This is a genomic window from Pseudomonas sp. NPDC089918, assembly GCF_050280605.1.
GTDB lineage: Bacteria > Pseudomonadota > Gammaproteobacteria > Pseudomonadales > Pseudomonadaceae > Aquipseudomonas.
Map to the genome: position 1 here is coordinate 1 of NZ_JBNNVP010000034.1, position 56,606 is coordinate 56,606.

Consider the following 56,606-nt stretch of genomic DNA (forward strand, 5'->3'; position numbering starts at 1 on the left):
CAACGCATTTGTTCAAGGTTCTCGCTGAACAAAGCAGTTCGCCGAAGTGGAATTTCTACAAGTACGTGGTCGATCGCCAGGGCAAGGTGATCGCCCTGGCCAAGGCTGGCCGCGAAATGATGAAAGGCCGCAATGGCAGCCTGCTGACCCTGTCCTACCTGGGCGCCGAGCGCACCATGCCGAACTACAACGTAATGGGCATGGCCAAGGCTTCTTTGGAAGCTGGCGTGCGTTACCTGGCCGGCTCCCTGGGCCCGGATGGCACCCGCGTGAACTGCGTATCGGCTGGCCCGATCCGCACCCTCGCCGCTTCCGGCATCAAGAACTTCCGTAAGATGCTGGCCGCCAACGAAGCGCAAACCCCGCTGCGTCGTAACGTCACCATCGACGAAGTCGGCAACGCCGGCGCCTTCCTGTGCTCGGACCTGGCGTCCGGCATCAGCGGCGAAATCATGTACGTAGACGGCGGCTTCAACACCACCGCCATGGGCAACATCGAAGAGTGATCTTCGGTTAGCCATTAAAAAACCCGCCGATTGGCGGGTTTTTTATGCCTGCCATTCAAGAATCGATGCAATCCCCTGTGGGAGCGAGCCTGCTCGCGATGACGATGTCAGACGCACTGCATCTATCGACTGACGAACCGCTATCGCGAGCAGGCTCGCTCCCACAGGGGAAGGTGTTCAGTCGTCAATTGGAGACAGACATCGGGCAAACAGTCGTTGAATCGGCAGGCTGCGCTGGCTATAACGCTGCAACAGCACGATCTCCCGGTAGAACGTCAGCTCACCCAACGGGATGATCCGCACCTTCGCCCCATGCTCAAGCCACAGCCCAGCCTCGGGCAATAGCGAAACACCCAGCCCGCATTCGACCATTTTGACGATAGCTTCCAGCTCATCCAGCTCCAGAGCTACCTGCACATCAATCTGCTGCTCACGTAAAAAGCGAGTCACCAAGCGCCCACCGAAAGAATTGCGGTCGTAGCGTACGTGGGGATGGTTGGCGAGTAACTGCAGCGGGTCGTCGCCCTCAAGGTCTGCCGGCACGATCAGCACAAACGGCTCCCGGCGAATGACTTGCACCGACAATTCCTTGGGTAATTCAAACGGCGGCTTGATCAGAATCGCCAGATCCACTTCGCCGGTGTCCACCTGACTCAACAGGCTCAGGGATACCCCCGGCACCAGCTTCGCCTCCAGCAATGGCGCCTGCTGCCGGAGTCGCAACAGCGCGCGCGGCAACAACCCGGTCTGGGCGGTGGCCACCGCGCCGATCTTCAATTCGCCACGAAACTCGCCGACGCTATCACTGACGGCCATGCGGCTGAAGGTCTCAAGAATTTCCCGAGCCATCGGTAACGCCCGCTGCCCTGCGGCGTTGAGAATCGCCTGACGTCCGGTGCGATCGAACAGGCGTATGCCCAACGCCTGTTCGAGGTTACGGATCTGCGCGCTGACCGCCGACTGGGTCAGGCCGATGTGCATGCCTGCCGCAGCGAACGTGCCATGACGCGTCACGGCAATGAAGGTTTTCAGTTCCCGCAGCATGCGGCTCCCCGATTGATCGAAATAATTTTAGCTCGTCGCAAAAACTATCGTCTTTCAATCAAAAAGCACAGGGCTAAACTCGGTCTTAACGCTCAACCCGTCGAGGCACGTCCGATGCAACTGTCCCCTTTTCACTTGGCCATCCCGGTTTACGACTTGGCCGCTGCCCGGCGCTTCTATGGTGAAGTGTTCGGCCTGGAAGAAGGTCGCTCCAGCGATCACTGGGTCGATTTCAACTTTTTCGGCCATCAACTGGTCATTCATCTGGCACCGAAAAACGCTTCTCAGGAAGCCGCCCACACCAACGCCGTGGATGGCCACGACGTACCGGTGCCGCATTTCGGTGTGGTGTTGGGGATGGCGGAATGGGAGGCCCTGGCCGAGCGTTTGAAAGCCCTTGGCACGCGCTTCGTGATCGAGCCGGGTATCCGCTTTCAGGGATTGGTGGGCGAACAAGCGACGATGTTTCTCTTCGACCCCTGCGGCAACGCCCTGGAGTTCAAGGCGTTCAAGAATATCGATCAGTTGTTCGCCAAATGATCCGGGCACGTTGCAGCGCTATTGCAAGACGCCATTCAACAATGACGGACGTCGCGCAGCGCCTTATCGACCAAGGCCAGCAAGTCTTCCGCCGTCTGGTGTAGCCGAGGATCAAACTCGATCTGCCCGATACTGAAGCGAATGTCATAGCCACGATGCGCCGTGGCATTGCGTTCATCGAGTATTTCTTCGAGGCGCGCTCTGATCGCGGCGATTTCCACGGCGTCGGTGCCGGTCAACAAGGCAGCAAACTCATCGCTGCCGAGCCGGCCGATCACATCGCTTTCACGAAAGGCGATGCGTAGCACATCGGCGAAGGTTTTCAGGGCATCGTCGCCCTCGGCGCGACCGTACAACTGGTTGATGCGCTTGAAGTCATCAAGGTCGAAAAACAGCAGCGTCGCGGGTATGCCCAACTGCTGACAGGCCTCCAGCGCCAACCGGGCCAAAGCCTCGAAGCCATGACGATTGGAGAGCAGCGTCAATTCATCCATGCTCGCCATCTGCACGCCCGTCAGTTCTTGCTCGGCCTTGCGCGCCAGGTCGCGCAGTACATCGCGATCCTGCACTGCGCTGTCGAGGACGTTCGGCGCACGCAGGTCTGCGCCAGCGCCGGGTTTGAGCGGTTTGCCTGGGGTTAACATCATTCACTCCTTGATGGATATGAACGTTAGAGTCGCTCATACCCAGTATGACTCCCTATAAACGCGCCGCTGGTCAGCTTCCCGCCACCGGACACGGCCCTCCAGCATCGGCCCAGAGTTTGAACTGGGTGACGAAGATATCGTGGGGCACCGGCACCGGCGCCCGTCCCTCGCCCGGACGCCAACCCCAGAGCACCAGCTTGTCCTCGCTGACGTGCTTGATCAGTGCCGCAAAATCACGGTCGCCATTGCTGGAACGGTCCTTGATCATCGCGCACAACTTGTCGGGTGGCAGGCCGATCCAGGCCATTTTGTGTGCGGCTGGTGGCAGGCTCCAATGCGGTGCTCCGGGTGGAGCGTTGGGGCCATAACTGGCCGGCGGATTGCGTTCGGCATGACAACTGGCACACGGCAAACCGGCAGCGCCCTTGCCGTCCAGGCCGCGAACCACATTCATTGCGTGAGGAACACCGGCGTCGAACTGCAACGGTGAATCGCCGGGGATATGACAGTTCTGACAACGCGGGCTCTGGAACACTTTCTGCACCGTGTCGAACGCCTTCACCGCCTCTTTATCATCAGCGAACAGGTCCGAGGTATAACCACCCAGGCCGATCAGCATCACAGCCCCCCAAAATATATGTCGTCTCATCTCACACCCCCGACAGTTGCAGCGGCAGTTCCCGCAGGCGCTGCCCGGTCAGGGCAAACACCGCGTTCGCCACGGCCGGCGCCACCGGAGGCACACCCACTTCGCCAATACCGCCCGGTTTGTCGCTGCTAGGGACGATATGCACCTCGACCACCGGCATCTCGTTCAGGCGCAGGACCTGATAGTCGTGATAATTGGATTGCTCCACCTGACCGTCCTTGAACGTCAGTTTGCTGTGCAAGGTAAATCCGAGACCAAAGGTGATGCCTGACTCCATTTGCGCGGCGATGCTCTGCGGATTGACCGCAATGCCGCAGTCCACCGCGCACACCACCCGGTGTACGCGAATCGCCAGGTTGTCCTGCGACACCTCGGCCACTTGGGCGACATAACTGCCGAAGGACTCATGCACCGCCACGCCCAATGCGTGGCCGTCCGGCAAGGGAGCTTTCCAGTTGGCTTTCTCCACCGCCAGATTCAGCACGCCCAGATGCCGTGGATGCGCCTTGAGCAAGGTTCGTCGGTATTCCACCGGGTCCTTGCCGGCGGCGTCTGCCAGTTCGTCGATCAACGACTCCATGACGAATGCCGTGTGGGTGTGCCCCACCGAACGCAACCACAGCACGCTGATGCCGGTTTGCGGTGAATGCAGTTCGACCTGATGGTTGGCCAGCCCCTCAAGGTAAGGACTGTCGGCCACGCCTTCGACGGAGGTTTTGTCGATGCCATCCTTGACCATGGTCGCCGCGAACGACGTGCCCGTCAGGATCGACTGCCCGACCAGCACATGCTTCCAGGCCATTGGCATGCCGTCGGCATCCAGGCCGATGCGCGCTTGATGCAGGAACGCCGAGCGGTAGTAACCGCCGCGAATGTCATCCTCTCGGGCCCAGACGGTTTTCACCGGCGCGCCCGCCGCTTTGGCGACGTACACGGCTTCGCTGACAAAATCCGAGGTTGGATTGGCCCGACGCCCGAAGCCACCGCCAAGGAATTGGGTGTGGATCTCGACCTGTTCGGGTTTGAGCCCGGTGATCTTCCCCGCGATCATCTGATCCAGCGTCTGAAACTGCGTGCCGGTCCAGATTTCGCATTTGTCCTTGGAGATTTTCACCGTGCAATTGAGCGGCTCCATCGGCGCGTGGGCCAGGTACGGCACACTGTATTCGGCCTCAATCGTCTTCGCCGCTTTGCCTAGCGTCGCTGTCGCATCCCCGGCCTGACTGGCGGAAGTGCCGGGGGTGGCGGCGAGTTTACGGAAGCTTTCCAGCAGTTTCTGACTGTCGAGCCCGGCGTTCGGCCCCAGGTCCCATTCGACCTTCAGCGCATCGCGCCCCAGCTTCGCTGCCCAATAATGATCGGCAATCACCGCGACCCCCGTGGGCACCTGCACCACTTTGTGCACGCCCGGCACCGCCAGCGCCTCGGCGCCTTCGAAGGATTTGACGCTGCCACCGAACACCGGTGGACGTGCAACCATCGCCGTCATCAGCCCATCAAATTGCACGTCCATGCCGAACTTCGCCTGCCCGGTGATTTTCTCCGGGGTGTCGAGGCGCTTGGTGGGTTTGCCGATGATCTTCCAGTCTTTGGCCTCCTTGAACTTGATCGTGGCTGGATCCGGCACCGGTAACTTGCCGGCGTCATCTGCCAATTCGCCGTAAGTGGCCCGTTTGTCGCCAGCCATGACCACGCCCGATTCGGTGCGAATCTGCGAAGGCGCCACGTCAAATCGTTTGGCCGCTGCCTCAATCAGCATCAGGCGCGCCGCCGCTCCAGCCTGGCGATAGCGGTCGAACTCCATCCAGGTCGACGTCGAACCGCCGGTGATCTGCATTCCGCCAAACGCCGGTAAGCCGTAATCGGCCGCCGAAGCCGGCGCATGTTCGACGCGGATTTTCGACCAGTCGGCGTCCAGCTCTTCGGCGATCAACATGGTCAGGCCGGTCCAGATGCCTTGGCCCATTTCCGAATGGCCGAGCAGCACGGTGATGCTGTTGTCGTTGCCAATGCGTAAAAAGGCATTGGGGGCGAAGACGTTTCCTTGATTCTCGGCGCCGAGGGCAAAGCGATTGGCACCTGGGATGACAAACGCCACCACCAGACCGCCGCCCAACACTGCGCTGCCCTTGAGAAAACCGCGACGCGAGACAGGGTTGATTCTGTTCATGGGTCAGCTCCCTTCGACGTGGTATCAACCGATCTCGGCGGCACGCTTGACCGCGGCGCGGATTCTTGGGTAGGTGCCGCAGCGGCAAATGTTGCCGGACAGCGCCTGGTCAATGTCGCTGTCGGTGGGCTTGGGGATCTTCGCCAGCAACGCGGCCGCCGACATGATCTGCCCCGACTGGCAATAACCGCACTGGACCACGTCGAGTTCGGCCCAGGCTTGCTGGACCGGGTGCGAGCCATCGGCGGACAAGCCTTCGATGGTGAGAATTTTCTGCCCGTGGGCCACCGCTGTGGCAGGCGTGATGCAAGAGCGCAGCGGCGCGCCATCGACGTGTACGGTGCAGGCGCCGCACTGGGCCATGCCGCAACCGAATTTGGTGCCCGTCAGGTGCGCGACATCGCGCAGCACCCAGAGCAACGGCATGTCCGCCGGGACATCCAGTTCCTGGTCCTTGCCATTGATATTAAGGGTCAGCATTGCGGGTTTCCTCAGACTCACGGTGTTCTGAAGGGGCGCCTCGTGGCGAGGGGGCTTGCCCCCGTTCGGCTGCGAAGCAGTCGCAAATCCAGTGCGTACTAGTGTGCTTGGCAGTACGAGATTGCAGGTTTTAGGACAGCTTCGCAGTCCAACGGGGGCAAGCCCCCTCGCCACAAGCTTCGCTCCTACAAGGTCGGCGGGTTACGCGCGCCTTGGGTTATCCCTACAGCTAAGCGCAATTTGACCCACAAGCCATGTTCATCGACCACCGGTCGCTGCTACGCGGATTGATCGGAAGTTGGCCTGGAACCACCTAAAAGCAAACCAATATCATTTGCGAGACTTCCGGTCATTTGCTTTAATCGCGACCAATTCTTATTTGCACCCGCGACGCCGGTCGCCATGGACGTGTGCTCTCAATGACAATCGCCGACTTTTCTTCGGTTCAACACCTCTATACCTGCCACCACCAATGGCTGTACGAGTTGTTGCGTCGACGCCTCAGCAACGCGATGGATGCCGCGGATCTCGCTCATGACACCTTCATGCGAGTACTCAAGCGGCCACAGGCGTTTGACTGTGACGTTCGAGAGCGCTCCTACCTGGCGACCATTGCTCGCGGTTTGTGCATTGATCACTGGCGTCGTCGGCAGTTGGAGCAAGCGTGGCTGCAGACCCTCGCCGCGCGACCTCCCGCCTTGCAGCCTTCACCGGAACAGCGGGCGATCATCGTCGAAACCCTGCACGAAGTGGACGCCCTGCTACAGCGCTTGCCCAAACGAGTCAGCGATGCATTTATCCTGGCTCAGTTGCACGGCATGCCCTATCGACTCATCGCCAGCGAGATCGGCGTGAGCGAGCGCATGGTCAAGAAATACCTGGCCCAGGCCATGATGCATTGCGCGATTCTCGAGGCCGAGCTCGATGGGTTGCTGATTGAATAACCCCATGCCCGCCGTCCCCTTGAAAAAACTCAGCCATGCCAGCCTCGAGCAAGCGGCTCAGTGGTATGTGCAACTCCACGACCCACAAGTGGCCGATCACGAACGCCTGCGCTGGCAGGATTGGCTGGCTCAAAGTGCCGACCATCAGGACGCCTGGCGCTACATCGAACGGGTCGGGCAACGCTTCACCCCGCTGCAACACGACAGCGAACAACAGGCGGTAAGCCAGGTCCTGCGCAGCACCGGGCGCTCGCCGATCAGTCGTCGCCAGACCCTCAAGAGCCTATTGATCATCACCGCTGGCAGCCTGACGGGATGGGCTGCCTGGCGCGGCATGCCGCTACCGGAAACGCTCGGGCGGTTCACTGCCGACCTCGCTACCGGCACCGGGGAAACCCGCGAAACCGTGCTCAACGATGGCAGCCGGATCTGGCTGAATGCACTCAGTGCACTGAATGTCCGCTTCGATGCCACGCAACGTTTGCTGCAGTTGCAGTGCGGCGAAGTGTTGATCGACACCGCCAAGGACCCCGGTCGACCGTTTTTGGTGGAAACCGCCCAAGGGCGATTGCGAGCGCTGGGTACCCGCTTCAGTGTTCGCCAAGAGGATCGACAGACGTTGCTGAACGTCTATGCAGGCGCGGTTGAAGTCCGCACCCGCCAAGGCGCGGTACAGGTTATCGAGGCCGGTCGGCAACTGGCGTTCAGCGACAGCGCAATGGCGCTGAGCACCGCCGCCAGCCCCTCACGGGAAGCCTGGCGTCATGGCCTGCTGCTGGCAGACAACCTGCCACTGGGCCAGTTGATCGACGAATTGAATCGCTACCGTCCGGGGCATTTGCACTGCGATCCGGAAGTCGCCGAGCTACCGGTCATGGGCTCGTTCCCACTCAAGGACACCGATCAGGCATTGCGCCTGCTGGAAGCGGCATTGCCGATCCGGGTGCAAAAAACCTTCGCCTGGTGGGTCAGCGTCGGCCCGAAAGCCTGAGAGGAAAAAACTCTTTTTCGGTAATGGGTTCCCTTTTGCCTTTCTCGTTCGGTTAACCCCTCAGAAGCACCTCACATTGCCGATCGAACTGATTCCAGGGAACGCCATGTCACGCAACGCCTTCACCCGCACTCGTTTTGCCCTGCGCCCCTTGGCGCTGGCTCTCCCGGCCGCATTTTTGAGCTTTTCGGCACCGTTCGCTCAAGCAGACACCACGGGCGCCAGTGAACAGTCCAGCCCCCGGACACGCCATTACGCGATAGCGGCGGGACCGTTGGCCAGCGTACTCAATCGCTTCGCCGAGCAGAGCGGAGTCTTCCTCGCCGGTCACAACGACCTCGCGGCCGGCAAGCGCAGCCCCGGCCTCGATGGCAACTACACCGACTCGCAAGCGTTGCAGCGACTGTTGCAAGGCAGTGGCCTGCAGGCCAACCCCCAAGGCAACGGCGGCTATGTGTTGCAAGCAGTGCCTGCCTCGCAAGGTGCGCTGGAACTGGACGCCACGAACATTTCCGGTCAGGGGCTGGGCGCCACCACTGAAGACACTCATTCCTACACCACCGGCTCGACGTCTTCGGCCACAGGCCTGCCGCTGTCCCTGCGCGAAACACCGCAGTCGGTGACCGTCATCACCCGTCAGCAAATGGACGACCAGGGTTCCACCAGCATCGCCGATACCCTGCGCCGTGCCCCCGGCATCAGCGTGCAGAACTACGACAGCGAACGCTGGGAGTTTTCCAGCCGTGGCCTGCCAATCACCAATTTCCAGTACGACGGCGTCAACACCGACTACGACGGTGTCTACGATTACGGCACCACCAGCACCGACATGGCGACCTTCGACCGCGTGGAAATCATCAAAGGTGCAACGGGCCTGATGACCGGTTCGGGCGATCCCTCGGCTACCGTCAACCTGATCCGCAAGCGCCCGACCAAAGAATTCAAGGCGTCGATCGCCGGCACGGTCGGCTCCTGGGACAACTACCGTAGCGAAGGCGACATTTCCGGCCCGCTGACCGAAAGCGGCAACGTGCGCGGGCGGTTCGTCGGGGTCTATCAGGATCGCAGCGCCTACATGGATCACTACCAGAACACCAAGGACATCGCCTACGGCATCCTCGAAGCGGACCTGACCCCGGACACCCTGCTGACCTTCGGCATGGACCAGCAAAATACCCGTTCGCGCGGCGCCAGCTGGACCGGTTTCCCGATGTACTCCAGCGACGGCTCGCGCACCAACTTCTCCCGCTCCTTCAACCCGGCCACCGACTGGAGCCGTCGCGACTTCACCAACCAGACAATTTTCGCCTCGGTAGAACAACGGCTGGCCAACGACTGGACGCTGAAAGTCAGCTACGACCGCAAACACCGCCAGCACGACACCCTGCTCGGCTCGGCCAGCGGCGGCAATCCGGACCCGGTCACCGGTAACGGCATGTTCATGTACATGGGCAAGTTCAAGGGCGATCAGGTTCAGGACAACATCGACATCAACCTCACCGGCCCTTTCAGCCTGTTCGGTCGCGAGCATGATTTGATCGCCGGTTTCATGTCGATGAACGCCCGCCAGGACATTCCAGTGCACGGTTCGGTCTATCCGGCCCTGGACGGCAGTATCTTCGACTGGCGTGGCGAGTTCCCCAAACCGGACATCCCGCGCGTCGGCGATAACGACATCGTCCAGCGCCAGACCGGCGCCTACCTGGCCACCCGGCTCAAGCCCACCGATGATCTGTCGGTGATCCTCGGCGGCCGGGTCAGCGACTTCAAGGGCAGCGACCACCTCGACTACAGCGATCCGAACACGCCCGACGTGCGCGACGGCTACCGCCAGACTGGCGTGGTCACCCCTTACGCCGGGCTGATCTACGACCTCAACGATACTTATTCGCTGTACACCAGTTACACCAGCATCTATCAGCCGCAAATGAGCAAGGACGCCGCGCGCCAACTGCTCGACCCGGTGGAAGGCGACAGCTACGAAGCCGGCATCAAGGCCGAATACTTCGGTGGACGCCTCAATGCCAGTTTCGCGGTGTTCCGCATTGAACAGGACAACATCGCCCAGTACGTCAGCGGCTTCGAGACCGAGTCGGTGTACAGCGCCGTCCAGGGCGCGACCACTAAAGGCTTCGAGTTCGAGTTGGCCGGTGAAGTGATGGAAGGCTGGAACCTGTCGGCCGGTTACACCTACAACCACACCCGCGATGCCAAAGGCGATTACGTCTACGGCTCGGTGCTGCAAACCACCGCCCCGGAACAAGTGGTGCGCGTGTTCAGCACCTATCGACTGCCCGGCGCATGGGAAAACCTGACCGTCGGCGGCGGTGTGAACTGGCAAAGCGAGTTTTTCGGCAACGTGTTCCAGCCCAACCCCGCCGACACCGTCAACTTTGGCCAGTACTCACGCATCACCCAGGACAGCTACTACCTGGTGGACCTGATGGCACGCTATCGCTTCAACGATCACCTGAGCGCGACCGTCAACGTCAAGAACCTGTTCGACAAGACTTACTACACCGGGCTGGGCAATTTTGGCACCGGGTTCTACGGCGAACCGCGCAGCCTGCAACTGACGACCAAGTGGGATTTCTGAGCCCTGCTTCAACGGCTGCCGAAGAATCGGTAGCCGCTTTCTTGCGAGTTGTCGATCTACGGCGCCACCGGGCGACCACAGGCTGACTACGCTGATAATCCAGAGTGATTAACCCGCAGAGGAGCACCGCCATGCACCGCGTTCAAAAACTCACGCCTTGCCTGTGGTTCGACGATCAGGCCGAGGAAGCCGCGAAGTTTTACTGCGCGATCTTCGATCATTCAAAAATTGTCGGCATCACCCATTACGGCAAGGCCGGTGAGGAAATCCATGGCCGGCCGGAAGGTTCGGTGATGACCGTCAGTTTCGAGCTCGATGGGCAGAGCTTCACAGGCCTTAACGGTGGCCCGGTGTTCAAGTTCAATGAGGCGATCTCATTCCAGGTCAATTGCCACACTCAGGAAGAAGTCGACCACTTCTGGGGGCGCCTGTCTGCGGGCGGTCCCGTTGAAGCCCAGCAGTGCGGCTGGCTCAAGGATAAATTCGGCGTGTCGTGGCAGGTCGTGCCGGTCGTTCTGATGGACATGATGAAAGACCCTGACACAGCCAAATCCCAGCGCGCCATGGCGGCAATGCTGCAAATGAAAAAACTCGACGTCGCCACGCTGCAACGAGCCTTTGACGGCGAGAACTAATACACTCCAAAGCAGAACCGCCGAGGACACCGAGATGAAGCACGCCGTCGCCAAAGATGCAGACAAAGCCCCGCGCTTCTGGCGCGACGACGCCCTGCCCTTCATCGAAGCCCGTTCCATCGCTGACGGCCGTGAGGTTTGCTACAGCCGCCATTCCCACGCGCATTTTTCCATTGGCGCGATCACTGCCGGGCGCAGCACCTATATTCACGAGCAATCGGAGTTTCAGGTCAGTGCCGGCACCGTGGTGTTGATGAACCCCGGCGATGTACATGCCTGCAATCCGATCGACGACCAGCCGTGGTCGTACCTGATGCTGTACGTCGAAACGCCCTGGCTGACCGATTTGCAGCATCAGCTCGGCTTCAGCCAGGACTCGGCGTTTCGCCGCTTTTCCATCACTCACAATCGTGACGTCGAGCTGTTTGCTGGCCTGAAGAATTTGTACGAGGTGTTGATCGACCCGCAGCAAGACGTGCTGCGCAAGCACAGCGCGGCGGTGGAATTTTTCACCGACGTGCAACAGCGGCTCAACCCTGTCGAGCAACCGCTGCGCGAACCCAATTTCAAGCTGGAACGGGCCGCCGACTATATCCGCGACAACTGCACGCACATGCTCAAGCTCGAGGATATTTGCGAGGCGGCGCAACTGTCGCCGTCGTACCTGATCCGCGCGTTCAAGCAGCATTACGGCATGACGCCCCATGCGTTTCTGATCAACCGGCGCATCCAGTTCGCGCAGGAACAACTGCGTAGCGGCAAGTTGATTGCCGATGTGGCGCTGGAAGCCGGGTTTGCTGATCAGGCGCATTTTCAGCGCGCGTTCAAACAGCATCTGGCGGCGACACCGGGGCAGTATCGCGGTTGATGCCAACACAAAATCCCCTGTGGGAGCGGGCTTGCTCGCGAAGGCGTCAGGTCAGTCGACATCAATGTTGAATGACACACCGCTTTCGCGAGCAAGCCCGCTCCCACAGGGAAAGCATTGGCAATAAGAGTTGTGCCGGTAACCACCATTGCAAACCTACGGCAACAGCAAATACCCCGCACTCACCGCCAGCAACAACGCCATGACCCGATTGAACAGGCGCATCCCCGCCGGATTGCTCAGGTAGCCGCGCAAAAACGTGCCGGCATAGGCCCAGCACCCCACCGACAAGTAGCAGATCACCAGATACACCGCCGCAAACTGCCAAACCAGCCGCGCCTCGCCATCGGCGACAAACGCGCCCATCCCCGCCACACAGGCCAGCCAGGCTTTCGGGTTGAGCCATTGCATCACCGCGCCATACAGCATCGATGGCGCCCGCCCCGACTCCTTGGCATCGAGTTGACCGTTATCAGTGGCCAATTTGAAAGCCATGAACAACAGAAACGCCACCCCCGCCCATTGCACCACCCGCGTCAGCGCCGGCCAACGCTGCAACACCTCATGCAATCCCAACCCCATCAGCACCAACAGCAGAACAAACCCCAGGGTCGCCCCGGTCACATGCCGTTGACTGGCGCGAAAGCCGAACTGCGCGCCAGAGCTCAACGCCACAATGTTCACCGGTCCCGGTGTAATCGAAGCTGCCAGCGCAAACGCGGCCATGGAAAGAATCAGACTCATTGCATACCTTCTTCAATTCAGTTGAACCAGGCTTCAAGGTAATGAGCAGCCTGAACGCCGTATTGAAGAAAACTCCCCTCTGCGTCATTGCAAGCCTGTCGGGGCCTATACTTCAAGAGTCGGCACACTCGAGCGACATGCAATCGTGTTTGATGTATGGGGTGGCGCGTCGAGTGATCGTTCACGCAGGCCACGGCCTGCCTTCGTCGTAGGGAGGAGAAGATCATGGCGCGTAAATACATCGACTGCCGCGAATTTCCAAGCGATTCCAAATGCTCGGTCGCGCTGTCCGCAGACTCTGAAAACGAACTGCTCGAGGCCGCCGCACAGCATGCGGTCAGCGTTCACAAGCACACCGACTCACCGGAACTGCGTGCGCAACTGAAGACGATGTTTCACGACGGTACTCCGCCTGTTGAAGCACCGCGTCCCGCGTAGGAGCTGCCGAAGGCTGCGATCTTTTGATCTTGATCTTCATCAGGACCGCCGGGAACATAAATAGGGACAGACCACGACTTAAGGCATATGCCGAGCAATCGTGGTCTGCCCCCAGTTTTTCTGTCACGTCAGCAAGCCGAAAAGTGGCCGATGGTCGTTGCATTTCGCCCGTCCCCCAGCGTTTGGCTAAGCTGAATAAACCGGGTCGAACTGAAACCTTGGTAATGGCGACCATCAACGGATCTGGATTGGCATCAAGACGGTAACTCCCAAAGGAGACGACCATGTATGCGGTTATAAGAACCTACCTGGGTGCTGGAGCTAAGCAGCTTTTCGAGCTTTTAGAAAAGCGCAAGGCCGACGTCGAAGCTACCCTGCGGACAGTGCCTGGCCTGGTAAGCTACACACTGCTGAACACGGGTGATGGCGGTACGGCGGTGACTGTTTGCACGGACAAGGCCGGCAGCGATGCGAGCTTGAAAGTCGCGCGCGACTGGATTCAGAAAAATGCCTCGAATATTCACGCAAACCCGCCGATCGTGACGGAAGGTCCGGTCATTGTGCAGATCAAGTAGCGTGCCATTCCAGTTGATCTTACGTTAGGAGGGACAGACCGCGATTCAAGGCGAATGCCGGGCAATCGTGGTCTGTCCCCTGTTTTTCTCCGACCTGAATGACAAAGGAGATCCTACAGGGAACGTTGGTTAACCAAGCCGGCGCAAGTGTATGGCGATTTGCGGTCACCGCTGTATGGGCCGGCCCACTCGTCACTCATGATAAAAATACGGTTCTCGTAACTGGAGCCGTCGTCATGGACCTCGCCACCCTCACCCTGTTTCTCCCGGCCTGCTTCGCCCTGAACATGGCTCCCGGCCCGAACAATCTACTGTCGGTCAGCAACGCTACCCGTTATGGCTATCGTCGCGCCTGTGTGGCCGGCGTCGGTCGTTTGTTGGCGTTTGCCGGGATGATCGCCCTGGCCGCCGCCGGGTTGTCGGTGGTGCTGCAAACCTCGGAATGGCTGTTTTATGCGATCAAGATCATCGGCGCCGCTTACTTGTTGTACCTGGCCTGGCAACTATGGCGCGCCAATCCCGAGGCCGAACAGCACATCACCGGCAAGTCGATGGGGATCCTGGCTCTGGCGCGGCAGGAGTTTCTGGTGGCAGCGGGCAATCCCAAGGCTATTTTGCTGTTCACCGCATTCCTGCCGCAATTCGTCGACCCGACTCGACCGATTGCCGCGCAATTCGTCGTGCTCGGCGCGTTGTTCCTGATGCTGGAATGGATCGCCATCAGCGCCTACGCCTACATGGGCCTGCACATGCGCCGCTGGTTCGCCGAACCACGGGGCAAGCGGATTTTCAACCGTTGCTGCGCGGGGTTGTTGTCGGCGGCGGCTTCGGTGTTGTTGATGGCGAAACGGGCCTGAACTTTACCCTTGGGACGGCCCTTTCAGTTCGACCTGATTGCCGTCCGGATCGAAGCAATAGATCGACAGCCCGTGGCCTTCGGCGCCGAAACGCACGGCGGCTTTCTCGGGGGTCAGGCCGAAGGACTGCAAGTGACTGACCAGCGCTTCCTCGTCGAACGGTTCGATGCGCAGGCAGAAGTGATCGACGTTGCGCTGTTCGCGGCCAGGGGCAGCACCGCCCTTGCGGCCGAGTTCGCCCTGGATGTCGACGAGGTCGATCATCGAGGTGCCCGCACGCAAATGCACCAGGCCCAGATCGTCACGGCGCTTGACCAGTTCGGCGCCGAATACCTCGCCGTAAAAAATGATACTTCGTTCGAGATCCTTGACGCGCAGGACGATGTGATCGATGTGTTTGATCGTGAACGGTTGCATAGGATGATTCCTGAAAATATCGTTTACAGCATGAACGGTGACCCGATGACTGTAGCGCAGGGCCACAAAAATTCACTGTCGATTTTCCGGTGGAGGCGCCGGGCGACGCAGCATATGCTCAGCCCATGAACCTACAAAACGCTGTGCTTCCGCCCCACGCCGAGATGGTTCGCGCCATGCTCGAACGCGACACCGCCTACGAGGGGGTGTTCTTTACCGCGGTCAAAACCACTGGCATTTTCTGCCGCCCCGGCTGTACGGCGCGCAAACCGAAGCCGGAAAACGTCGAGTTTTTCGCCCGTGCCGATGAGGCGATGTCGGCGGGCTATCGGGCCTGCCTGCGTTGCAAACCGCTGGACGCCGCGGCCATCGCGCCGGACTGGGTGCAGCGGCTGCTCAAATCCGTGGACGCCGACCCCGACCTGCGCTGGACCGATGCCCAGTTGCTGGCCGAGGGCATCGAGCCGCTGAAACTGCGCCGCTGGTTCAAGCAGCATTTCGGCATGACCTTTCACGCCTGGCTGCGCAGCCGGCGCCTGGGCATCGCCCTCGGTGGCATCAAACAGGGCGCATCCATCGACAACGCCGCGTTCGACTCCGGCTACGAATCCCTGAGCGGCTTTCGCGATGCGTTTCAAAAGTCGTTCCATATCACGCCCGGCCGCGCTGCCCATAGCGAGCCGCTGCTGTTCACTCGACTGACCACGCCGCTGGGGCCAATGATCGCCATGGCCGAACAGCGTGGGCTGGTGCTGCTGGAGTTTCTCGATCGACCGGCACTGACCAAGGAAATCGAAGAACTGCAGAACCGTTATGGCTACGCCGTGGCACCCGGTCACAACGGGCATTTGCAGCAGATCGAAGAAGAACTGGCGCAATATTTCGCTGGCAAACGGACAGAATTCAACGTGCCACTGCACCTGCCCGGCAGCGCTTTCACCCGGCAGGTGTGGGCCGAGCTGATGAAGATTCCGTACGGCAAGACCACGACTTATGGCGCCATCGCTGCACAACTGGGCAACCCCGGCGCCAGTCGCGCCGTGGGCCTGGCCAACGGACAGAACCGCTTGGCGATTATCCTGCCCTGTCACCGGGTGATCGGTGCAGACGGCTCGTTGACCGGCTATGGTGGAGGACAACCGCGCAAGGCGTTTCTGCTCAGGCTGGAAAGCGCCGCGGTGCAAATCACCGAACAACTCGCGTTCTGATCACTGCGCCATTTCTTTTCAGAAAGTCATAAGGAAGGACATTCGATGGACACACTCGACAACCAATTCCACCAACTGCACCAGAGCGGCCTGCTGATTCTGACCAACGTCGCCGATGCCACCGGGGCGCGATTGGTGGAACAGCTGGGCAGCAAGGCCGTCGCCACCAGCAGCGCGGCGGTGGCTTGGGTTCATGGTTACCCGGATGGCAATACCTTGCCGCTTGAACGTCTCGTTTCCACCGTTGAATCCATCGCCCGAGTCATCACGGTGCCGTTGACCGTGGACATTGAGGCCGGTTATTCCGATGACCTGGGGCGGGTCGCGGAAGTGATCGACGCCGTCATCGCCGCCGGTGCCGTGGGGATCAATATCGAGGACGGTGCTTCGCCGCCCGACCTGCTGGCCCGCAAGATCGAAATCGCTCGCCAGGTCGCCGATCGCCGGGACGTGAAGCTGTTTATCAACGCTCGCACCGACGTGTATCTCAAGGGCTTGGTACCGGCCGAAGATCGCGTCGCAGAAACACTCAAACGGGCCGCGTTGTATCAGGCCGCCGGTGCCGATGGATTGTTTGCGGCGGGCGTCACGGCGGCGTATGAGATTGATGCGCTGTGCCGTGGCACGACGCTGCCGGTGAACGTGCTGGGTTTCGCGGGCCTGCCTTCGCCTGAAGAACTTCAAACCCTCGGCGTGCGCCGTTTGAGCTCTGGCTCGAGCATCGCCGAATTCCTCTACGGCGCCATGGCGTCGGTGGCCAAAAGCTTTCTGGAAACCGGAAAACTCGATAGCAGCGACCTCAAGGCCTTCACTTATGGCCAAGTGAACGCCCTGCTGGCCCCCACCGGCAAAGTTTGACCGCAAGCAATGGAGTGCGGCGCTGCGGGGTGAGGGCTAATCTCCCCCGCAGTCACCCGCGCTTCAGGATGCTCCATGCCCGACACCTATCAACTGGCCAGCGAATTTCTCTCGGCCCTCGACGCCGACTGGCAACGCCACATCAGCGCCATCGGCCCCTGCCTGCATCAGCCCCATGCGGCCCGCGATCCTTACGAGTCGCTGGTACGGGCGATTGCCTATCAGCAACTGCATGCAAAGGCCGGCGATGCGATTGTCGGCCGGCTGCTGGCGTTGTTTCCTTCAATCACCTTTCCCAGACCCGAGCAAATTCTGGCGACAGACTTTGAACAGATGCGCGGTTGCGGGTTTTCCGCCAGCAAGATCGCGACCATTCAGGGCATTGCTCAGGCGGCGCTGGACGGCGTGGTGCCGGATTACGCCACCGCCCTGGCCATGGACGATGAAGCGTTGATCGAGCGCTTGATTACCTTGCGCGGGGTGGGTCGCTGGACGGTGGAAATGCTGCTGATCTACAGCCTGGAGCGGCCGGACATTTTACCGGCCGATGACTTTGGCGTACGTGAGGGTTATCGGCGGCTCAAGGGGCTGGAAGTACAGCCGACTCGTAAGCAGATGATTGACATCGGGTTGGCCTGGAGCCCATATCGGACAGCGGCGGCGTGGTATTTGTGGCGGGTGCCCGGCCGGTAGACCGCGTTATCGTTCATCGCGAGCAGGCTCGCTCCCACAGGGGACTTTCTGCGAACACATTATTTGTGAACACTGAAGATCCAATGTGGGAGCGAGCCTGCTCGCGATAGCGCCGGCACATCCAGCATAAATTCAAGTCCAGGAACACTGACCGTCTAGGCTGTCCTGAGTCATCCCAACCCCATTGGAGGCCCCATGCAGCTCGAAGGCTCCTGCCATTGCGGCGCGGTGTCGTTCAGCCTGACCAGCGCCCACCCCTACCCTTATCAACGCTGCTATTGCTCAATCTGTCGCAAGACCCAGGGCGGTGGCGGTTATGCGATCAACATCGCTGGCGATGCCGTCAGCCTGAAGGTGCGCGGTCGCAAGCACATCTCGATTTACCATGCGCGGCTCAAGGAAAAAGGTGACAAACGCGCCCACCGCAGCACCGCCGAGCGGCATTTCTGTTCCGTTTGCGGCTCAGGACTATGGCTGTTCAGCCCTGAATGGCCAGAGTTGATTCACCCATTTGCCTCGGCCATCGATACCCCGTTGCCGGTACCACCGGAACACACGCATCTGATGCTCGGCTCCAAAGCACCGTGGGTAGAGGTCGAGGCGCATCCGGGCGACCAGCAGTTCGACGTCTATCCAGAAGAATCCATCGCCCAGTGGCATGAGCGCCTGGGTTTGAGCCGCTAAGCCCGTTCACGACAAAGCCGGATCAAAAGATCGCAGCCTGCGGCAGCTCCTGCGCCGACCGTGTACACCTGCGAATGAGCTGATGCCCCCGCTCCACAGGAGCTGCCGCAGGCTGCGATCTTTTGATCTTCACGCCGCTACCGGCACACCACTGTGAAAGCGAAACTCCACATCCGGCGACTCGATCAGCGCCTGCTCGGCGTCACGAACCTTGTCGATCACCTGGGCAATGTCCTTGGCGTCACCGTACTGATAGGCCAGTTTCAGGTAACCCTGGAAATGCCGGGCCTCGCTTTTCAGCAGACCGAAGTAGAACTTGCCCAGTTCTTCATCCAGATGCGGCACCAACGCCTCGAAACGCTCGCAGCTACGGGCTTCGATGAAGGCGCCGACCACCAGCGTGTCCACCAGCTTCACCGGTTCGTGGCTGCGCACCACTTTGCGCAGCCCCGAGGCGTAACGCCCGGCGGACAGCTGACGCAGCTCGATCTTGCGCTTCTTCATCAGGCGCATGACCTGTTCGTGGTGCACCAGCTCTTCCCGGGCCAGACGCGACATCAGGTTGATCAGATCGACGTGGGAGTGATATTTGGCAATCAGGCTCAACGCCGTGCTGGCCGCCTTGAATTCGCAGTTTTTGTGGTCGATCAGCAGGGTTTCCTGATCGGCCAGCGCGGCCTGGACCCAGCCATCGGGGGTGCGGCAGCCAAGGAATTCGTGAATTTCGGGAAGGATCATGGGGCTCACGGATAAAAGGTACAAAACGAAGGGCGCCGATTATACCGGCCTGCCGACAGACCACCAGACGCCAACCGTTGATATGCATCAAGTCGCCGAATGCCGGCCAGCAACTATAGTTGTCCAACGCAGTGTTTTTTATCTTCATGGAGATCCCGATCATGCAAGCCATTCGCAGCATCCTGGTGGTCATCGAACCCGAACACTCGGAAAGCTTGGCGCTTAAACGGGCCAAATTGATCGCTGGCGTGACCCAGGCCCATCTGCACCTGCTGGTCTGCGATAAAAAGCACGACCACGCTGGCATGCTCGGCGTGCTCAAGGCAGCGCTGTTGGAGGACGGCTATAGCGTCACCACCGAACAGGCCTGGAACGACAGCCTGCACGAAACCATCGTCGATGTGCAGCAAGCCGAAGGCTGCGGGCTGGTGATCAAGCAGCATTTCGCTGACAGCCCGCTGAAAAAAGCCCTGCTGACCCCGGCGGACTGGAAACTGCTGCGCTATTGCCCTACTCCGGTGCTGCTGGTGAAAACCTCGAAACCCTGGACCGGCGGCGTGATTCTGGCGGCCATTGATGTCGGCAACATCGACGGCGAACACCGTACCTTGCACGCTAGCATCATCGATCATGGCTACGACATCGCCAGCCTGGCCAAGGCCCATTTACACGTGATCAGCGCTCACCCATCGCCTATGCTCTCGGCGGCCGACCCGACGTTTCAGCTCAAGGAAACCATCGAAGCCAGTTACCGCGAGCAGTGCAAGGCGTTCCAGGCCGAGTTCGATATTGATGATGACCATCTGCATATCGAGGAAGGCCCGGCGGATGTGTTGATTCCGTACATGGCCCATAAACTGGGGGTATCGGTGACGGTGATCGGCACCGTGGCGCGGACCGGGTTGTCCGGGGCGTTGATTGGGAATACGGCGGAAGTGGTGCTGGATGCGCTGGAAAGTGATGTGCTGGTGCTCAAGCCGGATACGGTCATGGATCATCTGGAGGAGATCGTAACCCAGCATTGAGATTTGTGGCGCCTGGCAGGACGCCATCGCGAGCAGGCTCGCTCCCACATTGGATCTGTGTCGTTCACAAATCCCCTGTGGGAGCGAGCCTGCTCGCGATGCTTTTAGGCGCCGAAGGCGTCTTTGAGGAAACCCGGCGCAATGTAGCGCTGGTAATGCGCTTCCGAGAGCAGGAAAAATTCCCGATCAATGGCATCGCGCAATTCCGGCAGGTTCCAGTCGCGGAACTCCGGCAGCAGCACCATCCCGTAGGCTTCCAGATTGTTGATGACCCGCGCACCCCGGGCGATCAGCTGATAAGCCCAGCAATATTCCGACTGATGCGGCACAAAACGAATCTTGCGCTGCTCCAGCTGCAGACGCAGCAACGCGGGATCGAAAATCTCTACCTTGCTGGCCATCACCTGCGACAACAATTGCTCAAGACGCAGCCATACCGCGCGTTTTTCTTCCTCGTTGTAACCGTTCCAGTGAATCACTTCATGGTGGAAACGCTTGCAGCCACGGCACACCAGGTCACCGTAAACAGTGGAGCAGAGGCCGACGCAGGGGGTCTTGATGGTCTGATTGGGCATAGGTAGGCAAAACACGGGAAAGCAGAACAGGTCGGCATGTTAGCCCTTTGTCTAACATTCATCACCCCTCAAAATTCGAGGGCTCAGGGTCTATTGGACTTTGGTGACGGCCGCGACGGATGCCCGCGCCTTGCCTCGCACACGTTAGCCCGGCAACGCGGCTCGCCACCAAAGTTCAATAGACCCTGACTTACCTTTAATTTTTTTTTGCCGTAGAATCAGCCAGCCTTTTAAGGCGCCAATGTCCGTTAGAAGCTGTTTTCAAAGCGTCACGAGCACAGTCGTTCCTTCAGAGCGGTGTTGGCGAAGGGTTTTTCAGCGGTGAAAAACCTGACGCCAACCCTCATCAGCTCCCCGTTCTGCAGGCGTAAAACTTTGAAAGCAGCTTCTGTAAGGAATTGCCGGTAATTCTGGCTAAGCGGCCCACAACGCCACGCAGCGCATGAGTACGGCAATTTCGGGATGAGCGTCCCGGACACCCATTTGGGACCACTGATGAGGGTAATAACTGTGCTTGAAGCCTACCGCAAACATATCGAAGAGCGTGCAGCACTGGGTATCGTTCCCCAGCCGCTTAACGCCGAACAAACTGCAGGCCTGGTCGAGCTGCTGAAGAATCCCCCGGCTGGCGAAGAAGCCTTCCTCGTTGACCTGATCACCAATCGCGTTCCGCCAGGCGTGGACGAAGCTGCCTATGTAAAGGCCGGTTTCCTCTCTGCCCTCGCCAAAGGCGAAGCCAAATCCCCTCTGATCGACAAGAAACGCGCTGTTGAACTGCTCGGCACCATGCAGGGCGGCTACAACATCGTGACGCTGGTCAATCTGCTGGACGACGCCGAACTGGCGCCAGTGGCTGCCGAAGAACTCAAGCACACCCTGCTGATGTTCGATGCTTTCCACGACGTCGCTGAACGCGCCAAGAACGGCAACGTTCACGCCAAAGGCGTGCTGCAATCCTGGGCCGACGGCGAGTGGTTCAAGAACCGCCCTGTGCTGGCCGACAAGATCAGCCTGCGCGTGTTCAAGGTGACTGGCGAAACCAACACCGACGACCTGTCCCCTGCTCCTGATGCCTGGTCCCGCCCTGACATCCCGCTGCACGCCCTGGCCATGCTGAAAATGGCTCGCGACGGCATCGTGCCGGACGTGCAAGGCTCCATCGGTCCGATGAAGCAGATCGAAGAAATGCGCAACAGCGGCTTCCCGATCGCCTACGTCGGTGACGTGGTCGGTACCGGTTCGTCGCGTAAATCGGCCACCAACTCGGTGCTGTGGTTCTTCGGCGACGACGTTCCTTACGTGCCGAACAAGCGTGCTGGCGGCTTCTGCTTCGGCAGCAAGATCGCTCCGATCTTCTACAACACCATGGAAGATGCCGGCGCACTGCCAATCGAATTTGATGTGACCAACATCAACATGGGCGACGTGATCGACCTGTACCCGCACGCTGGCAAAGTCTGCAAGCACGGTACCGACGAAGTCATCACCACCTTCGAAATGAAGACCCCAGTGCTGTTGGACGAAGTCCGTGCCGGCGGTCGTATTCCGCTGATCATCGGCCGTGGCCTGACCGACAAGGCTCGCGCCGAACTGGGTCTGCCAGCGTTCGACCTGTTCAAGAAACCGGATGCCCCGATCGAAAGCACCAAGGGTTTCACCCTGGCGCAGAAAATGGTCGGCAAGGCGTGCGGCGTAGCCGGTGTGCGTCCAGGCACCTACTGCGAACCGAAGATGACCACCGTGGGTTCCCAGGACACCACCGGTCCAATGACCCGTGACGAACTGAAAGACCTGGCGTGCCTGGGCTTCTCCGCTGATCTGGTGATGCAGTCGTTCTGCCACACCGCGGCTTATCCAAAGCCGATCGACGTGACCACCCACCACACCCTGCCTGACTTCATCATGACCCGCGGCGGCGTTTCCCTGCGTCCGGGCGACGGCATCATCCACAGCTGGCTGAACCGCATGCTGCTGCCGGACACCGTCGGTACCGGTGGTGACTCGCACACCCGTTTCCCGATGGGCATTTCGTTCCCGGCCGGTTCCGGTCTGGTCGCATTCGCCGCTGCCACCGGCGTAATGCCGCTGGACATGCCGGAATCGATCCTGGTGCGCTTCAAAGGCGAAATGCAACCGGGCGTCACCCTGCGTGACCTGGTTCACGCCATTCCTTACTTCGCGATTCAGGCTGGCCTGCTGACCGTCGAGAAGAAAGGCAAGAAGAACGCCTTCTCCGGCCGCATCCTGGAAATCGAAGGCCTGGACAACCTGAGCATCGAACAGGCTTTCGAGCTGTCCGACGCCTCTGCCGAACGTTCGGCTGCCGGTTGCACCATCAAGCTGTCGAAAGAATCGATCACCGAATACCTGCAATCGAACATCACCCTGCTGCGCTGGATGATCGGTGAAGGCTACGGTGATGTGCGTACCCTGGAACGTCGTGCTCAAGCGATGGAAGCCTGGATCGCCAACCCTGAGTTGATGGTTGCCGATGCTGACGCCGAATACGCTGAAGTCATCGAAATCGACCTGGCCGACATCAAAGAGCCTGTGCTCTGCGCGCCAAACGATCCGGACGACGCCCGTCTGCTGTCCAGCGTTGCTGGCGAGAAGATCGACGAAGTGTTCATCGGCTCGTGCATGACCAACATCGGTCACTTCCGCGCTGCCGGTAAACTGCTGGAACAGGTCAAGGGTCAGCTGCCAACCCGTCTGTGGCTGTCGCCGCCGACCAAAATGGACGCTCACCAGCTGACCGAAGAAGGCTACTACGGCATCTACGGCAAAGCCGGTGCACGCATGGAAATGCCAGGCTGCTCGCTGTGCATGGGTAACCAGGCACGTGTAGAGCCGAACTCCACCGTGGTGTCGACGTCGACCCGTAACTTCCCGAACCGTCTGGGTGACGGCGCGAACGTCTACCTGGCTTCGGCCGAGCTGGCGTCCGTTGCGTCCATCCTGGGTCGCCTGCCGACCGTCGAGGAGTACATGGAATACGCTGGCAAGATCGACAGCATGGCGGCCGACGTTTACCGCTACCTGTCCTTCGACCAGATCGCCGAGTTCCGTGAAGCTGCTGCGAACGCCAACATCCCGGTCGTTCAAGCCTAACGTTACAACGCAATAAAAAACGCCGCCCATCGTGAGATGAGCGGCGTTTTTTTATGCCTTCAGGAAGACCGCCTTATCGTTACTGATCGTTCCCACGCTCCGCGTGGGAATGCAGCCCGGGACGCTCCGCGTCCCCTTCGAGAGCTGGAACGCGGAGCGTCCCTTGAGGCATTCCCACGCAGAGCGTGGGAACGATCATCGCGAGCAAGCCCGCTCCCACAGGGTATTCAGCGTGCCCGGAAGATCGGCACTCAGGCGGTCAGGGAGTAGATCAACGCCGAAATCGCCACCAGGCCAACCGCCGTCACGAAGACGTTAGAGGCTTGACCACGGAAGCGCGCCATCGCCGGAACCTTGCGGATTGCGTACATCGGCATCAGGAACAGGATCGCCGCGATGATCGGGCCACCGAGGGTTTCGATCATGCCGAGAATGCTCGGGTTCAGAGTCGCAACGATCCAGCAGACCACCAGCATGAACGCCGCGGTCATGCGGTCCAGCGTCTTCGGTGCAGGGCGTTTGCCGCTCTTGATGATCAGGCCCTTCAAGCCTTCGCTGGCGCCGATGTAGTGGCCCAGGAACGACTTGGAAATGGCGACGAAGGCAATCAACGGCGCCGCGAAGGCGATGGTCGGGTTGCTGAAGTGGTTGGCCAGGTACGACAGGATCGACAGGTTCTGCGCCTTGGCTTCCGCCAGTTGCGCCGGCGACAGGGTCAGCACGCAGCTGAAGACGAAGAACAGCACCATCACCACCATCAAGAGGTGGGCACGGGACAGGATCTGCGAGCTGCGCTCTTCGGCATGCGCGCCGTAGCGACGCTTCTGGTCCACCGCGAACGCCGAGATGATCGGCGAATGGTTGAACGAGAACACCATCACCGGAATCGCCAGCCATAGCGTGTGCAGCAGCGCCGACGACTCAGGCAGCGTGGATGCAGTGCTGAGGATGCCGCCATTCCAGTGCGGAACCAGGAACACCGCCAAAAACAGCAGCGCGACGATGAACGGATACACCATCAGGCTCATGGCCTTGACGATCACCTGTTCGCCGCAACGCACCACTGCCAACAGGCCGAGAATCAATACGAACGACAGCACGGCGCGCGGTGGCGGCATGATGTGCAGTTGATGTTCGAGGAAACTGCCCACGGTGTTGGTCAGGGCTACGCTGTAGATCAGCAGGATCGGGAAGATCGCGAAGAAATACAGCAACGTGATCAACGCGCCGGCCTTGATGCCGAAGTGCTCTTCCACCACTTCGGTGATGTCGGCGCCTTCGCGGCCGGACAAGACAAAGCGGGTCAGGCCACGGTGGGCGTAAAACGTCATGGGGAATGCCAGCACCGCCAGGATCAGCAGCGGCCAGAAGCCGCCCAGCCCCGCGTTGATCGGCAAAAACAGGGTGCCGGCCCCGATTGCCGTGCCAAACAGGCCCAGCATCCAGGTGGTGTCATGGCGATTCCAGCTTTCTAGGCTCGCTGGTGTTGCCGCTACATAGCGTTCGTCGACGCTATTGGCCTGATCATTCATCCGCTCGGATCTCCGCTTTCCGGTCACTTGCCACCCGGTCAGGACGAGTCGGAAAAACCCGACAGGCAGCGCCCTGGCCGAAACAGGGGCGCGATTGTCCGGGATTAATCAACAGAAGCAAAGACTTAGCTGAGGAATGGTTATGCGGATCAGATGCAGCTGACGCTATGGCAACAAATCCTCTCCATCTGCCCCGCTCTGATCTAGTGTTGTCATTAGAAGGATCGCAGGCTTCGCCAGCTCCGACACCGGGAGCCAAAGCCCCTGACCATTGCCAAACCGCTCTGGAGTCAGCAACCTGAAACGACGTTCAAACCCCGACATTCCGCTGCCCACAGGAGCCCAGCATGACCGCAACTGTTCTGGTACTGGTTGAAACCATTAATGAATACCTGCCGATTCTCGAACATCAGGGGTTTCATTTGATCCTGGCCCCGACCCCGGCCGAGCGCGCCGCCGCCATTGCCCGACAGGGCAGCCAGATCGATGCGGTGCTGACGCGCGGTCCATTGGGCCTGCGTGCCGATGAAATGGCCGCCCTGCCCAACCTTAAGATCATCTGCGTGATCGGGGCCGGTTACGAACACGTCGACCTGCAAGCCGCCGCCGACCGTGGTATCACCGTCACCAATGGGGCCGGCGTCAATGCCTCTTCCGTCGCCGACCACGCCATGGCGTTGCTGCTGGCACTGGTGCGCGATATTCCTCGGGCCGATGCTGCCGTGCGTCGGGGCGAGTGGCCGAAAATCATGCGCCCTTCCCTGGCCGGCAAACGCCTGGGCATCCTCGGCCTCGGTGCCGTCGGCATCGCTATCGCCAAACGTGCCGCCAACGGCTTCGACATGAGCGTGAGTTACCACAACCGCCAGCATCGCAGCGACGTGCCCTACAGCTTTTGCTCGACGCCGACCGAACTGGCACGCCATTCGGATTTTCTGATCGTTGCCGCACCCGGCGGGCTCGGCACTCAGCACTTGATCAACAGGCAGGTACTCGACGCTTTAGGGCCTAACGGATTTATCGTCAACATCGCGCGGGCCAGCGTGATCGTCACGGCTGACCTGATCAGCGCGCTGGAACAACGACGGATCGCTGGCGCCGCGCTGGATGTCTTCGATAACGAACCCCAGGTGCCGGACGCCCTCAAGGGGCTGGCCAACGTGGTTCTGACCCCACATGTCGCCGGGTTGTCCCCGGAGGCCACCCAAGGCACCGTGGAACTGGTCGGCAAAAACCTGACGGCGTTTTTTTCCGGTCAACCGGTACTCACCCCCATCGCTTTACCGCCGCCGTCGGCAGCCGCCCGCAACACTCATTAAAGGGCGCACTAAAGGACGCCCAACAGCGTCCAGAGTCGACGGGATTCGGCATCGGCGCTGATCAGTTCTCCAAGCAGCTCACTCAGGGGCTTGTTGCCCCATTCCACACCTCGTTTGATCAAATAGGGAACCGGGCTGTGGGGTTCGGTGCGCGCCAGGTACTCGGCGATCAACAGCAATTGCCGGTACGCCTCTTCACGACTCGCCGGCTCGCTGAACACCTGAGGCGCCGCAATGACGAGCGGCACGTCGGCCAGGCTCGATGCCACCACCGCTGGAATTTCGACAGGCGCCGGGGTCGGTTTTCGTGGGTGCATGGCGATGAACTCCTGAACCAGCGTCAACAACGCTTCAATCACGTCCTGCAACGCTTTGAAGCCTGGGGCCTGATTGCCGAGATAAGCGTCGCTCCACACCTCCAGGCGTTGCAGGTGCTGCTGGCTGAGCAGCAGCGTGCCCTGGCTGCGCAACCAGAATGACAACGGGGTGGCGCGAATCTGTTCGGTGAGTTTTTTCTGTTCGTTACGCGCGTTCTCCGCCGAGGTCTTGGCCGTTTTACTGTCGCTGGCCTGTACCTGTTGCAGCTGCAACCGACGCCAGGCATCCAGACAGAAGCCATCGAACTCGTTGTTGCGCGGCTCGAACACCGGCACTCGGGTCAGCAACACTTCAGCGTAGCGTCGAGCCAGCCATTCGAGCGGTATCACCCGCCATGACTGATCGCCGTCCTCAGCCTGTGGGTGCAGGTGCTCGGGATAGCGTTCGCATAACCCGGCCACCAGCGCCAGGCTGCCCGGCAAACCTTCGAGCCCGTCCTGATGCAGCCAGGCCTCACCCAACCAGGCGCTGAGCATCAAATCCTTGCTGCGTTCAAGCAGCAGGCTGGTGGTCAGTTTTTCCAGTTCCGGCCATTGGGCGCGTTTGATCGACGACTGCCACACCCCCGTAGGCAAACTGGTGTCGTCCTCACGGCGAAGTTCGCGCAACCGGTCGAACTCGGGTTCATAACGCAGATCCTGGCCACAGGGCGCCTGCTCGCTGATCGGTTCGAGCAGTTGGGTGATCAGTTCCGGCAACGGCGTTGAAGGTTGATTCACAGGCCCTCCTTATCGGATTCGATGTCATGGGCCTCAATGCCCGCGGTCGATCTCGTCACCATGAACGGTGAGCGTGGGGCACGGGTTGGCAAGGGCTGAATGGACAGCGGCAATTTCGAGCCCTGGGTCATCAACGACAGGCGCACAAACATCAGGGTTTGCTCGGTGGTGGTGGTGCTGGCCTGCGTCGTCACGGGCAGGCGCAAGGTCAACGGAAAGTCCGTGTAGTCCATGTTCGGCTGGCGTTGCACCGACACGTGCGAACGCATCAAGCGCAACAACGACCACGGCCCGCTGTACTCCCAGCCCGCTTCCAGATCCCGCACCACCAGGCTCGGCTGCAACGGATCGTTGGCCGGACGCTGGTAGCCATTTCGGGCCCAACGCAAGGTCAGCCGGATCGGTTGGCCAACCATCCAGCGCAGGTTCTGCTGAGCCTCACCGGGGTAGCTGAGCTGTTGATTGCCGGCATTCAAGCCCCAGGCAATCACCTGATCGGCACCGCGCTCTTCCTCTCGATCGGTGCGCCAGCGCACGTCCATCTCCAGCCCCAACACACCGCTTTTGTCGCGTACAAACATCGGGCCCAGCCACGTGCTGGCTTGCTTCAGACGATTGAGAAAGTCCTCGGCGGCCAGGCGCTCCGGGGCCTGGCTCAGCAACAATCCGGCCTGCGCCACCGGCAAACGCTTGTCGATCAGCTCCAGCAAATGCTGAACCCTGGCCGGATCGGCGTCGGCGGCCTGAAGGCCATTGGCAAACGGAAAGCGCTCCGCCAGGTACTGATTGAAATAGTTGGCCAGGTCGTTCCACGCCGCCGCAGCCTGTTGCTGTTGCAGGAACTGGCAGCGCTGCATGGCGGTTTGTTGCAGATCCACCGCCCGCAACGCCAGGGTTCCGCGCCCGCCAGACAGGTTGGCGGTTTGCAGGATCTGGCCGCAGGACGTGGCGTCCATTTCGATGAAGTCGCGACTGACCAATTGTTCGATCTGCGCCGGCGAACTGGCGGGGTTCTGCTCCTTGTACTTGAGCAGTTCGTCGTTGAGCGCACTGAACTGCGTCACGCGTTCATAATCCAGCGCCGAGAGGTTCTGTTGCTGGACTTTGAGCCATTCCAGCGCCGAGGTGCGTCGCTCGGTAATCCCGAGCATGGTGTTGAATTGCTGCTTGAGGCTCAGTTTCAAATCCTGCACGTCGTTGGCGCCATACAGTTGCAGGCCGAGGTTTTTCGAGCCGTCCCACTGGCTGATTTCAGTGCGCCCGCTGAACAGCGGCTGGGCGACGATTTCGTCGAGGCCGCTGACGATTTCGGCCAGGGCGCGGCGGTTCAAGGCAGTTTGCAAACGTGTGGCCAGATCGCTGCGACGCACCTCGATAAAGGCTTTCTGCAAGGCAATCGCCTGGGAGGCCTGCACATTGAAGACGCCCCTGTTGGCCTGCGCATTGTGCTCGCGCAGGCTCGACAACATGGCCTTGACCACTGCGCCTTCGGCCGCTTGCAACAAGGCGCCGCGATACGCCGGGGGAATGCGTGGCAACTCTTCGGCGGCGTAACTCTTGTAGCTGGCGAAATAGTTCAGCGCACTGTCGAGGTCGTCGCCATCAACGCCCTGCCCTTGCCCATCCGGGGCTTCAGAGCGATCCGCCTGTAAGGCGATGGCCACAAAGTCACGCTTGAACAGCGCCTGCACCGCGTTGTTGAGCTGCACCACATGTTCCTGCAAGACCAGTTGCCCGCTGCCTTGCTGGATCAATAAATTGTCCCGGGAGCCGGCCTGGACGATCCATTGATCGCGAAAACTCTGTTGCAGCTTGGCCGCCTGCATTTCCAACTGTTGTTCCAGTTGCGGTCCGAGCAAGGCGCTTTTGCGCACGTTGTCCAGCAACTCGCGATAGCCAGGCACCAGGTCCTGCCCCTTGCCGCGCCCCCACGCCGAATTGGTCAAGCCGATCACCGTTTGCAGGTCATCGACCAGTGCGCGCAAATCTTCGAGCTCGGTGAGGGAGTTGCCACTGCCGGCTTCCAGCCGTTCCAGATGCAGCTTGAGATAACCGGCCTGGCGCACGAAATTGTCGGCCAGGAAATACTGGTCCAGCCAGCGCTCCATCAGCCCGAGGAAATTTTCCTCGATCACCGGGCGCTCGACGGTCAGGTCCAGCGGTCGCAAATCGCTGCCATCGGCATCGAACAACGCACGGTTGTAAAAACCGGCGCGGTGCAACGTGCCGACGTTGAGGTTCAGCGACAACGCGTTGTTGCTCAACAACACCAGGTCTTCGAGGGGCGCCTTGGGGTTGTTCAGCGCCTGACTGAACCACTGGTTCTGCTGCTCCAGATTCACCGCACGCTCCACCAGATCCTTGGCCTTGACGTAGTTTTGCCATTGGGCCGGATCTTCGCTTTCGACGTTGCCCCGTCGTTCGGTGTTGCGGATGGTCTTGAGTTGCGCCAGCTCCGCGCTCAACAGGTCGCGCAACGGCAGCATCAAATGGCTCTGGGCGGTCAGGCGCAACTCGCTCGCCAACTGCGCATCCAGCGAAGAGAACCAGGAGGTCGGAAATACCACTGAGGTGAAGCTCCAGCCCGGCGCCTTTTCCAGCACCCGCCAGAAACCCTGGACGTTGCGCCGGGTCGACTCCAGCCGATGAGATTCATCCGTGACCGCCGCGTAGTTTTTCTGCGCCCCTTGCAGCAGGCGCGACAGTTCATGGGCCTCCTTGACCGAATCCTGCCAGACCCACAGCATGCCCGCGCCCCAGACCAACGCAACCACCAGCGCCACCCCACCGATCACGCGCTGCCAGCGCTGACGCAGGCGTAACAGACGCGGCACCACCTGGGCCAGACCACGTTCGGCGACCACCCGCCGCTGCCACAATTGCCGGGCAAAGGCGCTCTGCTGCAACCCGGTGTCGTAGGCCGAAAACCCGTCGGCGCTGTCTTCCGAGGGCTGATTGGCAGTGAAATAGATACCGCGAAAGCGCGGTGCCTCACCTTGAGCATTGCCCTGGAAAACCGGCTCCAACAAGGATTGCAGATGGCGTCGCAAGGCTTCGAAACGTTCCGGCAAACCATACAGCTCAGTGCTCAGTTGCCCGGACAAGGCGCCGATTTCGATGATCGATTCCGCCAGGGCCCGAGTCACCTGATCCAGTGCCTGATCGCTCCATTGCGCTTGCCAGACCGCATCGGTCCCATGGGGCGACGACCAGCCCAGCGTGCGTTCGCGGGCCTCGACCGGCAGCGCGGTGATCAACTCCTGAAAGCCCGGCAACTCCTCCATGCCGGTAATCACCACGTACACCGGCAGGCTCAGCCCGAACCGTTGCAACAAATCGATGAAGCGTCGACGCGCCGCTAACCCGAGGGTCGCGGCTTGCTCGACGTTGCCCAATCGACTGACCGGCACCGTCCAGATCACTCCGTCCAGCGGACGTTGACTGCGCAAGCGCAGGATCAATCCCAGCAAGCGCCACCAGCCGCCGCGTTGCAGGTGCATGCCTTCATCTGGCAAAAACAGCGCCTGTGGCACCACCAACACTGCACCTTCAGGGTCCGACCACCAGCGACCGAACCAGGCCGGTTTGTCGGTGGGCTGCAAGCGCCACTGAGTACACAATTGCGTGCCCTGGGTTTCGTTACCGAGCATCAGCAGCCATGGGATCTGATAACGGTCCTGGGCGCCCTGCTCTTGCTCCATGTGCCGCACCGCCAGGTAAAAACTGCGAATCGCCGCACCGCTTTGCGTGCGCAACCACCAGACCGCCACCCCGACAATCGCCAGCAGCAACAGCACGGCGATGATGAGGCCGATAATCCCCAGCGTGCTCATGAGTCTTGCTCCGAGACGGACACGGAATCGGTCATCTGCAACACCGGTTCGAGCTCCAGACGAATGTCACGCCAAAACAGCTGCCCCAACCCGGTCAGCAGCAGGACCATGGCGAGAATCCCCACGCCCAGGCGAAAACCGTCGGGCAACGAAAGGCGCACCGGCAATTGCAGCGGCGGCACGGCCGAAGGTTGTTCGAGCCGGGCACTGACGTCGGCATAATCCGCCTCGTGCTGCCAGGCAAAGGTGAACAGCGCCAGGCGCCATTTTTCATGCTGGGCCTGATTCTGTTCGCCGCGCAGACGGCCCTGAAACCCCAGCACCAGACACTGCAAATAAACATTGGCCAGATCGCGAGTGATGGGGAGCTGCTCGTCTAGCAGTTCCTTGATCGCCAGCGGTATTCGCTCACCGGCCTGACGGCTGGCGTACAAGCGCGATTCCAGCGGTTTTTCCTGCCAGGCCGACTGGCCCGGCCACGGCGTGAACAGCAAGGTTTCATCGACCAGCGCGACGAAGGCATAGACCAGCGCCTTGACTTGCTCGGTGGCGGCGTCGCCGACTTTGGCGAATGCCGTTCGCCACAGTCGTTGGGAGATTTGCGTGGACAGTTCGACCACCGCCTCCACCAGCGCTTCGTCTTCGCTGTCCTTGGGCAACTGGTTCCAGTCCTGGGACCATTGCTGCCAGGCCTGGCGAAAAGCACTGCTCAGAGGTGCTTCGTGGAGGCCTCGTGTACCCGACCCGACATTGCCCTCAGACATAGGACGTTCCTTCCTTGATCAAGCACTCTCACTCGCCTGGGCGACAAACAACACCACTTGCCATGGACTGCTGGCCAGCCTGGAAGCCGGTGCGGCAATCAGCAACGGCAACTGCCCGTCGAACCATTGGCCTTCGGCCGTCACCACAAACAACCGCGTATCGTCGCCGACGCTGTAGGCCACTTGTTCATTGCGACTCATGGCCTGATGGGACAAACCGCTCATGCGCTGGCGACTGAGCAGCGCGATGTGCGGCTGCGACGCAATGATCGCCCCGCGCAACCATTCGCTCGCGGCCTGCTCGCTGGCACCGTTGGGCATGCGCAAACCGATGACCAGCCGTTGGCTCGGCTGATCGTCGGGCAATTGAATCGAGAAGGTCTGTTCACTGCGTTCGAACGCCAGGCTGCGATAACCGGCGCGGATCAGTTCGAGGGTCTTTTCAAGCCAGTCGAGCACCGCTTCATAGCCGCGCTGCAGTTCAAGAAAGTCCAGCGGCGCGAACGCCGGAACGCCGGCCAATGGATCAAGCGCCGACCAGGCGCCGGCCAGCCCGAGCAGCAAGCCATACAGCGCCTGAGGCGTCGCCACTCGACTGTTCAGCAGGCCTTCGACCTCCGGCAGCCGCGCCCAGAGCGCCGTCAACTGGCGGCGAATTTCCAGCGCGTCGTCCTGATTGCCGGCCTGCTGCGCCTGGCGCAAACGACCGGCGAGGAACATGCATTTCTCCCGCGCCCTGGCGCACAGCCCCACCACTCGACGACCCAACACCGAGTCGGGCAACAGGCATGGCGTTGGCGGTGTGTAGGGCAACGGAAGAAAACCGCCGCCCTCCTTGCGAATTCTCAGCAGTGGCAGGCAGACGGAATCCGCCTTGTTCAGTTGCGTGCACAAGCGCGGGTTCGGACGCCAGACCGTGATCGACTCGGGGTACTCGCCGCTCGTGAGGTCCGGCAACGCATCGCCGACCACCGATTGCAGTCGCCCCTTGAGCGGCAGCAACTGCCCGGCGCGCCACAGCGGACTGATTGCCAGGTACACGGTGACGGTGGCGTTGTCGGTGGCGTCGATCGCTTCACTGACGTCGAGCTCCAGCATCGGCCCGACACCGGCCTGCAGATTGACCGGCAAACCGTCCGGCAAGGTCGCCTGCAAACTGATCAGTCGTACCAGCCCGGCGCTCAATGCAGAGGGATCGAATTCGACGCGGGTCACGCCCCAGAACCACGGATTACAGGCCTGGGCGAAATGCGCCACCAGCGCTTCGGCCCGCAGCCCTTGCAACTGAAAATGCTGGGGCAACAACTGCATGCCCTCATGCCAGCAAACCGCGTCAGGTAGCAGACTCATACGATTCCCTTCGACCTCTCGTGGCGCCGCGCAAAAATGGGCGGCCTGGCCCAATGTCTGTCAGTTAAGACGCGGAACCTGTGGGAGCGGGCTTGCTCGCGAAAGCGGTGTGTCAGGCGACTTCAATGTTGACTGTGCCGCCGTCTTCGCGAGCAAGCCCGCTCCCACATGGATCGCGTTTAACTGACCGGTATTACGGCCGGGCTCCTACATGTCTGTTCGCGCATCCTAATCTCTGTGTTCAGTTCGGGTGATCGCTGACCAGCGTCATCTCGCGACTGTCGAACTTGAGCCAGGCGCTGTTCTGATCGTCCAGCCGTAACCGGTGTGCTCCGGGAGTGTTATAGCTGGCGAAGACTAAAAGTCCAGCCGCCCGCTTGCCCCCCAGCGGGAAGGGTTGTTTGTCGATGAATTGACCGGGCACCAGCTCCAGTCCCCAGACCGTCATCAGCTGTCGGTAGTCACGCTGGAACTGCTCGCGTTCGGCGAACCACTGCCGGGCGGTGATACCCGACAACTGCTTGAGCAGATCCGCGTCGTTCACCGCAATGAAGTCCACCGCGATCGGCGTGTCATCGTTGGCGCGGGGCGCGACGTCCAGCGTCAGGTTATCGAGGTCGACACGAGGTCCGAACAACGAACACCCGGCGAGTGACAGGAGCAGAACCAAAGAAAAAAAACGTGCGTACAAAATGAATTTTCCTTTTCTCGATACAGTCCAAAAATGCTTTTTGTTTGCTTTTTTATAGACCTGTTCTAGCGTCTTGGGTAGTTCGGTCGGCACGACGAATGTGGAAGGTTCGTCAAAGGAATGACAGGTCCTCTGCCCTCCCTTTCTAACCTACGGTCCAGTAAGGGAATGCGATGAAACGGGCCTCCCGATGCATTGCGCCCGCCTCATGCATCGGAGTCAGCCACCATGGCAGAAAGTACTCAGCACAAGCTCGACAGGGTTCGCCCGCCCCGGGTGCAAATCACCTACGACGTCGAAATCGGCAACGCCATCGAGAAGAAAGAATTGCCGTTGGTTGTCGGCATCCTGGCCGATCTCTCCGGCAAGCCTCTGGAGCCACTCCCGAAATTGAATGAACGGCGCTTCACCGAAATCGATCGCGACAACTTCAACGAAGTGCTCGCCTCGATCGGCCCGCGCGCCACCTTGCAGGTCACCAACACCCTCAGCGGCGACGACAGCAAACTCAACATCGAGCTCAACTTCAAACACATCGACGACTTCGATCCGGTCAAGGTGGTTGAGCAAGTCACTCCGCTGCGGCGTCTGTTCGAAGCCCGTCAGCGTCTGCGCGATCTGCTGACCAAGCTCGATGGCAACGATGATCTGGACAAGCTGTTGCGTGACGTCATCGCCAACACCGAGGGACTGCAAGAGATCAAGTCTGCCCGCCCGGAAACCGCCGCCCCCGCCCCCGCCCCCGCAGGCGATGCAGAAGTACCGGCCGAACCGCAAGCCTGATCGTTCATCCACTTAGGGAGAATTTGCCATGCCCGCCTCATCCGCCGCCCAGAGCCAAGCCAGCGACAGTACCGCCCAGACCTTGTCTCTGCTCGATGAAATAATCGCCAAAGGCCGCATGGCCCATGACGACAGCCAGCAGGATTACGCCCGCGACATGCTCGCGGAATTCGCCACCCAGGTACTCGACGAAGGCATGGCCATCGACAAGGACACCGTGGCGATGATCAACGACCGCATCAGCCAGATCGACGAGCTGATCAGCGCTCAACTCAACGAAGTGTTGCACCACCCGGACCTGCAAAAACTCGAAGCCTCCTGGCGCGGCCTGCACCTGCTGGTGAAAAACACCGAGACCAGTTCCCGGCTGAAACTGCGTCTGCTAAATGTGACCCAGAAAGAGCTGCAGAACGACCTGGAAAAAGCCGTCGAGTTCGACCAGAGTGCGCTGTTCAAGAAGATCTACGAAGAAGAATACGGCACCTTCGGCGGCCACCCGTTCAGCCTGCTGGTGGGTGACTACACCTTCGGCCGGCACCCGCAGGACATCGGCCTGCTGGAGAAACTCTCGAACGTCGCCGCGGCCGCTCACGCGCCGTTCATTGCTGCCGCCAGCCCCCGGTTGTTCGACATGAACAGCTTCACCGAACTGGCCGTGCCGCGTGACCTGTCGAAAGTCTTCGAAAGCCAGGAGCTGATCAAGTGGCGCTCGTTCCGCGAAAGCGAAGACTCGCGTTATGTGTCGCTGGTGCTGCCGCACTTCTTGCTGCGTCTGCCCTACGGCCCTGACACGTCGCCGGTGGAAGGCATCAACTACGTCGAAGACGTCAACGGCAGCGACCACGGCAAATACCTGTGGGGCAATGCTGCGTGGGCCTTGTCGCAACGAATCACCGAAGCCTTCGCCAAGTACGGCTGGTGCGCGGCGATACGCGGTGCCGAAGGCGGTGGTGCGGTGGAAGGCCTCCCGGCCCATACCTTCCGCACAACCTCTGGCGACCTGTCGCTCAAATGCCCGACCGAAGTGGCGATCACCGACCGACGCGAGAAAGAGCTCAACGACCTCGGCTTCATCGCCCTGTGCCACAAAAAAAACAGCGACGTGGCAGTGTTCTTCGGCGGCCAGACCACCAACAAATCCAAGCTCTACAACACCAACGAGGCGAACGCCAACGCGCGGATTTCGGCGATGTTGCCGTACGTGCTCGCGGCCTCGCGTTTCGCGCATTACCTGAAGGTGATCATGCGCGACAAGGTCGGTAGTTTCATGACCCGCGACAACGTGCAGACCTATCTCAACAACTGGATCGCCGACTACGTGCTGATCAACGACAACGCGCCGCACGAGATCAAGGCGCAGTACCCGTTGCGTGAAGCTCGAGTGGATGTGACCGAGGTGGCCGGCAAACCGGGTGCCTACAAGGCCACGGTGTTCCTGCGGCCACACTTCCAGCTCGAAGAGCTGACCGCGTCGATCCGCCTGGTCGCAACCCTGCCGCCACCGGTAGCCGCCTAAAGTCGGTGAAACTTCGTGGCGAGGGGGCAAGCCCCCTCGCCACAGGTCTAAATTGAATTTCTTCAGGAGTTTCATGCGATGGATGCAATCATTCTCGACCTCGGCGGCGACATCAAAGGCGATAGCCTGCTCGAGGGTTACAAGGACAAGATCGAAGTCATGTCCTACAGCCACAACGTGGCGATGCAAGTGACCAACGACGTCAGCAATTCGGAGCGTACCTCCGGCAAGCCGCACATCGGCGAGTTCACCCTGACCAAATTCGTCGACAGCTCGACGCCCTCTCTCAACGAGTATTGCTGCGCCGGCAAACCAATCCCGGAAGCCAAAATCACCATCGGCCGCAACGCCGCCGAAGGCAGCGGTCAACTGATGCCATTCATCATCTACACCCTGACCAACGTCGTGCTGTCCAACGTCAGCGTCAGTGGCGGTACCGGTGGTAAACCGGTGGAAACCCTGTCGCTGAACTTCACCAAAATCAAGTGGGAACTCACCGCCCAGAAAGACGACGGCACCAAGGAAGGCACGGCCGCCTCGACCTGGGACATGGCCGCCAACAAGCTCGTCAAGTAAGCGGACGCGTCGGCCATGGCAGGCACCGGCATCCTCCCACCGTTGTTCGAACGCCTCGCTTCAAGCGAGGTCGACACCGTGCAGTTGTTCGATCGCCAAGGGCTGCTCGACTCGGTACACACGGAGTTGTTGCGCCTGTTCAACACCCGACGCGGCCAACGCCCACTGACCTCCCCGCCGAGCATTCTCGACTACGGCATCGCTGACTGGACCGCCTTGCAACAGCAGCGCAGCGATGACCGTCGTCAGTTGGCACGGGAAGTCCGTGAGGCCATCACCCATTTCGAACCGCGCCTGCAACTGGGCGAGGTCCAGGTCAATCCGGTCCCCGGCCATCCGCAGCAACTGAGCATTCGGCTACTGGGTGAGTTGCGCAGCGGCCAGCAGCACTGGCCCGTGGCATTTGTCATCGAGAAGGCCGGCAATGGCCTTGAGGTGCGTCATGAGCGACTCGATTGACCCGCAACTGCTCGATTACTACCAGCGCGAACTGACCTGGCTGCGGCACGCCGGGAGCATTTTTGCCGAGCGTTATCCCAAGGTCGCCAGACGCCTGGAATTGTCTCCCGGTGAATGCCCCGACCCGCATGTCGAACGCCTGCTCGAAGGTTTCGCCTTGCTCGCGGCGCGCTTGCAACGGCGGCTCGATGACGACTACGCCGAATTCAGCGACGCCTTGCTCGAACAGCTTTACCCGCTGGCGATGCGGCCATTACCGTCCTGCGCGATCGTGCAGTTCGAGCCGGATCCGAGCAAGGGCAACCTCGCCGGCGGTTACCCGCTGCCACGAGACACGCCGCTGTTCGTCACCACCAGCAAAGGTGAAAGCATCCATTTTCGCACCAGCGCCGCGGTTCGATTGTGGCCGCTGCAAATCAATGAAGCGCTGTTGCTGGGCAGCGACGAAGCCCAGGCCCTGACCGGCGTTGCACAGGCGCGCTCGGCCCTGCGCCTGAGCCTGCGTTGCCTCGGTAAAAGCCAGTGGCCGGAGTTGGCGATCAAACAGTTGCGCGTGCACCTCGCCGCCTCCCCGATGATCAATGCCTGCCTGTATGACCTGCTCGGCGCCCATGCCGTGAAGGTGCTGGCCGGCCCCGTCGGCAGCGTGCCGAAAGTGTTGGCGGGGTTGCCGGACATTGTCGGTTTCGCCAGCGACGAAGTGCTGTTGCCGGACGAGGACGGCGTGCATCCGGGCATGCGTCTGCTCGCCGAATACTTTGCCTTCCCGGACAAATTCAATTTCTTCGATATCCCGTTGGCCGGTGCCACCAGCGACAGCCAGACGCTGTACCTGTACATCGTCTTCGACCGCGCCCCGGCCAACCGTCTGCACCTTCAAGCCAGCGACTTCGCCTTGGGCTGTGCGCCGGTGATCAATCTGTTTCCACGAACCTCGGAGCCCCTGCGCCCGGACGGCACTCGCAGCGAGTACCGCCTGGTCGCCGACAGTCATCGGGAAAACAGCGTCGAGATCCACAGCATCCGAGCGATGCGCGCCAGTTCCAGTCAGGGTGTGCTGCGTGTTCCTGCTTATTACGGCAGCCAGCATATCGGCGGTGAAAAGCAATGCTACTGGCACGCGCGACGGGTCAGCGGCATGACCCCGAATCGTCTGGGCACCGACCTGATGGTGAGCCTGGTGGACACCCGTCTCGACCCATTGTCCGAGACCACCGAATACAGCCTCACCGCCGAACTGCTGTGTACCAACCGACACTTGGCCCAGAGCCTTCCGGCCGGGACACCACTGGGTTTCGAACGACCGGGGCCAGTGGCCTGGGCACGCCTGCGCAATCCACCCAGCCCGCAGAGCTTGCCGCGACTGGATGGCGAATCCCGTTGGCGGCTGGTATCGCAACTGACCCTCAATCATTTGTCGCTGGTCGAGGGGCCGCAGGCGCTGGATGCCCTCAAGGAAATCCTCCAACTGCACAACCTGCGTGACGAGGCCAGCGCCCTACGGCAGATCGAAGGTTTGCTAAGTCTTGGCTGCGAACGAGTGATCGCCCATGTCGGCGAAGATGCGTGGCGCGGCTGGCGCAATGGGCTGGAAGTTCAGCTGCAACTCGACCCGCAGCATTTCGTCGGCAGCAGCGCCGTGTTGTTTTCAGCGGTGCTGGCGCAGTTCTTTTCACTCTATGCCACGGCCAATCGCTTTGTGCGCACGGTCCTGGTCCAGTCAGACAAGGAGGTCAAGACATGGCAACCCCAAGCCGGCATGCCACTGTCCCTCTGAGCCTGAGTCAGAAGCTGCGGCACGACCCGCAGGCGTTCGAGTTGTTGCAGGCGTTGCTGCTGCTGGAGCGCGAACACCCACAAGCCGAGTCCCTGGGCAGCGGCACCGCGCCTCAAGCGGAAGCCCTGCGCCTGCGCGGGCCGTTAACGGCGCTTTTTTCCGCCAGCGAAATCGAAAGCCTGACCCAGGAACCCGGTCAGCAACCGACGCTCAGTACTCCGGTGTTTGGCCTCGGCGGACCCGACGGGCCCCTGCCCTATGCCTATCAGGAATGGCTGCAGCAACGGGCTCGCGCCAAGGACCATGCTCCGGCCGAGTTCCTCGACCTGTTCCAGCATCGCCTGCTCAGCCTGCTGTACAAGGTGATGCGCAAACACCGGATTGCCGTCGGCTTTACGGCCCCCGGCGCGTCCCCGGTGCAGGCGCAACTGCGGGCGCTGACCGGGTTATTGCCCAAAGCCTTGCAAGAACGTCAGGCCGTTCCCGATTCCGCCGTACTGGCATGCAGCGCGCTGTTCGCCGACGGTCGTCGCTCCCTCGCCGGCTTCGCCGCGATCGTGCGCGAGCACTTCGAACTGCCGGTCGCACTCAGCGCCTATGAAGGTGCCTGGCGGGAAATCCCACCCGCCAGTCGCAGCCGCCTGCAACCGGGAGGCCGCAACCTGCAACTGGGCCGCAGCGCCGTGGCCGGCACCCGGGTCTGGGATGAACACGCCGGCATCCGCCTGACGCTCGGTCCGCTGACCTCGGCGCAGGCGGCGCGGTTTCTGCCGGACGGCGAATCCCATCCAGCACTGGCCAGCCTCAGCGCGCTGTACTTCGGCCCCGATCTGGATTGCGCGCTGGTGTTGTTGGTGCGCGGTGCCAGCCCGATAAAACTCGGTCGCCAGGCCCCGCCCTTGCTCAGTTGGAACGGTGGCCTGCAACGCCAGACCAGCCTCGCCGTGCAACAGATCGAAACCCGCCTTCGTCAGCTGGAGATCACCTGAACATGGAACTGGCCAGCCTGATCGGACGCCTCAACCCGGACAACCGCCGCGCCCTCGAACGGGCCGCGCAACGCTGCCTGCAACGAGGTCATCATTACGTCGAAATCGAGCACCTGCTGCTTGAGTTGCTGGACATCGAGGGCGGTGACTTCGCCTACCTGCTGCAGCGCTTCGGCCTGGAGCGCGATGCCCTGACGGCGGAAATCAACAAGGCTCTGGAACTGTTCAAATCCGGCAGCACCCGCACCCCGGCGCTCTCCGCGCAAACCATCGGCCTGCTCGAAGACGCGGTGGTTCAGGCCAGTGTGCTCGGTCTCGACAGCATCCGTTCCGGCTTGCTGCTGCTGGCCTTGCTCGACCGCGATGAACGCCGCAGCCTGCTGCTCAATAGCGCCTCGTCGCTGTTGAAAATTCCGCGGGAAGCCTTGCGCAGCAACCTGCTGGAGTGGACCGAAAACTCTCGCGAACACGTCGGCGGCACGCGGCCTGCCAATGCCGGCAAGCCGCAGCCGAAACAGGATTCGGTGCTCGATCAGTTCACCCAGGACCTGACCGCCGACGCCCACGCCGGGCGCATCGACCCCATCGTCGGGCGTGACGGCGAGATTCGCCAGTGCATCGACATCCTGCTCAGGCGTCGGCAGAACAACCCGATCCTGGTCGGCGCGCCGGGCGTGGGCAAAACGGCAGTGGTCGAAGGCCTGGCCCTGCGCATTGCCGCTGGCGATGTACCGCCGTCGCTGCAGGAAGTCAGCCTGCGGGTACTCGACCTCGGTTTGTTGCAGGCCGGGGCCGGGGTCAAAGGCGAGTTCGAACAGCGGCTCAAAGGCGTGATTGACGCGGTGCGCAGCGCCGATAAACCGATCATTCTATTCATCGACGAAGCCCACACCCTGATTGGCGCCGGCGGCGCGGAAGGCGGCAGCGACGCGGCCAACCTGCTCAAACCGGCGCTGGCCCGTGGCGAGTTGCGCACCCTCGCCGCCACGACCTGGCTTGAGTACAAAAAATACTTCGAGAAAGACCCGGCCCTCGCCCGGCGCTTTCAGTTGGTGCAAGTCGAGGAACCGGACGAAACCACCGCCGTGGAAATGCTTCGTGGCGTGGCCGCGAAACTGGAACAGCACCACGGCGTGCAAGTGCTCGACGCAGCGATCCACGAAGCGGTGAAACTGTCCCACCGCTACATCTCCGGGCGCCAGTTGCCGGACAAAGCCATCAGCGTGCTCGACACCGCCTGCGCCCGGGTCGCCCTCGGCCAGCACGACGTGCCGCCACCGCTGGAAAGCCTGCGCCATCGCCAGAACAGCCTCAAGGATGAAGTCGAACGCCTGCGTCGCGAACAGGCCACCGGGCTCGATCACCGTGAACGCATCACCCTGCTGGAAACCGAATCCGTCGGCAACGTGCAAGCCATTCGCGACCTGGAAATCCGCTGGAACGAAGAACGGATCGCCGTGCGCGAACTGCTGGAAACCCGCCGCGAGTTACTCACCTTGAGCGAACGCGCCGACAACGAAAAACCGGACGAAGCCACTGACAGCCGCATCGATCATCTGGCCGCCGAACTGGTACGACTCGAGGCCGGTCTGGATGCCATTCGCCAGGACGATCCGCTGGTGCCGGAACAGGTCGACGCAAAAACCGTGGCCGCCGTGATCGCCGGCTGGACCGGTATCCCGGTGGGCAAAATGCTCGCCGACGAAGCCCACGCCGTACGCACCCTCGGCCAGCGCATGGGCCTGCGGGTCATGGGCCAAAGCACCGCGCTGAACACCATCGCCCAACGCCTGCAAGCCTACCGCGCCGGCCTTACCGACCCACAGAAACCGGTCGGCGTGTTCCTGCTGGTCGGCCCCACGGGCGTGGGCAAAACCGAAACCGCTTATGCGTTGGCCGATGCGCTCTACAGCGGCGAACGCAACCTGATCAGCATCAACCTTTCCGAATACCAGGAAGCCCACACCGTCAGCCAACTCAAAGGTGCCCCGCCCGGCTACGTCGGCTACGGCAGCGGCGGCGTACTCACCGAAGCGGTGCGGCGCAAACCTTATTCGGTGGTGCTGCTCGACGAAATCGAAAAGGCCCACCCGGATGTGCTCGAAGCCTTCTACAACGTCTTCGACAAAGGCGTCATGGAGGATGGGACCGGCCTGGTGGTGGACTTCAAAAACACCGTGATGCTCGCCACCAGCAACGTTGGCGCTGAATTGCTGCTCGACACACCGACCACGCAACTGGGCACCGATGCCTTCAACGAAGCGCTGCATAAAGTGCTGCTGAAAGCGTTTCGGCCAGCGTTTCTGGCGCGCATGACGGTGGTGGCGTATCGGCCTCTGGATGAGGTGACGCTGGAAGGGATTGTGTTGGCGAAGCTGGAGAAATTGCGCGGACGCTACAAGGCTGCAACCGGGAAACAGTTTGAGTTTGATGCCGGGATAGTGCAGGCGGTGTTGGCCAAGTGCAGTGCTGCCGGGGCACGGGATGTTGAGAATGTGTTGATGACGCAGGTGACGGGGAAGTTGGCGGAGTGGGTGTTGGAGTGAATACAGGATGCAGCCCGCCCAGTTCGTAGAAAAATGTAAAACAAGTTAACAAGGAGTTTTGCCATGACATTAAGCAATAGCGCAACCAGAAAACATACCAACGGAAAGTATAAAAATACCCAACCAAAGATAACACAAGAGTTAGCTTAAATACCGACACCCTTAACAACGGCTCTCATAGGCAACCACAATATCAACACACGTTCAATACAAAGGAATCAAACCAATGGCGACTCGTATTTTTTTTCGCGGTGACAGTCGTGCACCTTATGGTCAGCATAGTATCTTCGCTCTGGGTTTTTCAAGGAGGGACTTGACAGCGCCAAGCCCTGTCTATAGAGCGACGCCGAACTACGCAGGCGACATTGAACCTGACAGTGCTGTCTGTGTGTCTGCACGCATTAGTGCATCCGCGCTATTCCCTTTGGATGTTGCAGTAGCACGAACGTATATTTATGCAGTGGCATTAGATACCAGCGCAGTCACCAACACTCATAAACGGCAGGTCGAGGACGGCCTTGCTGGAGTAGCGGTCAGCGGCGTTAATGCTCTTTGGCCATTGTTTGCTCAAGAACTTGCGATTCCCGAGATCCCGGCAAATCAGATTATTGCGTCGGTTGCGTGCGACAGAGTATGGAATGGCGCTGACTGGTCAGCCGGCGCCGTTTATACCCTACATTCCCCCGTAGCAACCAATCCAGCGTGCACGGTCAACGCACAATTTCGTGATGCAGCCGTTAGCTTCCTCATGGCAGAGATCAACTTGGGCAATAACAACACTCCTTTAATGGGCAATGGGTATCATCCTGTGAATTAAACTTAAAAGGAGAACAAAAGTGAACATTACGCCTACATTGCGCCGAGCCATGCAAAACCTGCTCACCTACTCGAACGGTGAGACCGGATTAATAATGCGCTGGAACAATGACGACCGTACCATAGAAACCGTTTGGTCCGAAGGTTATAAAAACATTGAAAATGTTGCACAAGTGGGGTCCGGTCGCGCGCACATACAAAGACTCGAGAATACGTACGACGAAAGCAAAAGCCAGCCAAATTTCGGAGGACATGCAGAGGAAATATTAATCAGAACGTGGGACTACTACAAAAAATCTCTTAGCATCTACCCCATATCCGTTGACATCATACTCACACATAGTCCTTGTCGTGATGTATCAGGCGTATTCAGAGATGCTAAAGGGACGGTGTGGCCATGTGGATGCTCGAACAAACTCTATAAACTAATTAACGAAATAGAAACCAACGTCAAAGTTTGGAACATTGCCTACTTTGCATACTACGGTACCGCTGCTTCAACCGGCAAAGCGATTGAGGGAGTCTCCAAGTTACAATCGCACCCTCGTGTTTTAACCTATTATTTCCATGGCGTTCCATGAACACCATAGGCCAATAATTAGCACAAATAAACACATCACTCTTTCATGGGTAATTCTGGGATTATCGATCAGTTCCTACTCACATAATCAACAACACAAGCTCCAACCACCCATTGAGGCCCCCCAATGCCCCGCACTACCGACAGCAACACCAGTCTCTCCCTCACTGCCAACTCGCTGTCGGCGCTTTATCCTGAGTCGCTGTCCGGCGAAGAAACCCTCAATTCGCTGGGCACACAAACCCTCAACGGCCTCAACGACGGCACATCACTCACCCTGACCACGGCCATCGCCACCCACCTCACCACCACCCTGCACAACGACGTCCTGACCCGCCCGATGGATGCGCTGGTCGCCGAAATCCGCCAACTCCCTGCCGACGCCACCGCCGAGCGCTATCAGCTTGTACTGCGGCCATGGCTCTGGTGGTTGACCCTGGCCAGCAACAACCGCGTATTCCAGAACCTCAGCACCTCTGACATCGTCACCACGATTTTCAAGGCTCATGGTTTTACCGATTTCCTGCTGAAGCTCAGCGGCAGCTATACCCCGCGCGAGTACTGCGTGCAGTACGGCGAAACCGATTTCGCCTTCGTTTCACGGTTGCTGGAAGAGGAAGGGATTTTCTGGTTTTTCACCCACGAGGACGGCAAGCACACGCTGGTGCTGGGGGACAGCAACGACGCGTTTGTGCCAATCCCCAATGGACCCAAGGTGAAGTATCTCGGCCAGCAGTTGGGTGAGCGAGAACTGCACGGCATTCGCTCCGGCCAGGTCTGCGTACAGGCGGTGGCCGGGGTGTATCAGGCGACGGATTACGAGTTCACCACCCCGACCACCTCGCTCTACAGCCAGGCCGAAGCAGTCGCCGGGCCACGGTCGATGTACGAGCACCCCGGTAGCTACAACGCCAAAGCGCGCGGCGATGCGCTGACCAAGCAGCGTGTCGATGGATTGCGCAGTCAGGAGAAGCGTTTTGTCGGTGAAAGCGACTGCCGCTGGCTGGTGCCGGGGCATTGGTTCACCCTCGCTGGGCATGATGATTCGACGTTGAATATCGATTGGGTGGTGACGGCGGTGACTCACGAAGCCAGCCACGACAGCTATCGCAATCGTTTCGAAGCCATCCCCAAGGCCACACCTTTTCGCCCGGTGAGAACCACACCGAAGCCGCGAATGCACACGCAAACCGCCATCGTAGTCGGCAAGTCCGGCGAAGAAATCTGGACCGACGAATACGGCCGGATCAAGTTGCAGTTCCCGTGGGATCGCGATGGCAAGAACGACGAAGCCAGTTCCTGCTGGGTGCGGGTGGTGTTGCCCTGGAGCGGCAAGGGTTTTGGCATGCAGTTCGTGCCACGGATCGGCCAGGAAGTGATCGTGACGTTTATCGATGGCGATCCCGATCGACCGCTGGTGACGGGTTGCGTCTACAACGGTGACAACGCCCTGCCCTATGCGCTGCCAGCGAATCAGACCCAGTCCGGGATCAAGACCCAATCGTCCAAGGGCGGTGGCGGTTTCAACGAATTGCGCTTCGAGGACAAGAAGGACGCCGAAGAGGTGTTTTTGCAGGCGCAGAAAGATCTGAAGATCAACGTGCTCAACGACACAACCGCCACGGTCGGCCACGACGAAACCCTGACCGTACAGAACGCCCGTACGCGCACGGTGAAGGAAGGCGACGAGACCGTGACCCTGGAGAAAGGCAAACGCAGCGTGACCATCCAGACTGGCAGTGACAATCTCGATGTGAAGGACAGTCGCACGGTGACCGTGGGCGCGGATCAGACCCACAGCACCGGTGGCAACTACACGCACAAGGTCACCGGCGATTACAGCCTGACGGTGGACGGCAATCTGACCATCAAGGTGACCGGTACCCTGACCCTGCAAAGCGGCGGCAGTTTTGCGATCAAGAGTGGCGCTGATCTGGCGGCCCAGGCCAGCACCTCGATCAGTCAAAAGGCCGGTACGTCCCTGAGCAATCAGGCGGGAACCTCGTTGGAGAACAAGGCCGGCACGACCATGACCAACGATGCCGGGATCAGCCTGACCAACAAGGGCGCCGCTTCGCAGACCGTGGACGGTGGCGGCATGCTGACGATCAAGGGTGGTCTGGTGCAGGTCAACTGACAAGGAGAACCCATGGCCATCACGCCGCTGGACTTGCAGCAGAACGATAAACAGCTCAAAGGTCGCTTGCTCGATGGCCAGCTCGACGGTGCGCTGCAAATCAAGGATGACGGGCGCGCGCAGGCTGATTTGCACTACAGCCAGGGCGAGTTGCAAGGCACTACCCTGCTTTACCACCCCAATGGCAAGGTCTCGGCGCAGCTGCCGTTTGTTCGTGACAAGCTGCAGGGGGTCGCGAGTTTCTATGCGCCGCAAGGCTGGCTGCAGCGCAAGGCGACTTACCGCCGAGGGCTGCTGCATGGCGAGGCGTTCAATTACTTTCCCGACGGGCAACTGGCGGAGGCCGAGTTCTACCGCGATGGCGTGCGCGAGGGGCGGTATCAGCGTTTTCATGCCAACGGTAAACCGGCCGTGGAGGCCCGTTATCTCAACGGTCAACTGCTGGAACCAGAACAGGGTTTTGCTGCTGATGGGCGACCGCTGGACGCCGAGGGCAAGCCGATTTCCAGGGTTCGCTGGTGGTTCAGACGCTGGAGCGATCCGGCCCAAGCCTGAAGCCTTGTATTGGCTGAGATGCCCCCATCGCGGCATCGGTATCTACACATCTCCCGATCCTGGTCTATAACAGGACGGCATGGATATCAAATGACCGGGCTAGATGCCCGACTGACAAAACGATACGACGAGTTAGTCATGGGACACAGTAATGGACTACCGGCGCTGGCCGCCGGGATGAAAGCCTTGCCGCGAAGCGACAAGGCTTTTGCGCAGACGCAAGCGCTCTGGAGATTTTTGAGCAATGACCGGGTCAGGCCCGTTGACCTGGTTAAACCGCTACTGGCGCTGGCCCACGAGGGTTGCCGGGATGACTGCGATGATTACGCGCTGGTCATGCACGATTGGTCTCGGCTCAATTACATGCATCACCACAGCAAGGCTGATCGCCTGCAAATGACCCATCGGGGTGACATCGGTTACGAACTGCAAAGCAGCCTGCTGGTCACGGATCGTGACGGCGCACCGATCTGTACTCCCGCTCAAAACCTGGCGACCAGGGACGGCGTTCTCAGCACGCGAGCCGAAGAAGTACTGGCCCCTGAAAAACACCTCAATGAACTGACACAACGCATCACTTGGCTGGAGCAGCAGAGTTTTGCCAAGCCTCTTGTCCATATCGTGGATCGAGAGGCTGATTCGGTCGCTCATTTGAGACAGTGGCAGGCCGAGGGTCGGCAATGGCTGGTGCGGGTCAAGGCGGGTTCCACGGCCAGTCATGAAGGCCAGTCCAGGCCTCTGAGCCAAATCGCCAGCCAAATGAGCTACAGCGAAACCCGCAAGGTCGACTACAAAGGAAAATCCGCCATTCAATGGGTGGGAGAAACGGCCGTTGTGTTGACTCGCCAAGCCCAGCCCTTCACCAAAGACCGGGCCGACCGCAAGACGTTACGCAAATCCGGCGAGCCTTTACCTGCCCGACTGATCGTTAGCCGAATAATTGGGGACAACGGCCATCTGTTGGCCGAATGGTATTTGCTAAGCAACCTTGGGCCCGAGGTTGCGGCTGAACGATTGGCACTCTGGTATTACTGGCGTTGGCGTATCGAGTCCTACTTCAAACTGCTCAAGGGCGGCGGACATCAGCTGGAAAACTGGCAGCAGGAAAGCGGCGAAGCCGTGTTCAAACGGCTGCTGATTGCTAGTCAGGCGTGTGCAGTCAGCGGGCGCCTAATGCGGGCCGAAGGTGAGTTTGCCGAGCAAACCCGAGAGTTTTTGGTCCGTCTGTCTGGTCGTCAAATGAAACGCTCTCAACCGGTAACGGCTTCTGCGGTGCTGGCCGGTCTGTACATGCTTTTGGCGATGTGCGAGACGCTGGAGCAATACACGCCTCAGGAGCTGGCGGGTTTCGCTAAAGAAGCCATCGGCTGGGTGGCCAGCCGAAGACTTTAGAGATGTGTAGATACCTATGCTCATCGCGGGCAAGCCCGCTCCCACAGTGATCACTGTTGTTCACAAATACTGCATTCACCGGAAATCCCCTGTGGGAGCGGGCTTGCTCGCGAAGAGGCTGGCACATTCAACATCGATGTCACCTGACACGACGCGTTCGCGAGCAAGCCCGCTCCCACACTATGATCAGTGCCCTACATAAAGACCAAGTCCAACCGCGATACCCTGTGGGAGCGGGCTTGCCCGCGATGAGGCCCTCACATTCAACATCGATATCGCCTGACACGCCGCCTTCGCGAGCAAGCCCGCTCCCACAGTTTGATCGTGTGCGGTCAGGGAATGAGCATCTGCATTTGCCCCGGCATCACGATTTTTATCACCCCTGCCCAATTGCACATCAGGGTGCTGTTGGCATCGATGGCCGGCATGCCGCCCAGCAGCAGGGTCGGCGCGCCGCCGGGGATCCACGGGGTGGCGGTAGCCGGGATGCAGGGCATCGGCGTCAATACGCCAAGCGCTGCGGCGGTGGCGGCCGCGACCATCGGGTTGGCCATGCTCATGCACGTGCCGAACGGCATGACGTTGACCAGCGGAATGTGATCCATGATGTTCGCCGCCGGCATGCCCCCGGTCAGCGTGCGATTCACCGGCAGCACGTTGAGTACCGCTGATGCCGCGCCGAAACTGCATTGCAGGGTCGCAGTGGCGCAAACTTGCGGACAACCCATGTCGAATCTCCTTCCTGGAAGCGGCGCTCCCCTGAAACCATAGTCCGCCGAGCCCGTTCGCGCACATCAGGAACGCTGATTATCCGGCAACACGCTAACCTATAAGACCGTGCCGCGCTTGTGGCCACCCCGGCGCACCATTAGATTAGCCAATGATGTCTGGCCTCCAAAATAAGCAGAAGGGATAAGCATGGCGCTTACTGACCAGTCCACCCGTATCCGCTCCGGCGAAGAACTCGATGCCAGCCTGATCGATCCATACCTCAAGGCGCACATTCCGGGCCTGAGCGGCTTGCCGAAAGTCAGCCAGTTTCCGGGCGGTGCGTCGAACCTGACTTACCTGCTGGAATACCCCGAACAGGAATTCGTCCTGCGTCGGCCACCGTTCGGCCACAAGGCCAAGTCCGCCCACGACATGGGCCGCGAATTTCGTATTCTCAATCAGCTGCGAGACGGCTTTCCCTATTGCCCCAAAGCCTATGTGCACTGCACCGACGAGTCAGTGATCGGTGCCGAGTTTTATGTGATGGAACGGGTCAAGGGGATCATCCTGCGCTCCGAACTGCCACCGGAACTAGGGCTTGATTCAGCGAAGACCGAAACCCTGTGCAAGAGCTTCATCGACAAGTTCGTGGAACTGCACCGGGTCGACTACAAGGCCTATGGCCTGGGCGACCTCGGCAAACCCGAAGGCTATGTGGCACGGCAAATCAAAGGCTGGAGCGAGCGCTACGAAAAAGCCCTGACCCCGGACGCGCCCAAGTGGGAAGCGGTCAAAGCCTGGCTCAATGACAAGATGCCGGCCGATCACCCAACGTCGAGCATCGTCCACAACGACTACCGCTTCGACAACGTGATCCTCGACCCCGAGAACCCGATGCAGATCATCGGTGTGCTGGATTGGGAGCTGACCACCCTCGGCGACCCGCTGATGGACTTGGGCAACACCCTCGCCTACTGGATCGAAGCCAACGACCCGGCGCCGGTGCAATTGATGCGCCGTCAGCCAAGCCACGCTCCCGGCATGCTGACCCGCCGTGAGTTCGTCGATTACTACGCCGAGCGCGCCGGCATCCAGATCGACAATTTCGACTTCTACTACACCTACGGCCTGTTCCGCCTGGCCGGCATCGTGCAGCAGATCTACTACCGCTTCTTCCATGGTCAGACCCAGGACAAGCGCTTCGCACAGTTCATTCACATGAACAAACTGCTGGAGCAGATGAGCCTGCAAGTCATCCAGAAATCCAGCCTCTGATCGCGCCCATAACAAGGAAAAATCATGTCCAAGACTCAGTTGTTCGACCTCGACGGCAAGATCGCTTTCGTCTCCGGCGCCAGCCGCGGCATTGGTGAAGCCATCGCCAAACTGCTGGCGCAGCAAGGTGCCCACGTCATCGTTTCGAGCCGCAAACTCGACGGCTGCCAGCACGTCGCCGACGCGATCATCGCCGCTGGCGGCAAAGCCACCGCAGTCGCCTGCCACATCGGTGAGATGGAGCAGATCACCCAAGTCTTCGCCGGCATCCGCGAACAGTTCGGGCGCCTGGACATTCTGGTCAACAACGCGGCGACCAACCCGCAGTTCTGCAACGTCCTGGACACCGACCTCAGCGCCTTCCAGAAAACCGTCGACGTGAACATTCGCGGCTACTTTTTCATGTCGGTGGAAGCCGGCAAGCTGATGCGCGAACACGGCGGCGGCAGCATCATCAACGTCGCCTCGATCAATGGTATTTCTCCGGGGATCTTCCAGGGCATCTACTCAGTGACCAAGGCAGCGGTGATCAACATGACCAAAGTCTTCGCCAAGGAATGCGCGCAATTCGGCATCCGTTGCAACGCCCTGCTGCCGGGTCTGACCGACACCAAGTTTGCTTCGGCGCTGGTAAAGAACGACGCCATCCTGAAAACCGCGCTGCAGCAGATTCCGCTCAAGCGCGTAGCGGACCCGAGTGAAATGGCCGGTGCGGTGTTGTACCTGGCCAGTGATGCGTCGAGCTACACGACTGGGGTTTCGTTGAATGTGGATGGCGGGTTTTTGTCCTGATTCGACTCACCAGATACAAAAGGCAGCCTCAGGGCTAATGCCGGTAAGTTAAGAAATTTGAGCGACGAAAATCCTGTGGGAGCGTGGCTTGCCCGCGAAAAATGCACCGCGGTTTTTCAGGTACTGCGCGTCATCGTTCTTCGCGGGCAAGCCACGTTCCCACAGGTTCTGCGTCTTAACTTACCGGCATTAGCCTCAGGGCTGCTTCAGTACTCACCACTGATCGTTCCCACGCTCTGCGTGGGAATGCCTCACCGGACGCTCTGCGTCCGCTCTTTTGGGACGCGGAGCGTCCCTGGCTGCATTCCCACGCGGAGCGTAGGAACGATCAAATCGCAGCCGTATCGGATTCAGCATAAGAATATTTATTCCACTATTTGCATATTGTGAATATTTATTCCATAAATAGCCCTCCTGAAAATAAAAATCCAAAGGACCCGGCTATGCGCGAACTCGGTATCGGACTCATCGGCACAGGTTTCATGGGCCGCGCCCACGCCTTGGCCTTTCGCAACGTCAGCGCCGTTTTTGAATTGCCGCTGAAGCTCAAACTGGCTGCCCTCGCCGACGCCGATCCGCAGCGCGCCCGGCACTGCGCCGACGCGTGGGGCTTCGATGCCGCTCACAGTGACTGGCAACAGCTGATCAACGATCCCAAGGTCAACCTGATCGCCATCACCACCCCTAACCATCTGCACTACCCCATGGCCATGGCCGCCCTCGCCGCCGGTAAACCGGTGTACTGCGAAAAACCGCTGGCGGTGAACCTCGAACAGGCCAGCGCCATGCGTCTGGCCGCTAAAGCTGCGGGCGTGGTGACGCGGGTCGGTTACAACTATCAGCACAACCCGATCATCGGGCTGGCCCGGGAGCTGCTTGAAAACGGCGACTTGGGTCAGATAATCAGTTTCCAGGGTGAATTCAGCGAAGACTTCATGGCCGACCCCGCGTCGCCCTGGTCGTGGCGTTGCGAGGCCGATCATGCCGGTGGTGCACTGGCCGACCTGGGCAGTCACTTGTTGGCCATGGCCCGTTATCTGGTGGGCGATGTCGATGCAGTGAGCGCCGACACCCAGACCGTGCACCGGCAACGTCCCGCCACGGTTGGCAGTCCGGAACAACGCAGCATCGCCGTCGATGACCAGGTCCATGCCTTGTTGCGGTTTGCCAACGGCGCCCGTGGCACGTTCAGCAGCAGTTGGCTCAAGCACGGCTACAAGAATCACCTGAGTTTTGAAATCAGCGGCACCCGAGGCACATTGGTATTCGATCAGGAACGCTTGAATGAGCTGCGTCTGTTTCGTGCCGGTCAGGACGGTTTCCAGCGCTTGATGGCAGGGCCGAATTTGCCGGGTTATGCGGCGTTCAGTCCAGCGGCAGGGCATCAACTCGGATACAACGAACTCAAGACGCTGGAAGTCCATGATCTGGTGATGGCGCTGGCAGGCTTATCTCAGGGTGGAACGAATTTCGAACAGGCGTGGGAAGTCGAACGCCTGGCGACGGCGATCCGGTTGGCAGCGCGGGAGTCGCGTTGGGTCAGAATTGAGGAAGTCTGAGCGACGCGTGCGGATACCCGCCAGCAGCACAGCGCTGCTGGCGGTTCAACGTGAGCCGATGGATGATTATTGAGTGACGCAACGAGTGAGCGTCGTTTCCCGGGTCACCTGCCCCTCAGCCCTCACATCGCCTTGTACATCGATGTTTTCAGTGGTTTGGCAGGTGCGCACAGGGGGTGGAGGCGGCGCAGCGGGAGGTGGCGGTGGAGGACTGGCACAACCACCCAGAATCGCTATCCAGAGTGCGAACGACAGTGTTGTAAAAGTGCGTTTCCCAAGACTTTTCATAGGTTGACCCGCGGTAAGTGATCGACATATTTCCGCGACCCAACACACTCACCGCGTACCCGCGGACCGGTCACAGAAAAAATACTCTCGTATTCCTTATACGACCGCCGGCAAAACCTGACAGTTCCTAGGACGTCTCGCGACAATGCAACGTGTTGCTCTCAAGCTCGTACCGTAACTCTTCAATCAACGCCGTCAACGCCTCCGGCGTCCTGAGATTCACCATGCTCAACCCGCTGACCACCAGATCCACCTGCCCCGTCGCCGGATGATAAAGCTTCACCGTCAACGAATTATCCCCGGTGAGCGCGCACTCACAGGCCAACGGCGAAAAACTCCGCTCCAGTTGCATACGCAATTGCGCCAGATGATTCATCCCGATTCACCTTGGCGACGACCTGAAATCGACTCCACGCTTGAACTGTTCGCACCCATGTGGCTGTTCCTTTAGCTGCTTCGAAAAGGACGCGATACCGACTCGAAGCCACGTATCGCACCCTCACAGCCTAGAAAAACCAGCCCCTGAGCAGAACATCAAATTGCACCATCCCAACTAGTGCATTTGCATCTTAACGTTGCCCCTTGGGCCGCCTCTCGCTGGAGAACAGACCCCGTTCGCGAGCCCATACAATCGCCTCGCTGCGGCTGTGCACGTCGAGTTTGGAATACACCGTCGAAACATGATTACGCACCGTATTAGGCGCCAGTTTCAGGCGTGCGGCGATTTCCTTGTCGGCCAGGCCTTCACAGATCAAGCCGAGCACATCGCGCTCTCGCGCGGTCAGTTCGGTGAACGACACATTGGGCAACTGCGGTGAATTGACGTTCTTCACGTTGGCGAGTTTTTCGATCAGCGTGCGGCTGAACCAGGAGGCATCTTTCATCACCTCTTCAATGGCTGACACCAGTTCCAGCTCAGTGCGTTTGCGCTCCGTAATGTCCATCAACACCAGCAGGTAGCAAGTGCCACCCTGAATGTTCACGGTGTCCGCCGAGACGGCGCAATCGATCAGCCCGGCATCCTTGCGGCGCACCCTGACATCGACGCGATCCACACTCCCGGTTTTCTCCAGGGCCGCAAACAGTCGCGTGCGAGCGCCTGCGTCATCGATGAAACCGAGTTGCGCCACGGTCTTGCCGAGCACCTCTTCACTGGGGCACGCGAGGGTATCGAGAAACGCTTCGTTGACATCCATCACCACTTGATCGTCGGCGCTGCACACCAGGATCGACACCGGGGTGAGGCGAAAGGCTTTGGCAAACCGTTCCTCACTCTGGCGCAGGGCTATTTCAGCCTTGTGCCGCAGTTCCATGTCGACGAAGGAAAACAGCATGCAAGCTTCGTCGTTGAGCTCCAGCGGTTGCCCGGCAACGATCACCTGTTTGCTGCCACCGTCGGGCAATTGCAGTTCGGCCTGCATCTGCGGAATGGTTGCCCCGTCACGCAAACGCTGCTTGGCCAGGTCCTTGTTTTCAGCACGCTCCAGCACATCCAGCTCATAGGTCGAAGCGCCGATCACCTGATCGCGGGCATAACCGGTCATTTCCAGGAAGCCCTGGTTGACTTTGATGTAACGCAAATCGCTGAGGCGACAGATCACCGCCGGGGCCGGGTTGGCATTGAAGGTCTTTTCGAAACGCTGCTCGGCGCTGGCCCATTCGGTGACGTCATTCATGATCAGCACCAACGACTCCGGTTCGCCGGCGTGGTCGGCCAGCACCATGCTGCGCACGCTGTGGACCCAGGTGCGCTCGTCGTTTTCGACTGGTGTCAATTCAACCAGTACATCGTTGAACATCTCGCCGCGGGCAACACGGCTGATCGGATAATTCTCCGTCGCCACCGGGTGATTGTTGCGATAACGCAAGGCAAACCGCTTCGCGTACTCCTTGGCATTGGCCCCCAGCTCACCGATCCGACTGACGCCGTGCATGGTCAGAGCGGCGTCATTGGCCCAGAGGATCGTCTGGTCGAGTTCCAGCAGAATCACCCCGTCGGACAGGCCGGCGATGATCTGCTGCAACTGGCGGCGATTGGTTTCGGTGGTCAGGACGTCCTGGCTCATTGGATCTCCACGCGTACGGCGGCGCATTCATGCGCCGCCCTGTGAAGATTACGACCGCGGGGGATTGGGATAGTGCTGAGGACTCATCCGCCGGGCTGATCGTTCCCACGCTCCGCGTGGGAATGCCTCTAGGGACGCTCCGCGTTCCAGCTCTCGAAAGGGACGCGGAGCGTCCCGGGCTGCATTCCCACGCAGAGCGTGGGAACGATCAACTATTGCACTTGCAACGATGCATCCAGCCCCGCCAGCTTATCCGGATTGCGCATGATAAAAATCCGGCTCACCCGCCCCGCTTCATCAAAACCAAACGTCATCGACGCAGTAATGACCCCATCTGCCTTGATGATCACGCCTTGTGCCCCATTGATTTCGCTGGGCAGCCATTCGCAAGTATGCCAATAGACATGCAACGACTGACCAATGAAATCCAGCACGCTGGTAATGCCAGACAAGGTTTCGCGGATGGCCGAGGCCTTGCCGCCGCCGTCGGCGCAGAGTTCGACGTCTTCGGCCAGCAGCGTGGTCAGGGATGCGGTTGAGCCGCTGGCGATGGCGCTGTGGAAGGCGCTCAGCAATTGGTCCTGACGCGCCGGCTCCGGTTGATAGCGGATTTGCCCGTTACCCAGACCGGCCTTGGCCCGGGACACCAGTTTGCGGCAAGCCGCTTCCTGGACCCCGATCGCCTCGGCGACTTGCGCGTAATCCATGTCGAAAATTTCGTAGAGCAGGTACGCGGCGCGTTCCTTGGGAGTCAGCCGTTCCAGCAAGAGCAGGAACGCGGTGGACAATGACGAGGCCAGTTCATGCATGTGTTCGGGTGAATGCTGATGGGTGGTGTGAATCGGCTCCGGCAGCCAGGTGCCGATGTAGTCGACCCGTGACGTGTGCGCCGAGCGCAGCAGGTCAATGCAGTGCCGGGTGCAGGCCGTGGTGAGCCAGGCGGCCGGCGTGGCGATGGAGGCCCGGTCGGCCTCCAGCCACTTGATGAACAACTCTTGCACCACATCCTCGGCTTCGGTGCGCGAGCCGAGAATGCGATACGCCAGACCGAGCAAAAAGGGCCGGCGCTGCTCGAATACAGCGGCGGCGTTTTCAGCGGAGTTCATCGATCAGTGCCTCGACACCTGCAAACGGTTCCACAGGTTGATCATGCCGATCTCGACCGTCAAGGCACCGATCTGAGCATCGTTGAAATGCTCGCGCAAGTCGC

52 protein-coding genes (1 of these 52 running past the window's edge) are annotated in these 56,606 nt (G+C 60.2%); 32 read left to right on the forward strand and 20 right to left on the reverse strand.

The annotated features are described in order from the left end of the window. A partial coding sequence (locus tag ACQKPC_RS21800) for an SDR family oxidoreductase (protein ID WP_427626218.1) occupies positions 1-506 on the forward strand: 506 nt, incomplete at its 5' end. 177 nt (positions 507-683) lie between these two features. Here the strand turns inward: ACQKPC_RS21800 and ACQKPC_RS21805 are convergent. Next, complete coding sequence (locus ACQKPC_RS21805; RefSeq protein WP_427626219.1) at positions 684-1,550, reverse strand: LysR family transcriptional regulator; 867 nt, start codon at positions 1,548-1,550, stop codon at positions 684-686. A gap of 114 nt (positions 1,551-1,664) precedes the next feature. Between ACQKPC_RS21805 and ACQKPC_RS21810 the strand changes: the two genes are divergently transcribed. Then, complete coding sequence (locus ACQKPC_RS21810) at positions 1,665-2,090, forward strand: VOC family protein (RefSeq protein ID WP_192343670.1); 426 nt, start codon at positions 1,665-1,667, stop codon at positions 2,088-2,090. Positions 2,091-2,125: 35 nt separating this feature from the next. On the opposite strand, the gene ACQKPC_RS21815 is transcribed toward ACQKPC_RS21810, so the two are convergent. The 4 genes from ACQKPC_RS21815 to ACQKPC_RS21830 all read right to left on the reverse strand — a co-directional run bounded on the left by ACQKPC_RS21815 (position 2,126) and on the right by ACQKPC_RS21830 (position 6,036). Beyond that, complete coding sequence (locus ACQKPC_RS21815) at positions 2,126-2,734, reverse strand: GGDEF domain-containing protein (RefSeq protein WP_427626268.1); 609 nt, start codon at positions 2,732-2,734, stop codon at positions 2,126-2,128. A gap of 73 nt (positions 2,735-2,807) precedes the next feature. Continuing rightward, on the reverse strand, positions 2,808-3,386 hold the full coding sequence (locus ACQKPC_RS21820) for a hypothetical protein (RefSeq protein WP_427626220.1): 579 nt from the start codon (positions 3,384-3,386) through the stop codon (positions 2,808-2,810). 1 nt (position 3,387) lies between these two features. Beyond that, entirely contained in the window at positions 3,388-5,556 is a 2,169-nt protein-coding gene (locus ACQKPC_RS21825; protein ID WP_427626221.1) for a molybdopterin cofactor-binding domain-containing protein, read from the reverse strand. Positions 5,557-5,580: 24 nt separating this feature from the next. Continuing rightward, on the reverse strand, positions 5,581-6,036 hold the full coding sequence (locus ACQKPC_RS21830) for a (2Fe-2S)-binding protein (RefSeq protein WP_007906916.1): 456 nt from the start codon (positions 6,034-6,036) through the stop codon (positions 5,581-5,583). Positions 6,037-6,455: 419 nt separating this feature from the next. On the opposite strand from ACQKPC_RS21830, the gene ACQKPC_RS21835 reads away from it, so the two are divergent. The 5 genes from ACQKPC_RS21835 to ACQKPC_RS21855 all read left to right on the forward strand — a co-directional run bounded on the left by ACQKPC_RS21835 (position 6,456) and on the right by ACQKPC_RS21855 (position 12,070). After that, the gene (locus tag ACQKPC_RS21835) at positions 6,456-6,980 is read left to right on the forward strand and encodes a sigma-70 family RNA polymerase sigma factor (protein WP_427626222.1); all 525 of its coding nucleotides are present in this window, start codon (positions 6,456-6,458) and stop codon (positions 6,978-6,980) included. Between the two features lie 4 nt (positions 6,981-6,984). Next, positions 6,985-7,971 (forward strand): FecR domain-containing protein, encoded by a 987-nt coding sequence (locus ACQKPC_RS21840; protein ID WP_427626223.1) that lies wholly within the window; start codon positions 6,985-6,987, stop codon positions 7,969-7,971. Between the two features lie 106 nt (positions 7,972-8,077). After that, positions 8,078-10,567, forward strand: coding sequence for a TonB-dependent siderophore receptor (locus ACQKPC_RS21845; RefSeq protein WP_427626224.1), 2,490 nt, complete (start codon positions 8,078-8,080; stop codon positions 10,565-10,567). A gap of 131 nt (positions 10,568-10,698) precedes the next feature. Further along, positions 10,699-11,202, forward strand: coding sequence for a VOC family protein (locus tag ACQKPC_RS21850; RefSeq protein ID WP_427626225.1), 504 nt, complete (start codon positions 10,699-10,701; stop codon positions 11,200-11,202). Positions 11,203-11,236: 34 nt separating this feature from the next. After that, positions 11,237-12,070, forward strand: coding sequence for a helix-turn-helix domain-containing protein (locus ACQKPC_RS21855; RefSeq protein ID WP_427626226.1), 834 nt, complete (start codon positions 11,237-11,239; stop codon positions 12,068-12,070). A gap of 156 nt (positions 12,071-12,226) precedes the next feature. Here ACQKPC_RS21855 and ACQKPC_RS21860 read toward each other — a convergent pair whose 3' ends face one another. Further along, a complete protein-coding gene (locus ACQKPC_RS21860) occupies positions 12,227-12,814 on the reverse strand; it encodes a LysE family translocator (RefSeq protein ID WP_218396286.1) in 588 nt (195 codons plus the stop codon). A gap of 225 nt (positions 12,815-13,039) precedes the next feature. Here ACQKPC_RS21860 and ACQKPC_RS21865 point away from each other — a divergent pair, with 225 nt between their 5' ends. From ACQKPC_RS21865 to ACQKPC_RS21875, 3 genes are all read left to right on the forward strand, one after another. Further along, positions 13,040-13,252: a DUF1059 domain-containing protein gene (locus ACQKPC_RS21865; protein WP_008074349.1), complete on the forward strand. Its 213-nt coding sequence runs from the start codon at positions 13,040-13,042 to the stop codon at positions 13,250-13,252. A 284-nt stretch (positions 13,253-13,536) separates the two neighbouring features. Further along, on the forward strand, positions 13,537-13,827 hold the full coding sequence (locus tag ACQKPC_RS21870) for a hypothetical protein (RefSeq protein ID WP_427626227.1): 291 nt from the start codon (positions 13,537-13,539) through the stop codon (positions 13,825-13,827). A 236-nt stretch (positions 13,828-14,063) separates the two neighbouring features. Further along, a complete protein-coding gene (locus ACQKPC_RS21875; RefSeq protein ID WP_201060287.1) occupies positions 14,064-14,684 on the forward strand; it encodes a LysE family translocator in 621 nt (206 codons plus the stop codon). A gap of 3 nt (positions 14,685-14,687) precedes the next feature. On the opposite strand, the gene ACQKPC_RS21880 is transcribed toward ACQKPC_RS21875, so the two are convergent. Then, positions 14,688-15,101, reverse strand: coding sequence for a VOC family protein (locus tag ACQKPC_RS21880; protein WP_427626228.1), 414 nt, complete (start codon positions 15,099-15,101; stop codon positions 14,688-14,690). Between the two features lie 125 nt (positions 15,102-15,226). Between ACQKPC_RS21880 and ACQKPC_RS21885 the strand changes: the two genes are divergently transcribed. The 4 genes from ACQKPC_RS21885 (at position 15,227) to ACQKPC_RS21900 (ending at position 18,544) form a co-directional block, all read left to right on the forward strand. After that, the gene (locus tag ACQKPC_RS21885) at positions 15,227-16,309 is read left to right on the forward strand and encodes a bifunctional transcriptional activator/DNA repair enzyme AdaA (protein ID WP_427626229.1); all 1,083 of its coding nucleotides are present in this window, start codon (positions 15,227-15,229) and stop codon (positions 16,307-16,309) included. Positions 16,310-16,354: 45 nt separating this feature from the next. Further along, positions 16,355-17,167, forward strand: a complete 813-nt coding sequence (locus ACQKPC_RS21890) for an isocitrate lyase/PEP mutase family protein (RefSeq protein WP_427626230.1) — start codon at positions 16,355-16,357, stop codon at positions 17,165-17,167. A 75-nt stretch (positions 17,168-17,242) separates the two neighbouring features. Next, the gene (locus ACQKPC_RS21895; RefSeq protein ID WP_427626231.1) at positions 17,243-17,860 is read left to right on the forward strand and encodes a DNA-3-methyladenine glycosylase family protein; all 618 of its coding nucleotides are present in this window, start codon (positions 17,243-17,245) and stop codon (positions 17,858-17,860) included. Between the two features lie 195 nt (positions 17,861-18,055). Then, positions 18,056-18,544, forward strand: coding sequence for a GFA family protein (locus ACQKPC_RS21900; RefSeq protein ID WP_008067850.1), 489 nt, complete (start codon positions 18,056-18,058; stop codon positions 18,542-18,544). A 129-nt stretch (positions 18,545-18,673) separates the two neighbouring features. Here the strand turns inward: ACQKPC_RS21900 and ACQKPC_RS21905 are convergent, their stop codons facing one another. Further along, a complete protein-coding gene (locus ACQKPC_RS21905; protein WP_008010271.1) occupies positions 18,674-19,282 on the reverse strand; it encodes a tRNA-(ms[2]io[6]A)-hydroxylase in 609 nt (202 codons plus the stop codon). 161 nt (positions 19,283-19,443) lie between these two features. Here ACQKPC_RS21905 and ACQKPC_RS21910 point away from each other — a divergent pair, with 161 nt between their 5' ends. Beyond that, on the forward strand, positions 19,444-20,307 hold the full coding sequence (locus ACQKPC_RS21910; RefSeq protein WP_427626232.1) for a universal stress protein: 864 nt from the start codon (positions 19,444-19,446) through the stop codon (positions 20,305-20,307). Positions 20,308-20,411: 104 nt separating this feature from the next. Here the strand turns inward: ACQKPC_RS21910 and ACQKPC_RS21915 are convergent, their stop codons facing one another. After that, positions 20,412-20,882: a DUF1289 domain-containing protein gene (locus tag ACQKPC_RS21915; RefSeq protein WP_007906319.1), complete on the reverse strand. Its 471-nt coding sequence runs from the start codon at positions 20,880-20,882 to the stop codon at positions 20,412-20,414. 510 nt (positions 20,883-21,392) lie between these two features. On the opposite strand from ACQKPC_RS21915, the gene acnB reads away from it, so the two are divergent. Next, on the forward strand, positions 21,393-23,993 hold the full coding sequence (gene acnB / locus ACQKPC_RS21920) for a bifunctional aconitate hydratase 2/2-methylisocitrate dehydratase (RefSeq protein ID WP_427626269.1): 2,601 nt from the start codon (positions 21,393-21,395) through the stop codon (positions 23,991-23,993). A 251-nt stretch (positions 23,994-24,244) separates the two neighbouring features. Here the strand turns inward: acnB and ACQKPC_RS21925 are convergent, their stop codons facing one another. After that, positions 24,245-25,525, reverse strand: a complete 1,281-nt coding sequence (locus tag ACQKPC_RS21925) for a serine/threonine transporter (RefSeq protein WP_427626233.1) — start codon at positions 25,523-25,525, stop codon at positions 24,245-24,247. A gap of 347 nt (positions 25,526-25,872) precedes the next feature. On the opposite strand from ACQKPC_RS21925, the gene ACQKPC_RS21930 reads away from it, so the two are divergent. Next, on the forward strand, positions 25,873-26,844 hold the full coding sequence (locus tag ACQKPC_RS21930) for a 2-hydroxyacid dehydrogenase (RefSeq protein ID WP_427626234.1): 972 nt from the start codon (positions 25,873-25,875) through the stop codon (positions 26,842-26,844). Positions 26,845-26,852: 8 nt separating this feature from the next. Here ACQKPC_RS21930 and tssA read toward each other — a convergent pair whose 3' ends face one another. The 5 genes from tssA to ACQKPC_RS21955 form a co-directional block, all read right to left on the reverse strand. Further along, positions 26,853-27,941, reverse strand: a complete 1,089-nt coding sequence (gene tssA / locus ACQKPC_RS21935) for a type VI secretion system protein TssA (RefSeq protein ID WP_427626235.1) — start codon at positions 27,939-27,941, stop codon at positions 26,853-26,855. Beyond that, positions 27,938-31,774 carry a type VI secretion system protein gene (locus ACQKPC_RS21940; RefSeq protein WP_427626236.1) on the reverse strand — a complete coding sequence of 1,279 codons (3,837 nt, stop codon included), beginning with the start codon at positions 31,772-31,774 and terminating at the stop codon, positions 27,938-27,940. Before ACQKPC_RS21940 ends, tssA begins: the two co-directional genes overlap by 4 nt. Beyond that, positions 31,771-32,538, reverse strand: coding sequence for a DotU/TssL family secretion system protein (locus ACQKPC_RS21945; protein WP_427626237.1), 768 nt, complete (start codon positions 32,536-32,538; stop codon positions 31,771-31,773). Before ACQKPC_RS21945 ends, ACQKPC_RS21940 begins: the two co-directional genes overlap by 4 nt. Positions 32,539-32,556: 18 nt before the next feature. Further along, positions 32,557-33,888, reverse strand: coding sequence for a type VI secretion system baseplate subunit TssK (tssK, locus tag ACQKPC_RS21950; RefSeq protein ID WP_427626238.1), 1,332 nt, complete (start codon positions 33,886-33,888; stop codon positions 32,557-32,559). A gap of 241 nt (positions 33,889-34,129) precedes the next feature. Further along, on the reverse strand, positions 34,130-34,579 hold the full coding sequence (locus ACQKPC_RS21955; RefSeq protein ID WP_427626239.1) for a type VI secretion protein: 450 nt from the start codon (positions 34,577-34,579) through the stop codon (positions 34,130-34,132). A gap of 228 nt (positions 34,580-34,807) precedes the next feature. On the opposite strand from ACQKPC_RS21955, the gene tssB reads away from it, so the two are divergent. From tssB to ACQKPC_RS22015, 12 genes are all read left to right on the forward strand, one after another. Further along, positions 34,808-35,362: a type VI secretion system contractile sheath small subunit gene (tssB, locus tag ACQKPC_RS21960; protein ID WP_427626240.1), complete on the forward strand. Its 555-nt coding sequence runs from the start codon at positions 34,808-34,810 to the stop codon at positions 35,360-35,362. A gap of 28 nt (positions 35,363-35,390) precedes the next feature. Further along, positions 35,391-36,878 carry a type VI secretion system contractile sheath large subunit gene (tssC, locus tag ACQKPC_RS21965; protein WP_427626241.1) on the forward strand — a complete coding sequence of 496 codons (1,488 nt, stop codon included), beginning with the start codon at positions 35,391-35,393 and terminating at the stop codon, positions 36,876-36,878. Between the two features lie 78 nt (positions 36,879-36,956). Beyond that, positions 36,957-37,454 carry an Hcp family type VI secretion system effector gene (locus tag ACQKPC_RS21970; protein WP_007906301.1) on the forward strand — a complete coding sequence of 166 codons (498 nt, stop codon included), beginning with the start codon at positions 36,957-36,959 and terminating at the stop codon, positions 37,452-37,454. 15 nt (positions 37,455-37,469) lie between these two features. Continuing rightward, complete coding sequence (tssE, locus tag ACQKPC_RS21975; protein ID WP_427626242.1) at positions 37,470-37,913, forward strand: type VI secretion system baseplate subunit TssE; 444 nt, start codon at positions 37,470-37,472, stop codon at positions 37,911-37,913. Further along, the gene (gene tssF, locus ACQKPC_RS21980; protein WP_427626243.1) at positions 37,897-39,690 is read left to right on the forward strand and encodes a type VI secretion system baseplate subunit TssF; all 1,794 of its coding nucleotides are present in this window, start codon (positions 37,897-37,899) and stop codon (positions 39,688-39,690) included. The genes tssE and tssF overlap by 17 nt, the downstream gene beginning before the upstream one ends. Further along, positions 39,654-40,679, forward strand: a complete 1,026-nt coding sequence (gene tssG / locus ACQKPC_RS21985) for a type VI secretion system baseplate subunit TssG (protein ID WP_427626244.1) — start codon at positions 39,654-39,656, stop codon at positions 40,677-40,679. The genes tssF and tssG overlap by 37 nt, the downstream gene beginning before the upstream one ends. Before the next feature lie 2 nt (positions 40,680-40,681). Beyond that, on the forward strand, positions 40,682-43,225 hold the full coding sequence (gene tssH / locus ACQKPC_RS21990; protein ID WP_427626245.1) for a type VI secretion system ATPase TssH: 2,544 nt from the start codon (positions 40,682-40,684) through the stop codon (positions 43,223-43,225). A 226-nt stretch (positions 43,226-43,451) separates the two neighbouring features. Beyond that, positions 43,452-44,042, forward strand: coding sequence for a hypothetical protein (locus tag ACQKPC_RS21995; protein WP_148050128.1), 591 nt, complete (start codon positions 43,452-43,454; stop codon positions 44,040-44,042). Between the two features lie 19 nt (positions 44,043-44,061). Continuing rightward, complete coding sequence (locus ACQKPC_RS22000; RefSeq protein WP_427626246.1) at positions 44,062-44,622, forward strand: hypothetical protein; 561 nt, start codon at positions 44,062-44,064, stop codon at positions 44,620-44,622. Between the two features lie 126 nt (positions 44,623-44,748). Beyond that, a complete protein-coding gene (gene tssI, locus ACQKPC_RS22005) occupies positions 44,749-46,758 on the forward strand; it encodes a type VI secretion system tip protein TssI/VgrG (protein ID WP_427626247.1) in 2,010 nt (669 codons plus the stop codon). A gap of 12 nt (positions 46,759-46,770) precedes the next feature. Then, complete coding sequence (locus ACQKPC_RS22010; RefSeq protein ID WP_427626248.1) at positions 46,771-47,313, forward strand: toxin-antitoxin system YwqK family antitoxin; 543 nt, start codon at positions 46,771-46,773, stop codon at positions 47,311-47,313. A gap of 138 nt (positions 47,314-47,451) precedes the next feature. Continuing rightward, positions 47,452-48,705, forward strand: a complete 1,254-nt coding sequence (locus tag ACQKPC_RS22015) for a transposase (protein ID WP_427626249.1) — start codon at positions 47,452-47,454, stop codon at positions 48,703-48,705. Between the two features lie 332 nt (positions 48,706-49,037). Here ACQKPC_RS22015 and ACQKPC_RS22020 read toward each other — a convergent pair whose 3' ends face one another. Then, the gene (locus ACQKPC_RS22020) at positions 49,038-49,433 is read right to left on the reverse strand and encodes a DUF4280 domain-containing protein (protein WP_427626250.1); all 396 of its coding nucleotides are present in this window, start codon (positions 49,431-49,433) and stop codon (positions 49,038-49,040) included. Between the two features lie 190 nt (positions 49,434-49,623). On the opposite strand from ACQKPC_RS22020, the gene ACQKPC_RS22025 reads away from it, so the two are divergent. From ACQKPC_RS22025 to ACQKPC_RS22035, 3 genes are all read left to right on the forward strand, one after another. Then, complete coding sequence (locus ACQKPC_RS22025; RefSeq protein WP_427626251.1) at positions 49,624-50,691, forward strand: phosphotransferase family protein; 1,068 nt, start codon at positions 49,624-49,626, stop codon at positions 50,689-50,691. A gap of 24 nt (positions 50,692-50,715) precedes the next feature. Further along, positions 50,716-51,483, forward strand: a complete 768-nt coding sequence (locus ACQKPC_RS22030; RefSeq protein WP_008009686.1) for an SDR family oxidoreductase — start codon at positions 50,716-50,718, stop codon at positions 51,481-51,483. 443 nt (positions 51,484-51,926) lie between these two features. Next, complete coding sequence (locus ACQKPC_RS22035; RefSeq protein WP_427626252.1) at positions 51,927-53,042, forward strand: Gfo/Idh/MocA family protein; 1,116 nt, start codon at positions 51,927-51,929, stop codon at positions 53,040-53,042. Positions 53,043-53,457: 415 nt separating this feature from the next. On the opposite strand, the gene ACQKPC_RS22040 is transcribed toward ACQKPC_RS22035, so the two are convergent. From ACQKPC_RS22040 to ACQKPC_RS22055, 4 genes are all read right to left on the reverse strand, one after another. Next, entirely contained in the window at positions 53,458-53,706 is a 249-nt protein-coding gene (locus ACQKPC_RS22040; RefSeq protein WP_427626253.1) for a DUF1652 domain-containing protein, read from the reverse strand. 193 nt (positions 53,707-53,899) lie between these two features. Continuing rightward, positions 53,900-55,396 carry a PAS domain S-box protein gene (locus tag ACQKPC_RS22045; protein WP_427626254.1) on the reverse strand — a complete coding sequence of 499 codons (1,497 nt, stop codon included), beginning with the start codon at positions 55,394-55,396 and terminating at the stop codon, positions 53,900-53,902. 212 nt (positions 55,397-55,608) lie between these two features. Then, entirely contained in the window at positions 55,609-56,502 is an 894-nt protein-coding gene (sigJ, locus tag ACQKPC_RS22050) for an RNA polymerase sigma factor SigJ (protein ID WP_427626255.1), read from the reverse strand. A gap of 3 nt (positions 56,503-56,505) precedes the next feature. Next, positions 56,506-56,606 carry the 3' end of a carboxymuconolactone decarboxylase family protein gene (locus tag ACQKPC_RS22055; RefSeq protein ID WP_427626256.1) on the reverse strand. Its footprint extends 334 nt past the window's final position, so only the last 101 of its 435 coding nucleotides appear in the window; the start codon falls outside the window, past its right edge — the gene reads right to left on this strand; its stop codon occupies positions 56,506-56,508.

What these genes read in the sequence shown, in the direction of transcription:
- ACQKPC_RS21805 (WP_427626219.1), bottom strand. Translation starts at nt 1,550, where the DNA reads ATGCTGCGGGAACTGAAAACCTTCATTGCCGTGACGCGTCATGGCACG.
- ACQKPC_RS21810 (WP_192343670.1), top strand. Translation starts at nt 1,665, where the DNA reads ATGCAACTGTCCCCTTTTCACTTGGCCATCCCGGTTTACGACTTGGCC.
- ACQKPC_RS21815 (WP_427626268.1), bottom strand. Translation starts at nt 2,734, where the DNA reads ATGTTAACCCCAGGCAAACCGCTCAAACCCGGCGCTGGCGCAGACCTG.
- ACQKPC_RS21820 (WP_427626220.1), bottom strand. Translation starts at nt 3,386, where the DNA reads ATGAGACGACATATATTTTGGGGGGCTGTGATGCTGATCGGCCTGGGT.
- ACQKPC_RS21825 (WP_427626221.1), bottom strand. Translation starts at nt 5,556, where the DNA reads ATGAACAGAATCAACCCTGTCTCGCGTCGCGGTTTTCTCAAGGGCAGC.
- ACQKPC_RS21830 (WP_007906916.1), bottom strand. Translation starts at nt 6,036, where the DNA reads ATGCTGACCCTTAATATCAATGGCAAGGACCAGGAACTGGATGTCCCG.
- ACQKPC_RS21835 (WP_427626222.1), top strand. Translation starts at nt 6,456, where the DNA reads ATGACAATCGCCGACTTTTCTTCGGTTCAACACCTCTATACCTGCCAC.
- ACQKPC_RS21840 (WP_427626223.1), top strand. Translation starts at nt 6,985, where the DNA reads ATGCCCGCCGTCCCCTTGAAAAAACTCAGCCATGCCAGCCTCGAGCAA.
- ACQKPC_RS21845 (WP_427626224.1), top strand. Translation starts at nt 8,078, where the DNA reads ATGTCACGCAACGCCTTCACCCGCACTCGTTTTGCCCTGCGCCCCTTG.
- ACQKPC_RS21850 (WP_427626225.1), top strand. Translation starts at nt 10,699, where the DNA reads ATGCACCGCGTTCAAAAACTCACGCCTTGCCTGTGGTTCGACGATCAG.
- ACQKPC_RS21855 (WP_427626226.1), top strand. Translation starts at nt 11,237, where the DNA reads ATGAAGCACGCCGTCGCCAAAGATGCAGACAAAGCCCCGCGCTTCTGG.
- ACQKPC_RS21860 (WP_218396286.1), bottom strand. Translation starts at nt 12,814, where the DNA reads ATGAGTCTGATTCTTTCCATGGCCGCGTTTGCGCTGGCAGCTTCGATT.
- ACQKPC_RS21865 (WP_008074349.1), top strand. Translation starts at nt 13,040, where the DNA reads ATGGCGCGTAAATACATCGACTGCCGCGAATTTCCAAGCGATTCCAAA.
- ACQKPC_RS21870 (WP_427626227.1), top strand. Translation starts at nt 13,537, where the DNA reads ATGTATGCGGTTATAAGAACCTACCTGGGTGCTGGAGCTAAGCAGCTT.
- ACQKPC_RS21875 (WP_201060287.1), top strand. Translation starts at nt 14,064, where the DNA reads ATGGACCTCGCCACCCTCACCCTGTTTCTCCCGGCCTGCTTCGCCCTG.
- ACQKPC_RS21880 (WP_427626228.1), bottom strand. Translation starts at nt 15,101, where the DNA reads ATGCAACCGTTCACGATCAAACACATCGATCACATCGTCCTGCGCGTC.
- ACQKPC_RS21885 (WP_427626229.1), top strand. Translation starts at nt 15,227, where the DNA reads ATGAACCTACAAAACGCTGTGCTTCCGCCCCACGCCGAGATGGTTCGC.
- ACQKPC_RS21890 (WP_427626230.1), top strand. Translation starts at nt 16,355, where the DNA reads ATGGACACACTCGACAACCAATTCCACCAACTGCACCAGAGCGGCCTG.
- ACQKPC_RS21895 (WP_427626231.1), top strand. Translation starts at nt 17,243, where the DNA reads ATGCCCGACACCTATCAACTGGCCAGCGAATTTCTCTCGGCCCTCGAC.
- ACQKPC_RS21900 (WP_008067850.1), top strand. Translation starts at nt 18,056, where the DNA reads ATGCAGCTCGAAGGCTCCTGCCATTGCGGCGCGGTGTCGTTCAGCCTG.
- ACQKPC_RS21905 (WP_008010271.1), bottom strand. Translation starts at nt 19,282, where the DNA reads ATGATCCTTCCCGAAATTCACGAATTCCTTGGCTGCCGCACCCCCGAT.
- ACQKPC_RS21910 (WP_427626232.1), top strand. Translation starts at nt 19,444, where the DNA reads ATGCAAGCCATTCGCAGCATCCTGGTGGTCATCGAACCCGAACACTCG.
- ACQKPC_RS21915 (WP_007906319.1), bottom strand. Translation starts at nt 20,882, where the DNA reads ATGCCCAATCAGACCATCAAGACCCCCTGCGTCGGCCTCTGCTCCACT.
- ACQKPC_RS21925 (WP_427626233.1), bottom strand. Translation starts at nt 25,525, where the DNA reads ATGAATGATCAGGCCAATAGCGTCGACGAACGCTATGTAGCGGCAACA.
- ACQKPC_RS21930 (WP_427626234.1), top strand. Translation starts at nt 25,873, where the DNA reads ATGACCGCAACTGTTCTGGTACTGGTTGAAACCATTAATGAATACCTG.
- ACQKPC_RS21940 (WP_427626236.1), bottom strand. Translation starts at nt 31,774, where the DNA reads ATGAGCACGCTGGGGATTATCGGCCTCATCATCGCCGTGCTGTTGCTG.
- ACQKPC_RS21945 (WP_427626237.1), bottom strand. Translation starts at nt 32,538, where the DNA reads ATGTCTGAGGGCAATGTCGGGTCGGGTACACGAGGCCTCCACGAAGCA.
- tssK (WP_427626238.1), bottom strand. Translation starts at nt 33,888, where the DNA reads ATGAGTCTGCTACCTGACGCGGTTTGCTGGCATGAGGGCATGCAGTTG.
- tssB (WP_427626240.1), top strand. Translation starts at nt 34,808, where the DNA reads ATGGCAGAAAGTACTCAGCACAAGCTCGACAGGGTTCGCCCGCCCCGG.
- tssC (WP_427626241.1), top strand. Translation starts at nt 35,391, where the DNA reads ATGCCCGCCTCATCCGCCGCCCAGAGCCAAGCCAGCGACAGTACCGCC.
- ACQKPC_RS21970 (WP_007906301.1), top strand. Translation starts at nt 36,957, where the DNA reads ATGGATGCAATCATTCTCGACCTCGGCGGCGACATCAAAGGCGATAGC.
- tssE (WP_427626242.1), top strand. Translation starts at nt 37,470, where the DNA reads ATGGCAGGCACCGGCATCCTCCCACCGTTGTTCGAACGCCTCGCTTCA.
- tssF (WP_427626243.1), top strand. Translation starts at nt 37,897, where the DNA reads ATGAGCGACTCGATTGACCCGCAACTGCTCGATTACTACCAGCGCGAA.
- tssG (WP_427626244.1), top strand. Translation starts at nt 39,654, where the DNA reads ATGGCAACCCCAAGCCGGCATGCCACTGTCCCTCTGAGCCTGAGTCAG.
- tssH (WP_427626245.1), top strand. Translation starts at nt 40,682, where the DNA reads ATGGAACTGGCCAGCCTGATCGGACGCCTCAACCCGGACAACCGCCGC.
- ACQKPC_RS21995 (WP_148050128.1), top strand. Translation starts at nt 43,452, where the DNA reads ATGGCGACTCGTATTTTTTTTCGCGGTGACAGTCGTGCACCTTATGGT.
- tssI (WP_427626247.1), top strand. Translation starts at nt 44,749, where the DNA reads ATGCCCCGCACTACCGACAGCAACACCAGTCTCTCCCTCACTGCCAAC.
- ACQKPC_RS22010 (WP_427626248.1), top strand. Translation starts at nt 46,771, where the DNA reads ATGGCCATCACGCCGCTGGACTTGCAGCAGAACGATAAACAGCTCAAA.
- ACQKPC_RS22015 (WP_427626249.1), top strand. Translation starts at nt 47,452, where the DNA reads ATGGGACACAGTAATGGACTACCGGCGCTGGCCGCCGGGATGAAAGCC.
- ACQKPC_RS22020 (WP_427626250.1), bottom strand. Translation starts at nt 49,433, where the DNA reads ATGGGTTGTCCGCAAGTTTGCGCCACTGCGACCCTGCAATGCAGTTTC.
- ACQKPC_RS22025 (WP_427626251.1), top strand. Translation starts at nt 49,624, where the DNA reads ATGGCGCTTACTGACCAGTCCACCCGTATCCGCTCCGGCGAAGAACTC.
- ACQKPC_RS22030 (WP_008009686.1), top strand. Translation starts at nt 50,716, where the DNA reads ATGTCCAAGACTCAGTTGTTCGACCTCGACGGCAAGATCGCTTTCGTC.
- ACQKPC_RS22035 (WP_427626252.1), top strand. Translation starts at nt 51,927, where the DNA reads ATGCGCGAACTCGGTATCGGACTCATCGGCACAGGTTTCATGGGCCGC.
- ACQKPC_RS22040 (WP_427626253.1), bottom strand. Translation starts at nt 53,706, where the DNA reads ATGAATCATCTGGCGCAATTGCGTATGCAACTGGAGCGGAGTTTTTCG.
- ACQKPC_RS22045 (WP_427626254.1), bottom strand. Translation starts at nt 55,396, where the DNA reads ATGAGCCAGGACGTCCTGACCACCGAAACCAATCGCCGCCAGTTGCAG.
- sigJ (WP_427626255.1), bottom strand. Translation starts at nt 56,502, where the DNA reads ATGAACTCCGCTGAAAACGCCGCCGCTGTATTCGAGCAGCGCCGGCCC.